This is a genomic window from Knoellia locipacati, from assembly GCF_007992835.1.
Taxonomy (GTDB): Bacteria; Actinomycetota; Actinomycetes; order Actinomycetales; family Dermatophilaceae; genus Knoellia; species Knoellia locipacati.
Genome location: NZ_BKBA01000008.1, coordinates 1 through 55800 on the forward strand (window position 1 = coordinate 1; position 55800 = coordinate 55800).

Sequence of the window (55800 nt, forward strand, 5' to 3'; positions counted from 1 at the left end):
CCGATGCCGTCGCCCCACCCGATGCCGTCGCCCCAGCCGCTGGCCGTCATGACGTGGGCGAGGCCGACACCCTGCACGCCGCGTGCGCGCGCCGACTGGAGGACCTCCCACGCGTCGGCCGGCGGGGCGTTGCGCTGCGTGGCGACGAGCCGGATCGCGGTGTGCCCCACCGCATCGAGCTGCTCGAGGATCCCGTTCTCGCGAGCGAAGCCCAGGAGCGTGTCGTCGGGAACCGGCTCCACGGCATACCCGACCTCCTTGGCCGCCTCCTCGAGCGAGCGGAAGCGGTCGTCGAACTCCGGTCCCAGCAGGCCGCTCACGAGCAGGACGTCCCCGACGTATGCCGTGGGCTCGGGCACGCGTCCGTCGACCCGGACCGCCGTGGTCGGGTCGAGGAGGCGGACGCCCAGTCGCCGGACCGCCGTGCCGGGGATGACGGTGGTGGGGATGCGTCGCATGGCCCGTTCGGGCCGCTCGTCGTGGTTCATCGGTGCCTTCCGAGAGCTCTGCCTGCTGACTCGCGGCGGCTGGTGCCGTCAGTTCAGCGTAGGGAGTGGGCGGTCACCACGTCAGGAGTTTGGGCAAGCCGCCCAGATACCTCTTCGGCACATCTTTGTGTGCGAATTCGTCCCCGTGGCCATGTATCTGGCGCCGGCCGCCGGACTCCTTGTCGCTGTCGGGGTCGTACAGGGGCGGCCCCGCACACTCGTGAAGGAGCAGTCATGGCCACACAGTCGGAACAGGCCGCGCAGCGCGCAGCGATCCGTCCGGTGAAGGAGTCCGTCGAGGACCAGCTCATCGCCACGCCGGGGGTCGTCGGGGTCGACATCGCCGAGAAGGAGACCGGGGGGAGGAAGACCGGCGAGCTGAGCATCGTCGTCTTCGTCGAGAAGAAGAAGCCGAAGTCCAAGCTCGGCAAGGGCGCACTCATCCCCAAGGAGATCGATGGCGTCAAGACCGACGTCCAGGAGCTCGTCATCGAGCTCCAGCCGGCGTTCCGCCAGGTCGACGACGCCGACTTGTTCGTCGACCCGGCGGACTACCCGACGCTCGCCGGTGGGATCGGCATCGGGCCGCGACGCTCCGTCTTCCTGACGCCGCCGGACGTCCCGGCGCCGGGCAACTACGTGTTCGTCGGCACGCTGGGTGCGATGGTCCGTGACCGGGCCACCGGCGCCACCATGGCGATGACGAACTTCCACGTCGCGTGCGTCAACAACACGTGGACCGTCGGCGACCGCATGGTCCAGCCCTCGCTCGTCGACGGTGGTGCGCCCACGGGGGAGTTCGGGTCGCTGACCCGCGCCGTCCTCTCCGACAGCACCGACGGCGCCGTCATCACCGTCGACACCACCGAGCCGTGGACGGCGACCGTCACCGGTGTCGGGGACGTCAACGGCAGCACGGCGGCGACGGTCGGCATGGCCGTCCAGAAGCGTGGCCGGACCACCGAGCACACGTTCGGCACGGTCGCGTCGACCGACTTCACGGTGACGATCGACTACGGCAGCGACGTGGGGTCCCGCACCCTGCGCCACCAGATCCGGATCGACACCGACACCACGCGCAACCCGCGGTTCTCCGACCACGGCGACTCGGGCTCGGTCGTCCTCGACACCTCACGCAACGTCGTCGGCCTCCTCTTCGCCGGCAGCAACGACGGGTCGATGACGTTCGCCAACCCGATCCAGGCCGCGCTCGACGAGCTCGGGGTCGACCTGGCCGTGCCGACCACGCTCGTCACCCGGCCGATCTCGGCGTGCTTCACCTCGCGGATCGCGATCTGCCTCAAGACGCACCCCGCGGTCACGTGTCCGACGATCCGGACCCGGATCCCGGCTCTCTGCCCGACCTTCGTCACCCGGCCGGCGATCTGCGACTTCGTCACCCGCCCGGTCGTCTGCGACCTCGAGGTCACCCGGCCCGGCTGCACGCTGCCGACCCGGGCCTGTGGTGGGGAGTGGGAGCGCCCGCCGATCGACCAGTGGGTCCGCGGTGGGCAGCAGGGTGGCTACGGCGCCTCGGCGGAGGAGATCGAGTCCGCCGCCGACGAGGCCTTCTGGACCGGCTACCGCGCCGCCCTCGAGGAGGTCGACGCGCTCGACTCCGGAGCCGGTGGCAGCGGAGCCGGTGGCACCGGCGCTCCGGGTGGTGCCTGACCGTGGTCTCGTCCCCCGGCCTGCTCGGCTCGGCCGTCCGTCACGGGCTCGTCCCCGTGGCGGACGTCCGCGCCGGCCGCGTGCACGTGCGGCCCGTGTCGCGCAGCAACCCGGTGCACGTCATCGAGCGCGCCGGGGTGGCCGTGGGCTACGTCAAGCAGCCGGGGACGGCCGCCTCCCTCGACGGTGACGACACCGTCGGCGTCGAGGCGAGCATCCTGCGCGCCATCGCGCCCCTCCGGCTCGCACCGACCCCGATCCTGCAGGGAGGACCGGGGTCGGTGTGGATGACCGCACTGCCCGGCGTCGAGCTCGGGGGTGTGGGCGGAGACGCCGTCCTGCGGCCCGTCGCCACTGACCTCGGCCGGGCCCTCGCCCGCCTGCACCGCCACCCGGTCGTCGGCTCCGGTCTGCCGCGGGCCTCGACCCCGTGGCCGTTGCTCGACGACCTCCCGCCGTCGATGGCGGGCGGACGGCTGCGTGACGACACCCGGGCCGTCCTCGCCCGGCTGGACGATGCCGCGGTCCGCCGGGCGATCGACACCGCCGGTGCCCAGTGGCGCCCGACGCACCTCGTGCACGGAGACATCGCGGCCGGGAACGTCATCGTCGAGACCACCGCCTCGGGTGGCGTGCGAGTGGGACTCATCGACTTCGAGCTCGGCGGGGTGGGCGCCCCCGAGCACGACCTGGCCTCTGCCGCAGCGATGCTCACCGACCTCTCGCGTCCCGGGCTCGACCTAGCGGCGCTGTGTCTCGACGCCTACTGGGCCGCTTGCGGACCCGCCACGCTCACCGGCCCGTGGCGCTGCGTCCGGGCACTGATGACCGCCTGGCAGGGGGCCCTCAACCACGGTGAGGCCGGCGCCGCCGACGTCGCCCGGCTGCTGGCCCGCGCCACGGCCGCCGCCGAAGGGGACCCGGCATGAGCGGCTGGCGACCCGAGCACGCGACCCAGGTGCTCACGGCATACGACGTCCTTCGCGCGTCCCCCGAGGACGCCTCACCCGCCGACGTGCTCTATCGCGACTGGTATGCCGTCCGCCCACCTCGGACCGGGCCGCGCCCCCGGTGGTCCGCTCCCGTGTCGGGCACGGCACGGGCGGCCGACGCGGCCGCGACGAGGTGGAGCGCCGACGACACCGAGGTCGTGGCGACCGGCATCGCCGGCGTGGTCGTGGTGGCCACGCCGGGTGGCCGGCGGGCGCTGTGCCGTGGGGAGTACGTCACGACGCAGGGTCGACCCGGCTTCCCGCCGCGCGTCGGCGACCGCGTACGGGCACTCGACCGCCCCGGGTCCGTCATCCAGGAGGGGTGGTGGCGGACCTGGGGCGGTCGATGGGACCCGAGAGCGGTGCCCGAGGACCTGGTGCGCGTCTATCTGCGACCGCGTCCCGGGGCCGTCGGCGCAGTGGTGCGGGCGGTGACCGCCGCGCTCGCCGACGACGACGAGTGGCTGCTCAAGGTCGCCACCACCGCGGACCAGCTCGAGCGTCCGGACGCCTGCGTGGTCTATCTCGCCGGGACGTGCCGGGACGAGCGCCGCGAGACGGTGGTGGCCGCGGTCGCCGGGCTCACCGAGGGAGCTCCGCCACCGCTCACCGAACGGCTGGCCGACGGGGTCGGCTGGGCGCAGGACCCGGGGGACGGTCGGAGCTTCGGTGAGGTGAGGTGCGAGACTCTGGTGGCGGCGTACCGACGGGTGCCCGACGCGGGGGTGGGGACCGGCACGTGGCTCGACCTCGTCGCCGAGGAGATGCGCCGCGGAGGTCTGGACCCATCCAGGCCGCACGTCGCTGACGAAGACAGGGGGACACGGCGATGAGCGCCGTGTCGATGCAAGGGGAGCAGGACGCGGTGACCGGGACGGAACCTCAGGACGACCGGGATCGCGTCCTCGACGCCGCCCACCGCTGCGTCGACCTGCTCGTGCGGACCGCGATCATCGACGACGCCGGTGACCCGACGTGGCCCACGTGGGAGATGGGCCCTGAGGGGGCCGTCGGCGTCGTTGCGGGCCGGCGCTCCCTCTATGACGGGGATGCCGGGGTGGTGTGGGCACTGACCCACCTCGGCACCGCCCTGAACCGCCACGACGCGACCGAGCTCGCCGCGTCGGGCGCCGAGTCCCTGCGCCGCACCCGGCCCGCGGGTCCCGACGTCCCGGCCGGACTGCTCGTCGGTGAGGCCGGGGTGTCCCTGCTCCGGCAGGCCCGCAACGGTGTCGGCATCGGCTGGTCCGACGGCAGCGACCTCACCGACGGTCTCGCCGGGATCCTGCTGTCCCTCGCCCGCACCCGCCGACACGAGGCCCACGCCGCCGCGATCGTCGCCGAGCTGAGGCACCGCTCGCACGCCGAGCCGTGGGGGCGCAGCTGGCCCGACCACCGGCTCGCCGGTGAGGCCGCGCGACCGCTGTGCGGCCTGGCTCACGGAGCCTCCGGCATCGCCTGGGCGCTGGCCGAGGCGGCCGCGGTGTGGCCGCGGCTCGCGCCGTCGGCGCTGGAGCTGGCCGGCGAGGCCCTCGCGTGGGAGGCCTCGTGGGCGGAGCCGGTGCGCGGGGGCTGGCCGGACCTGCGAGAGGGCGACGTGACCTGGCCCGACCTGTGGTGCCACGGTGCCGCGGGGGCCGGGGCCGTGCGGCTGCGCCTGCTCGAGCTGGCCGACGCCGGCCTCGACGTGCCGTGGCCGACCGACACGACCCGCGCCGAGGCCGAGATGGCCGTGCAGCGGTGCGGGCGTGCCATGAGTGACGCGGCCGAGCAGGCCGTCACCGGCGGCCCCGACACCGTCGCCGCGGGCTGGACGCTGTGCCACGGGGCCGGTGGCCCGGCCGGCGTGGTCGCGCTCGCCGCGGACATCCTCGGGGTGCCCGAGCACCGCGAGCGGGCCCTCGCCGCCGCCGCGGCGTTCGTCTCGGCGGCACCGGTCGACCCGGGCGTGTGGCCCTGCGGGCTGCGCGGAGCCGACGGCGACGTCTCGCTGGTCACCGGTGCCGCGGGCACGGCGGTGCTGCTCGCCGACCTCGCCCGGCCGGGAACGGTCCCGTCCCTGGCGCTCCTCGGCGCAGGAGGGGTGCGACAGTCGAGCTGAGGCGGGCCCCCACAGTGGTCAGAGCCCGGCTGATCCCCCGCTCAACGCCGGGTGGCGCTGCTCCACGGGTCGTCGTCGCGCGCACCGGCCGAGGCCACCCACGGGTCGCCGCCCGTCGTGCGGTCGCGACCCGCGCTCACCTGCGAGGGCACGGTGCGCGAGGCGCGCAACTTCTCGCTCGTGGCCTTGGCGGCATCGGCGACGAAGTCGGCGACGACGGGAGCGGCCTTGGTGCGGGCGCTCTCCTTGGCCACGGCGACCTGCTTCTGCACGGGTGCGCTCTGCCAGACCTTGCCGGAGACGGTCTTGATCTGCTCGTAGCGCTGCTTCCCGGCTCGGGCGCCGAGGACGTAGCCGGCCGCGAGGCCGACGAGGAAACTCATTCTGGGCATCGGTGTCGGTGTCCTTCCGTTGGCCCTCGACCCTACCCGGCGAAGGATGCGGTGCGGGTTCCGCGTCAGGGGCGCTCCCGGCATACCCTGTCTGTCGGTCACCGGTTCGCCGGTGGACCGGGCGGGTTCGCATAGTGGCCTAGTGCAGTCGCCTTGAAAGCGACCAGAGGGAGACCTCTCGTGGGTTCAAATCCCACACCCGCCGCCACCACCACCGGGGACGAAGGGCCGACCGGCGCCCGCGTCTCACTTTCGGCTCCTGCGTTTGACGTACCCGCCGGTCTCCCTTTTCATCGTCGTTGACAACGTTGTCATACCTCGGGGAGACCGTCCATGCCAGCTTCACCTCGTCCACGCCTGCGCCACCGCCACGGTGTCGTCCTGCTCGTCGTCGCCGCCCTCACGATGCTCGGCATCGCGCCGGCGTCGGCGGACACGCCGCAGCACCGTCCGGCCTACCACTTCAGCCCCGCGAAGAACTGGATGAACGACCCCAACGGGCTCGTCTTCCACAAGGGCGTCTACCACCTGTTCTTCCAGTACAACCCGCTCGGCGACCGCTGGGGCAACATGTCCTGGGGCCACGCGACGAGCCGTGACCTCGTCCACTGGGACGAGCAGCCCGTGGCGATCCCGTTCGATGCCAACGAGGGCGTGTTCTCGGGTTCGGTCGTCGTCGACACCAACCAACAGCTCCGGCTTCGGCACGGCGAAGAACCCGCCGCTCGTGGCGATGTACACCAGCGCCTACACCCCGGCCAGCGGTCGCGACGGCATCCAGGCGCAGTCGCTCGCCTGGTCGACCGACGACGGCACGACCTGGACGAAGTACTCGGGAAACCCGGTCATCGACATCGGCTCGCGCGAGTTCCGCGACCCCAAGGTCTTCTGGTACGCCCCGGCCAAGGAGTGGCGGATGGTCGCCGTGATCGCCAACGAGCACAAGGTGCTCATCTGGCGATCGACCGACCTCAAGGCGTGGACACGCCTGTCCGAGTTCGGTCCTCGCAACGCCACCGGCGGTGTCTGGGAGTGCCCGGACCTCTTCCCGCTCGCCGTCGACGGCGACCCCACCAAGGTCAGGTGGGTCATGCTCGTGAGCCTCAACCCCGGCGGGATCGCCGGCGGCTCGGGCACGCAGTACTTCGTCGGCGACTTCGACGGCACGACGTTCATCGCGGACGGGCCGGCCACATACGAACCCCCGAAGGGCACGCTCCTCCAGGGCTTCGAGAACGGGTATGCCGGGTGGACCCCGACAGGGACCGCGTTCGGCTCCCAGCCCGTGGCCGGCTCGCTGCCGGGGCAGCAGACCGTGACCGGCTACGTCGGCCAGCGGCTCGTCAACAGCTTCGTCGACTTCGACGCCGCCCAGGGCGAGCTGACCTCGCCGAGCTTCACGATCGACCAGCGCCACCTCAACTTCCTCGTGGGCGGCGGCCGCCACCCCGCGGTACCGGGCGCGACGCAGGGCGACCCCGGGGGTGAGGTCTTCACCGACTTCGAGACCCTCGACCCGGCGAACCACCTGCCCGCCGGATGGAGCGCCACGGGTGACTTCGTCGGCTACGGCGCGACGAGCTCGGGTCTGCCCTACCACCAGGGCGAGAAGGTGCTCGACTCCTGCGTCGTCCCCGACCGGTGCGACCTCGCGACTGGCACGTTCGTGTCGCCCGAGTTCACCGTGACCCGGGGCTACGTCAACCTGCTCACCGCCGGTGGCGCGCACCCGCTCGGCGCGAGCGGCCCGACGGTGGTCGAGCTCGTCTCGGGTGACCGGGTCGTCGGGTCGGTCACCGGCAACAGCTCGGGCGACATGGACTGGCGCCACATCGACGCGCGGTCGGTCATCGGCCAGAAGGCCCGCATCGTCGTCCGCGACGACAACAGCAGCGGCGACTGGGGTCACCTCATGGTCGACGACATCCGGTTCTCCGACAGCGCCGCTGGTCCGCGCGACACCCAGACGACGGTCAACCTCGTCGTCGGCGGGGAGGTCGTCCGGTCGAGCACCGGGTCGGACAGCGAGGCGCTCGACTGGGCCTCGTGGGACCTGTCCGACCTCCAGGGACGGTCGGCGCAGATCCGGGTGGTCGACCACAGCTCCGGCGGCTGGGGCCACATCCTCGCCGACCAGTTCATGCTCGCACCCTCCCCGGCGAAGAACGGCACCGAGCGGGCGAGCTGGGTCGACCACGGGCGTGACAACTACGCGGGCGTGACGTTCAACGGCCTGCCGGACTCGCAGCGCACGACGATCGGCTGGATGAACAACTGGCAGTACGCCCATGACGTCCCCACGAGCCCGTGGCGCGGCCAGATGACCATGCCGCGCACGCTGTCGCTCGTGTCGACCGCGGACGGGCCCCAGCTGCGTCAGACGCCCGTGGCGGCCGTCGAGAAGGCGCTCGTCAACCGTGACAAGGAGCAGGCCAAGGTGCGCTCGCTCGCGGCCGGCGTGAAGCCGACCGGCCTCGAGGCGACGGTGGCTCGGGTCGAGGTCCGGGTGGCCCTCGGGTCCGCGACCGAGGCAGGCGTCGTGCTGCGGCGCAGCGCCGACGGCTCGGTCGGCACGAGGGTCGGGGTCCGGCGTGACGGCACGCTCGTCGTCGACCGCACCAGGAGCGGCGACGTGGCGTTCAACGCGCTCTTCGCAAGCCTCGAGAAGGCGCCGGTGACGGTGCGCGACGGTGAGGCGAGCTTCACGGCATACCTCGACCGCAGCTCGGTGGAGGTCCTCGCGCAGGGCGGGCAGCGGTCGGTGACCGACCTCATCTACCCGCCGGCGTCGGCCACGGGGATCGCGGCCTACGCGGTGGGTGGGACGGCCAAGGCGGTCGACCTCAAGGTGACGCCGCTGCGCCCTTGACGCACTGTCACGAACCCGACTGATGGCCCCGGTGGGACACGCTCGTTGGCCTCGCGTGTCCCACCGGGGCAATCGGTACGGACCGGTCAGGCGGGTGGCGGGATCTCGCCGGACCCCCGCACGACGAGCGTCGGCTCGACGACGACGCGCTGCGGCGGGCTCACGTCGCCGTCGAGACGGGCGACGAGCAGGTCCGCGGTGAGCCGCCCGATCCGGACGACGTCCTGGCGGATGACCGTGAGGGGCGGCGTGAGCAGGTCGGCGAGCGGGAAGTCGTCGAAGCCGACGAGCGCCACGGACTCGCTCAGGCCGCGTCGGCGCAGCGCCCGGGCAGCACCTTGGGCCAGGTCGTTGCGGCCGGCGAAGATCGCCGTCGGCGGGCGGTCCAGGTCGAGCAACCGGGTCACGGCCTGCTCGCCGGCCTCCGCGCCGCGCAGGCCGGTCACCGTGAGCCGCTCGTCCGGGTGGATGCCCCGGCTCCGGTGCGCGTCGGCGAAGCCCTCGAGACGGTGACGGGCGGTGTAGATCCCGGGCAGGTCGATGAGTGCGGCGATGCGCCGATGGCCCTGTGCGAGAAGGTGTTCGGCGCCCATGCGAGCACCTTCGGTGTTCTCGACCGTCACCGAGTCGGCGGCGATGCCGCTGGGCTCGCGGTCGACGAGCACGACGGGGAGCCCGGCCCTCATCTCGGAGGACAGGTAGTCCTGGCGGTCGGTCGACGGCATGAGCACGAGCCCGTCGACCCGGCGCGTCACGAGGTCGTGGACGAGGGCGCGCTCGCGGTCGGGCTCCTCGTCGAGGCTGGCGGACAGGATGGCCGTGCCGCGGGCGCGCATGGCGTCCTCGAGCGAGCGCAGCAGGGCGGCCGAGAAGCTGTTGCTGACGTCCTGGAGCAGCGCGCCGATGAGGCCGCTGCGGCTCGCGCCCCGGCGCAGGTTGCTCGCCGCGAGGTGGTGCCGGTAGGCGAGACGGCCGACGGCCTCCTGCACCCGGACCCGCACCGGTTCCGCCACACCGGGTTCGTCGTTGACCACCCTCGAGACGGTCTTGATGCTCACCCCTGCCAGGGCCGCCACGTCGCGCATCGTGGCCCGCTCGACCCGGTCACCCATGGGTCGCGCACCTGTGTCGGAAGGAAGACAACGATGTCACCGTCATGTCACGAGTTGTACGGCATCCCTTGACCTGAGCGCAAGGTGCCCCTATAAATGACGTTGACAACGTTGTCATCGGACACCTCAAAGGAGAGTCATCCATGCGCACCACCTCCCGCGCCTCCCGCGCACTCGTTCTCGCCGTGGCAGCCTCGACGGCCGTCGGCCTCTCGGCCTGCAACCGGTCCAGCGACTCGGACACCGGCACCGGCGGGCAGGCCCAGATCGGCGTCGCCCTCATCACCAAGGACTCGACCAACCCGTTCTTCGTCGCCATGCAGAACGGCGGCAAGGCCGACGCCGCCAAGAACAACGTCAAGCTCACCGTCGCCTCCGGCAAGCAGGAGGGTGACGACCAGGGCCAGATCACGGCGATCGAGGACGCGATCGCCCGCGGTGACAAGGGCATCCTCATCACGCCGATGAGCACCGGCGTCAACGCCGCCATCAAGAAGGCCCGCGACGCCGGCCTCTACGTCATCGCGCTCGACACGCCTCCGGACCCGGCCGACACGGTCGACATCACCTTCGCCACCGACAACCGCGAGGCCGGCAAGCTCATCGGCCAGTGGGCAGCGGCACAGGTGGCGGGCAAGCCGGCGACGATCGCGCTGCTCGACCTGTTCAGCGACAAGATCGTCTCGGTCGACTACAACCGCGACCAGGGCTTCCTCGAGGGCATGGGCATCGACGTCAAGGACGGCAAGAAGAACGGCGACGAGGCCCCGACCGGCAAGTACACCGCGTCCGGCGGCGGCGACTACACGATCGTCTGCAACGAGGCCGGCAACGGCGCCGAGGACGGCGGCCGCTCGGCGATGGAGAAGTGCCTCGCCAAGAACCCGAACATCAACGTCGTCTACACGATCAACGAGCCGACGGCCGTCGGTGCCAACGCCGCCCTCAAGGCGGCCGGCAAGACGGCGACGATCGTCTCGGTCGACGGTGGCTGCGCCGGCGTCGCCTCGGTCAAGAGCGGCGTCATCGGCGCCACCGCCCAGCAGTACCCGCTCAAGATGGCGACCGAGGGCATGGCCGCGATCGCGACGGTGGCCCGCGGTGGTGAGAAGCCGAAGCCCGACACGGGTCTCGACTTCAAGAACACCGGCGTCGCCCTCGTGACCGACAAGCCGGCCGAAGGCGTCAAGAGCATCACCGCGGACGAGGGCTCCAAGATCTGCTGGGGCAACTGACCATGACTGCCGACGTCACGTCTGCTGCTGCCGAGTTCGCTCGGCGGCAGCAGTCGCCGGTGCAGAGGCTGCAGCACCAGCTCCACGGCAAGCCGTGGCTCAGCCCGCTCTTCCTCCTCATCGCCGCGTTCATCACGTTCTTCATCGCCACACCGACGTTCCTCACCGCGAACTCGATGGGCATCCTGCTCCAGCAGACCGCGGTCGTCGCCGCGCTCGCCATCGGTCAGACCCTCGTCATCCTCACGGCGGGCATCGACCTGTCCGTGGGCGCGATCATGGTGCTGTCGATGATGGTCATGGCGACCCTCGCCAAGGACGACGGCATGCCCGGCATCCTCGCGCTCCTCATCGGGGTGCTGCTGGCGGTGGCCGCGGGCTTCCTCAACGGCTGGCTCGTGACCCGGATCAACCTGCCGCCGTTCATCGTCACCCTCGGCACGCTGAGCATCTTCACCGCGATCGCGCTGCTCTACTCGGGCGGCTCGAGCATCCAGGCCGACCACCTGCCGGGACTGCTCAACTTCCTCGGTGAGGGCTTCGGCATCGCGGGCTTCCGCGTCACGTGGGGCATCGTCGTCGTCATCCTCATGTACGCCGTCATGGGCTTCGTCCTCTCGCAGACCGCCTGGGGCCGATACGTGTATGCCGTCGGCGACGATCCCGAGTCGGCTCGCCTCTCGGGTGTGCCGAGCAAGCGGATCCTGCTCGCCGTCTACACCGTGGCCGGCCTGATCTACGGCATCGCGGCGTGGATCCTCATCGGCCGCGCGGGTGCGGCGACGCCGAACGCGGCGCCGGACGCCAACCTCGCGAGCATCACCGCCGTCGTCATCGGTGGCACCTCGCTCTTCGGTGGCCGCGGTCGTCTCATCGGGACGCTCATCGGTGCGCTCATCGTCCAGACGTTCGCGTTCGGGCTCTCCCAGATGGGTGTCGACCAGCAGTGGCGAGTCCTCGCCACCGGCATCCTCGTCATCGTCGCGGTCGCCATCGACCAGTGGATCCGAAAGGTCAAGTCATGACAACCACTGATCTCGAGGTCGCCCACGGCGGAGTCCCCGCGGGCAAGGAGCACGTCTACGACCAGGAGCCCGTGCTCTCGGCGCGCAACCTCGTCATCACCTTCGGCCGCGTCGTCGGTCTCGACGGGGTCAACCTCGACCTCTACCCGGGCGAGGTGCTCGCGGTCATCGGCGACAACGGCGCCGGCAAGTCCACGCTCATCAAGTGCCTCACCGGGGCCTACGTCCCGGACTCGGGCACGGTGACGATGAACGGCGAGCCGGTCTCCTTCAAGAAGCCGCAGGACGCCCGCGACGCGGGCATCGAGACGGTCTACCAGCAGCTGGCCGTCATCCCGGCGCTCGACATCGCGAGCAACCTCTACCTGGCCCGCGAGGACCGGCGCAAGGGTCCGCTGGGCTCGGTCCTGCGGATGCTCGACAAGAAGGGCATGGAGAAGCGGGCCGGTGAGTCGGTGCAGAACCTCGGCATCCAGACGATCCAGAACATGGGTCAGGCCGTCGAGACCCTCTCCGGTGGTCAGCGCCAGGCCGTGGCGGTGGCCCGGGCCGCCGCGTTCGGCAGCAAGGTCGTCGTCCTCGACGAGCCGACTGCCGCGCTCGGCGTCAAGGAGTCCGGGATGGTGCTCAACATGGTCAAGCAGCTGCGCGACAAGGGGCTGTCGGTCATCCTCATCTCGCACAACATGCCGCACGTGTGGGAGGTCGCCGACCGCATCCACATCCAGCGCCTCGGTGGCCGGGCCGGCGTCATCACCCCCGAGACCCACGACATGGGCGAGGGCGTGGCGATCATGACCGGTGCCAAGAAGCTCAGTGAGGACGCGCCGTGACGATCGTCGTCGGCTACATCCCCAGCCCCCAGGGGCTGGCGGCGGTCGACGCCGCGATCGAGGAGGCGCAGCGACGCAGCGACCGGCTGGTGGTCGTCAACTCCGGTGTCCTCGGTGACTACACCGTCGCGAGCTTCGCCGATCCGAAGGACCTCGACGCCCTCGACGCCCAGCTCACCGAGAAGGGCATCGACCACGAGGTCCGGCAGTCGACGCGGGGCCTCGCGCCGGCCGAGGAGATCCTCTCCGTGGCTGCGGAGGTGAGCGCGGACCTCATCGTCATCGGTGTCCGCAAGCGCTCGCCGCTGGGCAAGGTCGTCACGGGCAGCACGGCGCAGCAGGTGCTGCTCGACGCGACCTGCGCCGTCCTCGCCGTCAAGGCCTGACAACCCTTCGAGAGGTATGCCGGGAAGCCCGCTTCCCGGCATACCTCTCGGTCGTTCCCCGGGTGCGTGAACAATCGGCGACGCGACGTTCTCGGGCAGGCACACCCCGGGGGTTTGCTGGTAAGTTCGTGACCGGTTGCACAACGCAGTTCCTCGCAGGTCGCAGTACGCGCCCGTCTCGCTTCCACAGAAGGCGGGCGTTGATGTGTCGCGGACCGGTCCGCCGGTTCGTCTGGGGTTTGGCAGGAGTGCAGCCGGTGGGCGCCGCGATTCTGCTGCGTCCGAGTGCTACACACAGGAAAGAGTTACCCCACATGGCACAGGGCACCGTGAAGTGGTTCAACGCTGAGAAGGGCTTTGGTTTCATCGCCCAGGACGGCGGTGGACCGGATGTCTTCGTTCACTACTCCGCCATCGACACCCAGGGCTACCGCAGCCTCGACGAGAACCAGCAGGTCGAGTTCGAGGTCACCCAGGGTCCCAAGGGTCCGCAGGCCGAGCAGGTCCGCCCCCTCTGATCGAGGACTCCACACAGTCTTTGAGCGAGGCCCCCTCCGCCGTGGCGGAGGGGGCCTCGTCGTCCGTCCGGGAGGCGGAGTGACGGGCGTCACCGGGGGTCAGGGACCTCCCAGGGTCGGCCTCTACACTCGATGCGCGCCTCGACCGCCGAAGCCTCGGGCGCAGGACCCGAGCAATCCGACGAAGAGGACCGAGTGCAGCACGACGAGCGCGACGAACGTGGTGAGCAGAACCCGCACGGCAGGGGTTCCGGCACCCGTGCCGCCATGCGCGCGAGCCACCGCGCCAAGAGCGTGCGGCGCCGCCGTCGCTGGCTGGCCGCCGTCGGTGTCGTCGCCGCGCTGCTCGTCGTCGGCATGGTGGCGACCTACCTGCGGCTCAACGGCAACATCGACCGGCTCGACGTCTCCAAGATGGTCGGCAAGGACCGCCCGACGCCCTCCGGTGACGTCGCGCGTGGGCCCCTCAACATCCTGCTCATCGGCTCGGACGTCCGCGAGGGTGAAGGCAACGAGAGCTACGGCAACGGCGACTGGGAGCCCGGCCAGCACTCGGACACCAACATCCTCATGCACATCTCGGGGGACCGGAAGTCCGTGACGATGGTGTCGATCCCGCGCGACTCGATGGTCCCGGCGCCGGTCGACTGCAACGGTGACGCGCCCGAGGACCAGTGGCGGGTTCACCAGTGGAACCAGAACTTCAACACCGGTGGGCCCGGCTGCGTCATCCGCACCCTCGAGGGCAACACCGACATCTTCATCAACCACTTCGCGGTGGTCGACTTCAGCGGGTTCAAGGGCATGGTCGACGCGCTCGGTGGCGTCCCCGTCTGCACCCCGTTCGCCATCGACGACCCCAAGGCGAAGTTCACCCTCTCCGCCGGACGGCACACGCTCGACGGTGAGCAGGCCCTGGGCTACGTGCGCACCCGCAAGAGCCTGGGCGACGGCTCGGACATCCAGCGCATCAAGCGCCAGCAGGCGTTCCTGTCGTCGGTCGCGCAGCAGGCGACCGACACCAAGCTCCTCCTGCGGCCGGACAAGCTCCTGCGCTTCCTCGGTGCGGCGACCAGCTCCCTGCAGATGGACCCCGACTTCGGCCTGGGGCCGATGAAGGACATCGCCGAGAGCATCAAGGGCATCGGCGTCGACAAGATCCAGTTCGTCACGGTCCCGACCGAGGTCTATCCCAAGGACCTCAACCGCGTGCAGTGGGCGCCGGAGGCGCAGGAGCTGTGGGAGTCGATCCGCTCCGACCGCGAGCTCGGTGCGCCCACCCCGACCCCGAGCCCCACGTCGACCGAGCCCCTCACGGTCTCGCCCGACGCGGTCCGGGTCCAGGTCGTCAACTCGTCCGGCGTCGTGGGTCTGGCCAAGCAGGCCGTCGCCGGGCTGCGCGTGCAGGGCTTCGCCGAGGTGACCTCGAGCAACGGTGACGCCGTCGTCAAGGGTGCGACCGTCGAGTACTCCGGCGACCGCGCCGAGGCGGCCCGCACGGTGGCCGCCGCTTTCCCCGGCGCCACCGTCAAGAAGTCCGAGGCCGCTCTCGGCACCCTCATCCGGGTGACGCTCGGCACCGGTTCGCCCGACGTGGTCGAGGTCCCGAACCGCCTGGGCAGCGAGCCGCTGCCCAAGCCGACGCTCTCGTCGACGCCGTCGTCGTCCGGCTCGATCCAGGCACGCAAGGCGAGCGACGACATCTGCTCCTGACCCCCGCTCCGGGAGCCGGCCGGTGGGTGGGTGGCTGGGTGGGTGGGTGGCCACATTATCGGGTGACCCGATAATGCGGCGCTCGACCCGAGGTGGCATCCGGGGTCGAGCGCGACGTTGTCGGGTGACCCGATAATGCTGGGGCGGGTGGGACGACGGCAGGAGTGATGGGGCCAGCGGACGGCATGTCAGGGGTTGCCGTGGCCCGGTCAGAAGAGGCGGGACTCGGCGACCTCGGGTGGCTCCTCGATCTCGAGGAGCCGGGCCTTGCGGTCGAGCCCGCCGGCGTAGCCCGTCAGCGAGCCGTCGGCGCCGACGACGCGGTGGCACGGGATGAGGACGCTCACCGGGTTGCGGCCGACGGCCTGTCCGACGCGCTGCGCGAGGCCGACGTTGCCGAGCTCGCGCGCGATCGCGCCGTAGGTCGTCGTCTCGCCGTAGGGGATAGTCACGAGCAGGTCCCACACGCGTTCGGAGAAGGCGTCGCCGTGCGTGACGGTGGGGACGGTGAAGGTCGTGCGCTCGCGACGGACGTACTCGCCGAGCTCGCGCCGGGTCGCCTCGAAGACCGGGTCGCCAGCCGAGGGCACCTCGGCGCCGATGTCCTCGACCTTGGGCGGGTGCCAGTGGCGAGGGAAGTAGAGGCCGGCCAGGGCGTCGCCCTCGGCCACGGCGAGCAGGTCGCCGAGGTCGGTGGTGACGGTGGCGTGGCGGCGGTCGGTCGTCATGCCCGTTGAACGGCTGCGCGGCGTGGCGTGTGAGTCCATCGTCAGCGCCGGAACGACTGGACGAGGAAGAGCAGGAGGCAGCCGGCCGAGACGACAAGCCCGACGGCCATCACGAGGGCCATGGGGAACCGCAGCCACGAGTCCTGCGCCGAGTCGCCCACCTGCAGCGTGCCGACCGTGACGACCCAGGCGAGGACCATGACCCCGAGCAGCGCGCGGGGCGACCGGCGCCGGGTCAGGAGCTCACGCATAGCGTCAGTGTGCCTGATCGCACCGACAGCAGACCGGCTTGAGAACCGACAGCAGCCGGTGGGCGGAGGGCCGAACAGCCGCCGCCGAGGAGGCATGAAAAAGCCCCGGGCCGCACGCGACCCGGGGCAGTTCCAGTGTGCGGAGGCGGAGGGATTTGAACCCTCGATGGGCGGTTAGCCCAAACCGCATTAGCAGTGCGGCGCCATAGACCGGACTAGGCGACGCCTCCTCAGCCGGATCAGGGTAACCGTCCGGCCACGCCGACAGCAAAGCGGCTGCGCGGATCGGGACCGCGGGACACAATGAGCCGCCGTCCGACCACCGCCCAGGAGCACCCCACCCATGTCCGTCCCGCCCCCCTACGCCCTTGCCGCGCCGCCCTCGGCCGCACCCACGAACCGCCCCTCCTGGGTGGCCTGGACGGCGCTCGCCCTGAGCGCGGCGGCCTTCGTCGTCGCCACCGGTGTCGGGATCGTCTACGCGGCGAACACGTTGTCCGACGGATCCGCCGATGGGTCCGGCGAGGGTCTGTTCTACGACGCCGGGATGCCCGTCTGGGGCACCGTCGAGCTCGCACCGTCGGGCGCCGCGACCGAGCGGATCCTCACCGACAGCCTCGAGGACGCGCTGCGGACGGGCATCGAGGACTTCGACGGCAGCGCCGAGGACATCAGCGACGTCTACTGCGAGGCGCTCACGGCACCGAGGACGAACTCCGTGGCGACGTGCGTCGCGAGCGTGCAGGACGTCGAGACGACGGTCGTGCTCGTCTTCCTCGACGACGAGGGCGGCTACCTCGCGACGGTCTACTAGCTCGTGAGGCCCTCGCCCGCGAGGCCCTCGCCCGCGAGGCCCTCGCTCGCGAGGGACTGGCTCGCGAGGGACTAGCTGCCGGCCACGCCGGCTCCCGCCGTCGACGCCACGACGGCTGCGATGACCGCGGCGTTGACGGCTGCGTTGACGTCCGAGATGGCCTTGCTCACGGCCTCTCCGGCCCAGCCGCCTTCGGACACGACCTTGGCCCGCCGCTTGAGCTCGCGGCCGGGCAGCCCGCCGAGCCCCTTGAAGAGCGTCGGCACGGCGCCCACGGCGAGCAGCAGCGACAAGAGGGAGGCAGTGCGCGCGTCGGGCGTCCTCGAGCCCAGCAGGATCTCGCCGAGGGCGCGCCGCGTGGCGTCCCGAGTGCCACCGGCCCGCGGCAGCCACTGCGTCTGGGGGATGACACCGAGCAGTCTCGAGCGGCGCTGCTCGACGTGCCCCGTGGCGGCCAGGGCGGCATACCTTTGGTCCTTGAGACCCTTGGCGACCTTGCCGAGGACGTTCTGGGCTTCTTGCCCTCGTGGGCGGCGAACGCCGACAGCGCGGCGTCGAGGGCCGGGTCGCCGAACGGCGTGCGGTCGAGCACCTGGAGCCGGCCGCGCGCATCGATCCCGACCCGGCCGGCGAGCGCCAGCTCGCTGAGCAGGGCGCCGGCGAGGCCGAGGCCGATGGTGCCGGACACCGGGCCCATGACGCGTCCGTCGGGCAGCGTCACCTGCAGCAGGAGGTCGTCGGCGAGGAGCATCGTGCGCATGTCCCGACGGTATGCCGGCCGCTCACCTCGCGCCTCCACCGTGAGGACTAGCGCGGGGCGCTCGCGAGCGTGGTCGCCGGCTGCTCCGTCGCCGGCTGCTCCGTTCCCAGCTGCCTCGTCGCCGGCTGCGGGTCGCGGCCGGGAGCGAAGATCCACGTCCGCATGAGGACGAACTTCGCCGCCGTCGAGACGGCCGTCATGACCCCGACCGCAGCCGTCTCCACCCACGTCGGCGACGCGGTGGTCACCACGTGCAGCAGGCCGAGGCCGGCGGTCGTGAGCGCCAGCGTCATCGCGAAGACGACGAGCGCCTGGAGCTGCTGTCGGGCCGCGCCCACTCGTCCGCGCACCCCGAACGTCCAGCGCCGGTTCCACGCCGTGTTGGCGACGGTCGCGACGAGCAGGGCGACGGCGTTGGCGAGGGCGGCGGAGGCCATGCCCTGCCGCAGCAGCGCGAACAGCCCGAGGTGCAGCACGGTGGACACCACGCCGACGACCGCGAACACGGTCGCCTGGCGCGCCAGGTGGGCGCCGGGACCACGGCGTCCGAAACGGTCGGCGAGAGCCGTGACCGGGGCGGAGGAGGCGGCCAGGGTGCGCCGCATCCGCCACACGCCACGCAGGTCGTCGCGCGCGGTGCTGACGATGTCGACGCGGCTGTCGGGGTCGTCGTACCAGTCGACGGGGACCTCGTGGATCCGCAGCGTGGCGCGCTGGGCGAGGACGAGCAGCTCGGTGTCGAAAAACCACGTGGTGTCCTCGACGAGGGGCAGCAGCTCCCGGGCGACGTCGGCCCGGATGGCCTTGAACCCGCACTGTGCGTCGGTGAAGCGGGCACCGAGGGCGCCACGCAGGATGAGGTTGTAGCCGCGCGAGATCACCTCGCGCCTCGGACCGCGCACGACGCGCGCGCCCCGGGCCAGCCGCGAGCCGATCGCGATGTCCGAGTGTCCGGACAGCAGCGGTGCGACGAGCGGGGCCACCGCGGCGAGGTCGGTCGAGAGGTCGACGTCCATGTAGGCGAGGACCTGCGCGTCGGAGGCGAGCCACACCTGCTTGAGCGCGCGTCCACGTCCCTTCTCGGCCAGGTGGACGGCGTGCACGTCCTCGAGCTCGGTGGTGAGCCCCTGGGCCACGAGCCAGGTCGAGTCGGTGCTCGCGTTGTCGGCGACCGTGATCCGGAACGGGTGGGGGAAGTCCGCCGCGAGGTGCGCGTGGAGCCGGCGCACGCTCGTGGCGAGCGACCGCTCCTCGTTGTGGACCGGGACGACGACCTCGAGCACGGCGCTCACACCGTCACCGCCGTCGTGCCCGACGTGCCGGAGGTCGACGTGCCGGCCGTCCCCACCGGCGCCGTGAGGTCGTAGAACGTGGACCCGTCGATCGTCACGGCCGTGAAGCTCGCCTGGACCCACGCCGAGATCTCCGAGGCCGTGCCGCTGCCACCCATGCCGCCACCACGGCCACCCATGCCGCCACCGCTCGCGGCGAACCAGTGGATCTGGCCGGTCTCGACGTACTCCTGGAACTGCGCGAGGGTCGGACTGGGGTCGGAGCCGTTGAACCCGCCGATGGCCATGACCGGGAGCTCGGTGCCGAGCTGGAGTCCGGCCGCGTTCTGCGAGCCGATGGCGGCGGCGACCCAGCGGAAGCTGCTCGCGTCCTCGGACAGCGCAGCGACGACCTCGGTGCTCGGCGTGCTCGCGTCGAGCAGCCCACCCATCCCGCCGGGTGCGCCACCCGGCACGCCGCCGGTCGTGCCGCCACCGGGAGCGCCGCCCGGGAACCCGCCGACCGCACCGCCGGGCATCATGCCCTGCGGGCCACCCCCGGGAGCCGCGCCGCCGGGCATCCCGCCGCCACCCGGCATACCGCGTCCTCCGGGACCGCCCATGCCACCGGTGGTCGGACCTGCGGTGACGATCGAGCCGGAGTGTGCCGTGCCGACGGTCGTGAGGCTGTATGCCGTGGGGCCGGCGAGCGCGGAGATGAGCGCAACGGCGAGGACGGCCGGAACGGCGCGGCGGGGGAGCCGGGCGACGAGCAGCAGACCGAGGGCCGCGGCCAGGCCGACGACGAGGACGAGGACGCGAAGTCCCTGCCCGTATGCCGTGGTGCGCCCGAGGAGGACGTAACCCCAGGCCGCGGCCGCTCCGGTCGCGGTCGCGAGGGCGCCGGCGCCGACGAGGGTGTGACGACGCTCCCACGCCTCGGCCGAGCCCATGCCGACGAGGGCGGCGACGGCGGGTGCGAGGGCGACGGTGTAGTACTCGTGGAAGATGCCGGCCATGAGCGAGAAGGTCAGCATCGTCACGACGAGCCAGCCGCCCCAGACGAGGTAGCCCGCGCGACGCAGGTCGGTGCGGGGGGCGCGACCGCGCAGCCACAGGCCCACGGCGAGCAGGACGAACGCGCTGGGGATGAGCCACGAGATCTGGCCTCCGATGCTGCTGCTGAACATCCGTCCGAGGCCCGTGGTGCCCCAGCCGTTGCCGCCCCCGACCGAGCCGGTCTCGTCGCCGCTCAGCCGGCCGAGGCCGTTGTAGCCGAAGGTGAGCTCGAGGAAGGAGTTGGTCTGGCTGCCGCCGATGTAGGGACGCATGCTCGCCGGGACGAGCTCGACGACGGCGACCCACCAGCCGGCCGACAGGACCATCGCCGCGACACCGGTGGCGGCGCCGACGACCCGGCGGCGCAGGCTCGTGTCGGCGGCGACGAGGTAGGCGATGCCGAAGAAGGGCACGACGAGGAGGACCTGGAGGGTCTTGGTGAGGAAGCCCAGGCCGATGAAGACGCCGACGAGGGCCATCCAGCGGGCCGAGCCCTGCTCGATGGAGCGCATCGTCGCCCAGGCGCCGAGCGCCATGAGCAGGACGAGGAGCGCGTCCGGGTTGTTGAACCGGAACATGAGGACCGCGACCGGGGTGAGGGCCATGACCGCTCCGGCGACGAGGCCGGCGCCGTGGCCCCAGTGGCGGCGGACGGTGGCGTGGACGACGGCGACCGTGCCGACGCCCATGAGCACCTCGGGCAGGAGGATCGAGAACGAGCTCAGGCCGAGGAGGCGCACGCTCAGCGCCATGACCCACAGGGCCGCCGGTGGCTTGTCGACGGTGATCGAGCTGCCGGCGTCGGAGGCGCCGTAGAAGAACGCCTTCCACGACTCGCTGCCGGCTTGGACCGCGGCCGAGTAGAAGCTGTTGGCCCACCCGTTGCTCGTGAGGTTCCACGTGTAGAACACCGCCGTGAGGGCGAGGAGGGCGAGGAGCGCCGGGCGGGCCCACGAGGGGTCCTCGGGGTTCCCGCGCAGGAGGCGACGGGCGCGGCCCGACGCGGGTGACTCGGGGGCCGCGGCCGGCGACGGCGGCGTGAGTGGTGCGGCCGGTGTCGGCGGCGCGGGGAACGCCACGCTGCGGTGTGCCGCCGAGGGCCTGGCGTCGGCGGAGCCGGAGGAGTCTGGGGAGAAGGTCAGCGCGTTCATGACGACAACGCTCGGGCCGCCCGCTGTGGGGGTGCTGTGACGTCGCTGTCGTGGCGGAGTGAGCTCCGAGCACCCTGCCGCGCCGGCGCTGTGCAGTGCTGCGCTGGGGTGCAGCAGTGCACAGTCTGGACGCCCCCACGCTCTGGCGCTGTGCAGTGCTGCGCTGGGGTGCAGCAGTGCACAGTCTGGCTGTCCCGACGGTCTCGCGCTGTGCAGTGCTGCGCTGGGGCACAGCAGTGCACAGCGCTGTGCGAGCAGGTATGCCGTGGCCCGCGCCGCGCGCCCCGGCTCGCCTCGGGGACGACCGGGTCAGGCGGCTGCCGGGAGCAGCACCGAGAAGCTCGTGTGCCCGGGGCGGCTGTCGAGGCACACACGCCCCCCGTGCGACTTGGCGACGGCGTCGACGATCGACAGCCCGAGCCCGGTGGAGCCGCCGGCACGGTTGCGCGCCTCGTCGCCACGCGAGAACCGCTCGAACACGGTGTCCTGCAACGCCGCCGGCACTCCCGGACCGTCGTCGGTGACGCGGAGCCGGACCCAGTCACCCTCGCGGTGCAGCGACGTGACGACGCGGGTCCCGGGAGGGGTGTGCGTGCGGGCATTGGCGAGGAGGTTGGCGACGACCTGGTGCAGACGCGCCTGGTCGCCGGGCACCTCGACCGGCTCGTCGGGCAGGTCGAGCTCCCACGTGTGGGAGGGCGCGGCCGCATGGGCGTCCGACACGGCGTCCATGGCGAGCAGCGACAGGTCGACGCTCCCGCTCTCGAGCGGGCGTCCGGCGTCCAGCCGGGCGAGGAGCAGGAGGTCCTCGACGAGTCCCTGCATCCGCAGCGACTCCGACTCGACCCGGTTGAGGGCATGGGTGACCGAGGCGGGCACTGGCTCGCGCTCGCGACGGGACAGCTCGGCATACCCACGGATCGAGGCGAGCGGCGTGCGCAGCTCGTGCGACGCGTCGGCGACGAACTGGCGGACGCGTGTCTCGGAGTCGTGCCGGGCCATGAGGGCGCCCTCGACGTTGTCGAGCATGTTGTTGAGGGCCAGACCGACCTGCCCCACCTCGGTGCGGGGGTCGGTGTCGGCGGCGGGCACACGCTGTGCGAGCGCGACCGCACCCGAGTCGAGCTCGAGGTGGCTCACCTGGGTCGCCGTGTGGGCGACGCGCTGGAGGGGTGCGAGGTTGCGCCGGACGATCCACTGGCCGCCGAGTGCCACGAGGGCCAGTCCGGTGATTGTCGTGCCGACGACGAGCCCGATGATCGCGTCGACGATCTTGTCGATGCCACTCATCGGCAGGCCGGCCACGACGGTGCCTCCCGCCGGCTGCCGGGCCGCCGCGACGCGGTAGTCACCCAGGCCCGGGATCTCGATCGTGCGAGGGGTCGGGCCGAGCCCGGCCTCGTTGAGCGCCGCGAGCTGGGCCGTGGTGAGCTCGCCCACGGTCCGACCGCTCTCGAGCCGGTTGACCGTGACCTGACCCGCGCGCTGGACCACGATGAGGGACTCGCCGCCGCCGCCGGGGATCGCGCCACCGTCCCCGTCCCGGTCCCGGTCACCGGGGCCACGCGGCCCACCGGCCCGCACGAGGCTCTGGGTGACGTCCTGGTCGATCTGGTTGACGAGGTGGTTCTGCAGGGCGATGACGGTGAAGGCCGACGTCGCCACGGTGATGACGAGGAAGAGCCCGACGACCGCCGCGACGAGCTTCGCGGTGAGCGACCACCCGCTCGGGTCGAACCACGAGCGGGCCGGGGGCGCCGTCGTGGACGTGCTCACGGTGCCGGCTTGAGGACGTAGCCGACGCCGCGCATCGTGTGGATCATCGGGTCCCGGCCGGCGTCGATCTTCTTGCGGAGGTAGGAGATGTAGAGCTCGACGACGTTGGCCTGGCCGCCGAAGTCGTAGTTCCACACGCGGTCGAGGATCTGGGCCTTGGAGAGCACCCGCTTGGGGTTGCGCATGAGGTAGCGCAGGAGCTCGAACTCGGTGGCGGTGAGGGCGATCTCGACACCACCACGGGTCACCTCGTGGCTGTCCTCGTCCATCGTGAGGTCGCCGACGACGAGCAGCGACGACGAGTCCTCGGCGACGACCGTCGTGCGGCGCATGAGGGCGCGCAGCCGCGCCACGACCTCCTCGAGGCTGAACGGCTTGGTGACGTAGTCGTCGCCGCCGGCGGTGAGGCCGGCGACCCGGTCCTCGACGGCGTCCTTGGCCGTGAGGAAGAGGACGGGCACGGCGTCGTTGTCGGCGCGCATCCGGCGCAGCACCTCGAGGCCGTCGAAGTCGGGGAGCATCATGTCGAGCACGACGGCGTCGGGCTGGAACTCCCGGGCCGCCTTGACCGCGGTGATCCCGGTGCCGGCCGCACGGACCTCCCAGCCCTCGTAGCGCAGCGCCATCGACAGCAGCTCGGTGAGGTTCGACTCGTCGTCGACGACGAGGACCCGGACGGGGCTGCCGTCGGGCCGCTGGAGCTTGGCGGACGAGGTCGGAGTCGTGCTCATGGGACCCAGTGAACCGTCACCGGATCGGTCCCGTCCATGAGTCGCCTGTGTGCTTCCTGTGAACAGCGGTCACAGGCTGCGGGAGATGAGCTCCTTCATGATCTCGTTGGTCCCGCCGTAGATCTTCTGCACGCGGGCGCCGGCGTAGAGCCGCGCGATCGGGTACTCGAGCATGTAGCCGTAGCCACCGAAGACCTGCAGGCACCGGTCGATGACGTCGCACTGCACGTCGGTCGTCCAGTACTTCGCCCGCGAGGCCGTGGCCGCGTCGAGCCGCCCCTCGACGTGCAGCCCGACGCACCAGTCGAGGAAGGTCCGGGCCGCGAGGACGTCGGTGCTCACCTCGGCGAGGGTGAACCGCGTGTTCTGGAAGCTCGCGATCGGGGCGCCGAACGCCTCTCGCTCCTTCGAGTACGCCACGGCCAGCTCGACGGCCAGGTCGGCGGCACCCACCGCGCCGACGGCGATCGCGAGCCGCTCCTGCGGCAGCTGGTGCATGAGCTGGTAGAAGCCCTGCCCCTCCTCCTCGCCGAGGAGGTTGGCGACGGGGACGCGCATGTCGGTGAACGCCAGCTCGCGGGTGTCCTGGCCGTGCTGGCCGACCTTCTGCAGCACCCGTCCCCGCTCGAAGCCCTCGAGCCCGTCGACCTCGGCCACGATGAGCGAGATGCCCTTCGAGCCCTCGCCGCCGGTGCGGGCGACGATGACGACGAGCCCCGCGTGGGAGGAGTTGGTGATGAACGTCTTGCTCCCGTTGACGACGTAGGAGTCGCCCTCCCGCCGGGCCGTGGTCCGGATGCGCTGGAGGTCGGACCCCGTCGACGGCTCGGTCATCGCGATGGCGCCGACCAGCTCGCCCGACGCCATCCGCGGCAGCCAGCGCTGCTTCTGCTCCTCCGAGCCGTAGGTCAGCACGTAGTGCGCGACGATCGACGAGTGCACCGAGTAGCCGAGGGCGTCGTCACCGGCGCGCCCCTGTTCCCACAGGACCGCGGCCTCGTGCGCGAACGTGCCACCACCGCCGCCGTACTCCTCGGGCACCGAGATGCACAGCAGACCGGCGGCACCGGCGGCGAGCCACGTCTCCTTGTCGACCTGGTGCTGCTCGGCGAAGCGCGCGAGGTGCGGTGTCACCTCGCGCTCGAAGAAGGTGCGGGCCAGCTTGAGCACCTCGCTGACGTCGTCGTCCCGGGCCCACGGGGAGACGTAGGTCGGGGGCTTGAGGATGTCGGCCACGGCGGGCTCCTTCGGGTCGGGGTCGGGCAGGAGACGGGTCAGGCGCGTGGCGCCAGCGCGGCGAGCGGGATGTCGTGCTCGTCGGCCCACTGCTGCCACTCCTGCGCGGTGCGGCCGGAGAAGACCTCGCGCAGCCGGTCGGCCGTGAGCCCCTCGGGTGCGAGCCCGAGCGCGCCACAGAGCCGGGCCACGAACTGCGGCTCGAGCGCGGCGAGGGCGACGTGCCCCACGGAGGCGGCATACACGGCATACACCGGCAGTCCTCCTCCGAGCGGCCCGCCGGGTGCGCTGAGCCCGTGCGTGAACGGCGCCGCGACCGACACGGCGACGTCGGACAGCGCCACCTCGCGACGGGAGCCGCGTCCGGTGCGGGAGCGCTCGACAAGGGCCGCGCAGGCCTCCGCGGCGGCGCGTTCGGCGCCGGCGAGGTCGACGGCGGTCGTCGCGGGGAGGCGTCCGTCGGGGAGGAGCCCGGCGCCCGCCTGGTAGGTGAGGTCGTGGCCCGCGACCTCACCGGCCGCTCCCGGGTGGCCGACGATGTCGACCTGGCAGACCTGCGTATGCCGTCCGCCCACCGACTCGTGGTCGAGACCGAGCCGCACCAGGGCCGAGGGACGCGAGCTCGTGACGAGGACGTCGGCCTCGGCGAGCAGGACGTCGAGGCGGGACCGGCCCTCGTGGCTCTTGAGGTCGAGCCGCTCGATGTCCTGTCCGGCGTGCAGCTCGTCGAAGTAGGCCCGGGCATAGTGCTCGAGCGGGTCACCGCTCGGCGGGAGCACCGTCGTCGCCGTCGCCCCCATCGAGACCAGCCGCGCGACGGCGGCCGGTCCCGGCAGGTTGATCGCGACCGAGACGACGCGCACGCACTCGAGCGGACCGGCCACGTCAGCCCCGGTCGTCCACGAGCGTCCCGGTGGCGGCGCGCCCGGTGAGCCAGGCCGACGGACGGAACCGCTCCCCGTAGGTGTCGGCGAGCTCGTCGGCCCGCGCGACGAAGCCGGCGAGGCCGCCCTCGTAGTTGGTCATGAACGTCGCCGGGCCACCGGTGTGCGGCGGGAAGCCGATGCCGAAGATGCCACCGATGTTGGCCGACTCGGTGTCGCGGAGCACGCCCTCCTCGAAGCAGGCAGCGGTCTCGAGCGCCATCGCGAAGAGGTACCGGTCCTGCAGGTCGCCCAGCGGGATCCGGGTGTCGCGGGTCCACCGCTCGCGCAGTCCCGGCCACAGCACCTTGGGGCCGTCCTCGGGGTAGTCGTACATGCCCGACCCCGAGGCCCGGCCCTTGCGGCCCAGCTCGACCATGGTGTCGATGAGCTCCTCGCCGGCGGACCTCTCGATCGTGCGGCCCTCGGCTGCGGCGGCCTTGTCGGCCTCGGCGCGGATGTGCTGGGTCAGCGTGAGCGAGACCTCGTCGAGCATCGCGAGCGGCGGGGCGGGGAAGCCGGCCGACGTCGCGGCCCGCTCGACCGTCATCGGGTCGATGCCCTCGGCGACCGCGACGGCGCCCTCGAGGATGAGCGTGCCGAAGACGCGGCTCGTGTAGAAGCCGCGGCCGTCGCCGACGACGACGGGGATCTTGCGGATCTGTTGGACGAGGTCGACGGCGCGGGCGGTCGCCTCGTCGGAGGTCTGCTCGCCGCGGATGATCTCGACGAGCTTCATCTTGTCGACGGGGGAGAAGAAGTGCAGCCCGATGAAGTCCTTCGGGCGCGTGCTGAACCCCTGGAGCCCCGTGATCGGCAGGGTCGAGGTGTTCGAGCAGAGCAGGGTGTCGGGGCCGACGACGGCCTCGACCTCGGAGAAGACCTTCTCCTTGAGGTCGTGGTCCTCGAAGACCGCCTCGATGACGACGTCGACCCCGGCGAGGTCGGACGCGTCGTCGGTCGGGGTGATCCGGGCGAGGACGGCGTCGCGCTCGGCGGCGTCCATCCGGCCCTTGTCGACCTGGGCGTCGAGCAGCCCGGCGGTGTGGCCCTTGCCCTTCTCGGCACCCTCGAGGCTCACGTCCTTGAGGACGACGTCGATGCCCGAGGTGGCACAGGCGTGCGCGATGCCGGCGCCCATCATCCCGGCGCCGAGGACGCCGACCCGGTTCACCCGGCGCTTCTCGACGCCCTGGGGACGCAGGGCGCCGCTGTTGATCGCCTGGAGGTCGAAGAAGAAGGCCTGGATCATCGCCGTCGACTCGCGACCGGCGGCCAACCCCGCGAAGTAGCGCGACTCGATGCGGCTCGCGGTGTCGAAGTCGACCTGGGCGCCCTCGACGGCCGCCGACATGATGGCGCGCGGCGAGCGCACGGGGCTGCCCTTGAGCTGCTTGCGCAAGGTGGCGGGGAAGGCGGGGAGGTTCGCGGCGAACGCCGGCGTCGTCGGGGTGCCACCGGGGATCTTGTGTCCCTTGGTGTCCCACGGCTTCGTCGCCGCCGTCTCGTCACCGGCGTGCTCGCGGATCCACTGCTTGGCGGCGGGGACGAGCTCCTCGCGTGTGGCGACGAGCTCGTCGACGACACCCTTGGCGTGGGCGGCGGCCGGGGTGCGCTGCTGGCCCTGGAGCAGCCAGCCCATGAGCGCCTCGGAGATGCCGAGCATGCGCACGAGCCGGGTGACGCCGCCGCCACCGGGCAGCAGGCCCAGGGTGACCTCGGGCAGGCCGAGCCCGACCTTGTCGTCGTCGACCGCGATGCGGTGGTGGCAGGCGAGGGCGATCTCGAGCCCGCCGCCGAGGGCGGCGCCGTTGATCGCGGCGACGACCGGACGGCCGAGCCGCTCGAGCCGGCGCAGCTGCGCCTTGAGCCCCTCGACCTCGGTGAACGTATCGCCGACGGTCTCGGGGGTGACCTTCTGGAGGTCGGTGAGGTTGCCGCCGGCGAAGAAGGTCTTCTTGGCCGAGGTGAGGACGACGCCGGTGAGCTCGTCGCGCTCGGCCTCGAGCCGGTCGACCGTCTCGCCCATCGCGACCTTGTATGCCGCGTTCATCGTGTTCGCGCCCGCGGCCGGGTCGTCCATGGTCAGGGTGACGATGCCCTCGTCGTCGCGCTCATAACGGATCATGTTCTCGCTCATGGTGTCTGGGGTTCCTGTCCGGAGTTCAGGTGCGGCTCGGGGGCGGTCAGATGCGCTCGACGACGGTGGCGATGCCCATGCCGGCGCCGATGCACAGGGTCGCGATGCCGCGCTCGAGGTCGCGACGCTCGAGCTCGTCGACGAGGGTGCCGAGGACCATGGCGCCGGTCGCACCGAGCGGGTGGCCCATCGCGATGGCGCCGCCGTTGACGTTGGTCTGCTCCTCGTTCCAGCCCATGTCGCGCATGAGCTTGAGGGCGACCGCGGCGAATGCCTCGTTGATCTCGACGAGGTCGATGTCCTTGGCGGTCATGCCGACGCGGTCGAGCGCCTTGCGGCACGCGGGGGCGGGGCCGGTGAGCATGATCGTCGGCTCGGACCCGACGACGGCCGTCGAGATGATCCGCGCGCGGGGGGTGAGGCCCATCTCCTGGCCTACCTGCTCGGTGCCGATGAGCAGCAGGGCGGCGCCGTCGACGATGCCCGAGGAGTTGCCGGCGTGGTGGACGTGGTCGATGCGGTCGACGCTCGGGTACTTCTCGGTGGCGACGAAGTCGAACCCGCCCATCTCGCCGATCCCGGCGAACGACGGCTTGAGCGCCGAGAGCGACTCGACGCTCGTGTCGGGCCGGATCGTCTCGTCGCGGTCGAGGATGGTCAGGCCGTTGGCGTCCCGCACCGGCACGACGGAGCGGGAGAAGTGCCCGGCCTCCCAGGCGGCGGCGGCGCGGGCGTGGGACTGCGCGGCGAAGCGGTCGACCTCGGCCCGGTCGTAGCCCTCGAGGGTGGCGATGAGGTCGGCCCCGATGCCTTGGGGGACGAAGTCGGTGGCCAGGGCGGTGGCGGGGTCCATCGCCCACGCGCCGCCGTCGCTGCCCATCGGGACGCGTGACATCGACTCGACGCCGCCGGCGAGGATGAGGTCCTCGAAGCCGGACCGGACGCGCGACGCCGCCTGGTTGACGGCCTCGAGGCCGGAGCCGCAGAAGCGGTTGACCTGGACGCCGGCCACGGGCTCGGGCAGGCCGGCATACATCGCCGCGACGCGGGGGAGGACGGCTCCCTGGTCGCCGACGGGCGAGACGATGCCGAGCACGATGTCGTCGATCTGTGCGGTGTCGAGCCCCGGGTTGCGCTCGCGCACGGCGTCGATGAGGCCGGTGACGAGGTCGATCGGCTTGACCTCGTGGAGGGCGCCGGAGGCCTTGCCCCGTCCGCGGGGGGTGCGGAGGGCGTCGTAGATGACGGCCTGGGTCTGCTCGGGCATGGACGTGCTCCTTCGAGGTGCGCGACTTCGGTTCGTCCAGCACGATACGCAGCCCAACCGATGGGTAACAACGGTGCGGGTGCGTCCCTCGTCACGTCGACGCCGGGGGCTCCCCGGTCAGCGGCGGCACTCGAGGTCGTCGAGGTCGACGGCGGCGGCCATCGCCCGGTAGCCCGCGTCGCCCGGGTGGAGGTGGTCGCCGCTGTCGTAGGCCGGGAGCATCCGGGTCGTTCGCTGCGGGTCGCGGATCGCGGCGTCGAAGTCGACGACGGCATCGAACTCGCCGGTCGTGCGGATCCACTGGTTGACCTGGACGCGGATCGCCTCGCGCCGCGCGGACCACCGGCTGCCGCCCTCCCAGGGCGTGATGGTCCCGCCGACGACGCAGACGCCGCGCGCGTGGGCACGGGCGACGAGCTGGCGGTAGGCGTTGATGAGGTCGGCGGGCTTGGTCGCGAAGTCCCAGCGCAGGTCGTTGACGCCCTCCATGACGACGACCGTGCGCACGTCGGGCTGGGCGAGGACGTCGCGGTCGAACCGGGCCTGGGCGCTGACACCGGAGCCGTCGGCGAGCACGCGGTTGCCCGAGATGCCTTCGTTCATCACGCCGAACTGGTGCGGCGCGGGCCGGGCGAGGACCCGGCGGGCGAGGACGTCGGGCCAGCGGGAGTTGGTGCCGGGCGTCGACTTGTCGCCGTCGGTGATGGAGTCGCCGAGCGCGACGACGGTGTCGACCTGCTGCGGCGTCTCGACGACCGCGGACTCGACCCACGCGTAGCTGCCGGTGGGAGTCGGGTAGGCGTCCGCGCTCTCGTCGGACGCGTGGTCGCCGGTCGTCGAGACCCAGCTCGTCTGGTGGGCGAGCTTGTGCCCGCTCACCGTCCCGGCGTCACCGACGACGTGGATGCTCACGGCGAGCGTGGACTGGGCGGGCAGGTCGCCCGGCAACGGGTCGCTGAGCACCTCGGCGCCGACGGGCACCGTGACGCTCGACTCCTCACTGAAGGTGAGCTGCCGGTTCGTCCCGGCCTTGATCGTCGCTCCCTCGCCGGCGTGCCCGACCCACACGGAGTCGAACGTCACGGGTGTGGAGCCAAAGGCGTTGGACAGCGAGATGCGCAGCCCGGACCCGCCGACGCTCGTGTGGACGATGTTGCGCACGGTCTGGTCGGCGAGCGTGAAGGTCGTCGTGTCGACCGCCGTCCCCCAGGTCCCGACCGCGTTGGTCGGTCGGCCCGCGGTCGACGGCGCCGGCTGCGGCAGCAGGGCGACGGCGGCGCTCGAGACGACCGCGGCGACACCGGCGACGACCGTGGTGCGCGGGCTTGAGAGGAAGGTCACGTGAGAATTGTTCACCCCCGCCCGCCGGAGCGCCACTCGGCAACGCGAAGGCGCCGCCCCCGGGTGGGGAGCGGCGCCTCGCGTCGGGTCAGGTCACTTGCGCAGGACCTGCACCTCCGAGACCGCGATCGTCTGCGCACCGGCGTATGCCGTCGTGCAGTCGGTGGCGTTGTTCGGGTCCTCGTCCTGCTCGCCCTGGAACTGCGGGCCGCCCTGGCACTGGTTCGTGTCGAGCGCGAACCGCAGGTGGGTCGCCGCCGTCTGCGGGATGTCGAACGTCCGCATCTTGAGCTCCGGCGCGACCGGTCGGGGCGCCGCACCCGGGAAGGCGTCCGGCGCGGAGGTGAACACCGGCCGGAAGTCGGCGTCCTTGTCGCACAGGACCCGGCCCTTGGCGTCGCAGGCGAGCACCGTGAACGAGCGCAGGTTCTGGAAGCGTCCGGCGGCACCGGGCTCCGGGAGAGCACTCACCTGGACCTTGCGGACGACCTGGCGGCCGCCGACGAGGTCGATGGTGAACTGCTTCTGGGCCGCAGAGGGAGCGGGGACCGTGGTCGCCGTCGAGCCCTCGTCGCCGTCGATCATGGCGGGGACGTCGACGCCCTCACCGGTGACCGTGGCGCCCGCCGCGCTGCTCGCGAGGTTGGTGAGCAGCTTGACCGGCATGTCCCGGGTCTGGCGCGGCTTGGCGGTGAAGCTCACCCGCGTCTGGCCCTTGCCCGCCGCGAGCACGGTGTAGGTGCGCTCACCCGGAAGGATCGAGAACGTGTCGGCCAGGTCGGTGGCCGGGTCGGTGTCCGCGACCGGCGTCGAGCGGGCGGTGTACTCGCCGACGAAGAGCTGGGCGCCCGCGACCGGGCGGCCGTCCTCGTCGGTCGGGTTGAACCGCAGGGTCGCCGGGTCGCCGTAGGCCGAGGTGAAGGACGGCGTCGGGTTGCTGTCGTTGCTGTTGACCGACGACGCGCCCTGACCGAGGCCGCGTCCGGCGAAGCCGTTCCACAGCAGGTCCTGGTTGGCCCCACCGAAGCGGAGGAGGTCGGCCGCGAGCATCGCGTTGCGGGCGTCGACCATGCTCACCGAGCCCGACGGCATGAGCAGCCACGCGTCGAAGACGAGCTGCATCCAGCGCCGGTTGCCCGGGCACGCGGTGACCGGGGTGTCGCCGGTGGCGCAGCTGCGCTGGGTCGCGGCGTCACCGGTGCCGTAGCGCGCCATGAACGCGCTCCGGATGTCGCCGTGGGTGGCCGACCAGATCTCGCCGTCGGCGTGGACCTGCGGACCGGTGAGGTCGTAGCCCACGTTGCTGTAGTTGAGCGGGCTCTTGCTGAAGTTGTAGTTGCGGATGCCGCGGTTCTCGTTGCCCGTGACGTAGGCCCCCATCGGGGTCGCGGTCGCGCTCACCGGGACGTAGCCCCACTCCTGGAGGTACTCCGTGGCCATGAGGTCGGACCAGCTCTCACCCATGGCGCCGGCCTGGAGACCGGAGAGGCCGTTGTTGGGGCCGCCCGCCATGCGGTTGCTGATGCCGTGGCCGTACTCGTGGCCGATGACCGACATGTCGTAGTCGCCGTCGACGCACGGGGCGTAGAACGAGCCCGCGAGCGGCTGCCAGAGGTACATGTTGCTGTAGCCGCTGACGCCCTCGGGCGGGGTGCCGAAGTTGGCGTTGTTGCGCGAGCCCGACTGGGCGCCGGACTGGCTGTAGCCGAGGACCGGGTCGTTGCCGAGCCCGCCCTTGCCGGCGTTGTCGCGCTGGAAGTTCCACGCCGTCTCGGTGAAGCCGAGCTTGTAGGACCAGTCGTGCATCCGGTTGTGCATCGCGAAGAGGTTCGTGGTCGCCGCGTCGATGTCGTTGCGGGCGCTGCTCGTGTAGTTGGCCGGGTTGCACTTGTTGGCCGACCACTGGTTGGTCCACGGGAAGGTGTAGTTGCGGTCCGGGGTGAGCGGCGCCGGGTTCACGGCACCGATGCCGCGCCAGCGCTCGCCGCTGTAGGCGTTGTTGCCGTTCGTCGTCGTCGTGCTCTGACCGGTCAGCGGGTCGACGTCCCACGCCCTCGGCGACGCGTTGTTGGCGACGGTCTCGGTGCAGCCGGTCGCCGTCGTCCAGCACCACTCGACGCGGGTGTCGGTCGAGCTGTGGTCGGTCGCGGGAGTGCCGGTGAAGACCTTCCAGCGCGGGTTGTCGCTGTCGAAGTCGACGAGCGACTCCCGCGCGATGACGTCACCGCTGACCGCGTCAACGTGGACCGAGTAGCCGCTGTCGTCGCCGTCGCGGATCACGACCTGGTATGCCGTGCGCGCAGCCGAGCCGGGGACCGGCACCGCGACCTGCTTGACCTGCTGGTCGCCGACGAGGCCCTTGGCCTTGAGGGTGGTCCAGCCGGTCTCCCGGCTTCGCTGGGTGGCGGTGCCGTCGGTGATGTCCGTGGCCTTGGCGCCGACGTTGGCGGCTGCCTTCCGGAGCGCCTCCTCCGGCGTGACCGACGGGTCGGCACGACGGGCGGAGCTCTCCCCGCGCAGCGGTGCCAGCGTGGAGCTGACGTAGCGGGCGCTGCCCTTCTCGACCGCGACGACGACGAGACCGTCGATCCCGGCCGGGACGCCGCCGATGGTCTGGCGGAGCATGACGACCGAGGAGCCGCCGACCGCGTTGGTGCTCACGTGCTCCATCGACGCGATGTCGGCCGCGGTGAGACCGAACGCTGTGGCGTTGCGCTCGAGGTAGGTGCGGGCGGCCGCGACGGGATCCGAGCCGAGGCCGGTGGCGAGCGGCGCCGTGCCCTGAGGGGTGACGGTCCCGACCGAGCCGAAGCGGTTGAAGGTCACCGTGGCGCCGCCGGTGCCGCGGCGGGCCTCGCCGCCGGGTGCGGCCGCCGACTTCTGGGCTGCGGACGGTGCGACCGAGGCCTTGCGCAGGTCGATGTCGGGCAGGTGGTCGTGGCTGTCGCCCGCCGGTGGCACCGCCGTCGGCGTGTCGCTCGGCGCGGCGAGGGCGGACCCGGATGTGGCCGTTCCCACCGCCACCACCGCCGCGAGTGCCGCCGCCGAGACGGTGATCCCGCGGCGTCTTCCTCCGTGTGTCATGCGTGACTCCCCTTGTGGCAAGGGCACCCCCGACGGTCACGGATGTCGTGCCGTTCGACCTGGTGCCGGCTCCAGCCAAACGTCCGCCGGGTCAGCACGGCACCCCTCAAAGAGTCAGGAGTTGGCAAAGAACCGGTGGCTACCGGGAGAAAGTCACGTGACGGGACGGCATACGCGCGGCGTGTGTCCGCCGCCGACGGACGGGCGAGCCACCACGTCGGACGCAACGCGAGAGGCGCCGCACCCCACGACGGGGGGCGGCGCCTCTCGCGTTGCGTCAGCGCGGGGTCACTCGACGCCGAGGCGCGCCTTGAGACCGTCGAGCTCGACCTGGAGCGCGGTCGGCAGGTTGTCGCCGAACTTGGCGAACCACTCCTCGATCTGCGGGATCTCGGCCTTCCACTCCTCGTTGTCGACCGTGAGCGCCTTGGCGAGCTCGGCCGGGTCCATGTCGAGGCCGTCGGTGTCGATCGACTCGGGGGTGGGCACGTGACCGATGGCCGTCTCGACCGCCGCGGCCTTGCCCTCGATGCGCTCGATGGCCCACTTGAGGACGCGGGCGTTCTCGCCGAAGCCGGGCCACACGAAGTTGCCCTCCTCGTCGCGACGGAACCAGTTGACGTAGAAGATCTTCGGGAGCTTGGACGCGTCGGCGTCCTTGCCGATGTTGATCCAGTGCTGGAAGTAGTCGCCGGCGTTGTAGCCGATGAAGGGGAGCATCGCCATCGGGTCGCGGCGGACGACACCGACCTGACCGGTGGCGGCCGCGGTCGTCTCGGACGACAGCGTCGCGCCCATGAACGTGCCGTGGGTCCAGTCGCGGGACTCGGTGACGAGCGGCACGGTGGTCTTGCGGCGGCCGCCGAAGAAGATCGCCGAGATCGGGACGCCCTGCGGGTCGTCGTACTCCGGGGCGAGGATGTCGCACTGCTTGATCGGGGTGCAGTAGCGGCTGTTGGCGTGGCTCGACAGGACGCCGGCCTCGCCGTCGGCGGGGGTCCAGTCCTCGCCCTTCCACGACGTCGCGTGCTCGGGCATGTTCTCGAGGCCCTCCCACCAGATGTCGCCGTCGTCGGTGAGCGCGACGTTGGTGAAGACCGAGTTGCCCTTGTTGATCGTCGCCATCGCGTTGGGGTTGGTGTGCTCGTTGGTCCCGGGCGCGACGCCGAAGAAGCCGAACTCCGGGTTCACGGCATACAGGCGGCCGTCCTTGCCGAAGCGCATCCAGGCGATGTCGTCGCCCAGGGTCTCGACCTTCCAGCCCGGGATGGTCGGCTTGAGCATCGCGAGGTTGGTCTTGCCGCAGGCGCTCGGGAAGCCGGCCGCGATGAAGTAGACCTGTTGCTCCGGCGAGGTGAGCTTGAGGATGAGCATGTGCTCGGCCATCCAGCCCTCGTCGCGCGCCATGACGCTGGCGATGCGCAGCGAGTAGCACTTCTTGCCGAGCAGGGCGTTGCCGCCGTAGCCCGAGCCGTAGGACCAGATCATCCGCTCCTCGGGGAACTGGACGATGTACTTCTCGGGGTTGCAGGGCCACGTGACGTCCTGCTGGCCGGGCTCGAGGGGGGCGCCGAGCGAGTGCAGGGCCGGGACGTACTTGGCGTCGTCGCCGAGCTCCTCGATCCGGCGCAGGACCTCGCTGCCGCAGCGGGCCATGACGCGCATCGACGCGACGACGTACTCGGAGTCGGTGAGCTCGACGCCGAACATCGGGTTCTCGGACTCGATGTGGCCCATGACGAACGGGATGACGTACATCGTGCGGCCCGTCATGCAGCCGGCGTAGAGCCCGCGCATGAGGTCCTTCATCTCGTTCGGGTCCATCCAGTTGTTCGTCGGACCCGAGTCCTTCTCGTCGACCGAGCAGATGTAGGTGCGGTCCTCGACGCGGGCGACGTCGCTGGGGTCGGAGGCGGCGTAGAAGCTGTTGGGCTTCTTGTCCTCGTTGAGCCGCACGAAGGTTCCGGCGGCGACGAGCTTGTCCGTGAGCCGGGTCCACTCCTCGTCGGACCCGGTGACCCACACGACCTCGTCGGGGGTGGTCATCGCGGCGACCTCGTCGACCCAGGCCTGGAGGCCTGCGTGCGTGGTGCCCTGAACGGGTGCGGCGGGGGCGGTCATCTGCGTCCGTTGTCCTTCCGGTTCCGGGGCTGAGCCCGGCATGGTGGCCCGGTCGACGCCGGAGCCACCTCGGAGGCGATCCGACGACTGACCTGCTGGAGTTGTCACGGTACTCGCATCGTGAGACGCGTCTTGTCCCAAGCGTGAGAACCGTGGTCCGTGCTCCGGGGAGCACGATCTGTCCACCGTAGGAGGTCGAGCGGACAGGCACGGCAGCGGAAACCTTTCCGCACCTATGAGGTCCCTCACACGCGGTCCTACCTGCGGGTATGCCGTCCGCCCCGTCGACGTGACCGCGCTTCCGGCACGGACGTGCCCCAGTCACCCGCCGCCCCCACCCGGGCGCCCACAATCGACCAATTGGTCACGAAATGTCGGAGCAGTTCGTGACCAATTGGTCGAAAAGTGCTGCAGATGGTGGTGGGTGGTCGTGCGGGGGAGACGGGGCCGGACGGGGGCGCTGGTCAGCCCTCGTCAGGCGGTGGCTCTCAGGCCGAACTGGCTGCGGTGGAAGACCAGCGGGAGGGTGTGGTCGGCGTTCTCGACCGCGTGCAGCCGGAGCAGCACGATGGTGTGGTCGCCGGCCTCGACCTCGCGGTGCACGGAGGTGTCGAAGAGCGCGAGCCCGTCGTCGAGGGTCACGGCCCCGTCGTCGGTCCGCGACAGCGACAGGCCGTCGAACCGGCGCTCGCCCGGTCCGGCGAGCTGGCGCGCCACCGCGTCGTGGTGGTGCGCGAGGACGGTGACCCCGAGGTGGCCCGCGCGACGCAGCTCGGGCCAGGTCCGTGACGTGTTGGCGATCGAGAACGACACGAGCGGCGGGTCCAGGCTCACCGAGGTGAACGAGCTCGCGGCCAGCCCGACGAGGGCACCGTCGACCTCGGCCGCGACGGCGACGACGCCGCTCGGGAAGCTCGCGAACGCCTGCCTCAGGCGCACCGGGTCGAGATCGGGCTCGGTCCGCTCGGCCAGCGGGACGGCATACCGGCTCATGTCCGCACCCCGAGGAGGCGCTCGACGACCGGCCGGGTGTCGGCCAGCCACGCGGCATACGCCTGCGGGTCGTCGTGGTCTCGGTCGACGACGTAGAGGCCACGGCCCGGCACGGTCGCACCGAGCTCGGTGAGGACAGGCCGCAGGGTGAGCTCGGCGGCGAGGGAGTGGGCCGGCGAGCCACCGAGGAGCAGCGGTACCGCGAGCCCGCGCAGCCCCGTCCCGCCGGCGAACCGGTCGAGGAACAGCTTGAGCAGGCCGGTGTAGGTGCCCTTGTAGGTGGGGCTGGCGACGACGACGAGGTCCGACGCGCCCACCTCCTCGACGAGCCGGCCGACCCCGGGGTCGGACCAGTCGAGGAGTGCGGGGCCGAGCGTCGCGAGGTCGACGACCTGCTCCGGTTCGCGGCCGGTGAGCTCGCGCGCCACGTGGTGCGCGGCGGCCAGGGTCCGGCTGGCCGGCCTGGGGTTGCCGACGACGACGGTGGTCACCATGCGCTCGACTCCACGGCGAGGACGGGCTCGAGCCCACCCTTGAGGACCTCGAGGAAGGTCACGACCTCGGCCGCGACTGACCGGTGCTGGAGGTCGTTGAGGACGTCGTGGTGGGCGCCGCGGACCACGGTCAGCCGGGTGCGGGGGGACGCGCTCGCGACCGAGGCCAGGGCACGGCGGTCGGCCAGTGGGTCGGAGTCGCCGACGAGCAGCAGCCGGGGCAGGTCGACCTCGCCCTGCAGGGCCGCGCGCAGGAGGGTGGCGTCGAGGGCCGTGCTGAGTGCGCCCTCGGACAGCGGCTGCTGGTCCGTGAGCACGGCACGGTGGACGGGGCAGCGCGTGCGCTCGTCGAGCTGCTCGTCCCACGACGTCGCGGTGCTCGCCTGCGCGCCCGGCAGGCCCGCGAGGACGACGGCGTCGGGCCACCAGGACGCATCGAGCCGCTCCTCCGCCACGAGGGCGGTGACCGCGAGGGCGCCGGTGTCGGCGCCGACGAGGACGAGCGGGTGGACGACCTCGGCGCTCGACGCTGTGCCGTCGACGTCGGTCTCGAGCCGGTCGGCGAAGGCAGTGAGCGCGGCGACCGGGTCCGGGCCTTCGAGGTGTGGCGGCTCCACGACCCGGACCCGGTAGGCGTCGGCCGCGATCCGGGCGGCGAACCGCCGGTAGGTCTGTGGGGACTCCCCGCGACCGGGAACGACGACGACGGTGCCACGGGTGCGAACCCCCTCGGGGGCGTGGTGGTCGAGGGTGGTCACGACGCGGCCTCCAGACCCTGGGTCTCGGACGAGTCCTGGTCCGACTCGGCCCGGCGGCGCACGGTGTTGCTGTTCTCGGGGATGGGCAGGCCGAGGTTGCCGCGCAGGGTGTCGGCCTCGTACTCGGTCCGGAACAGCCCGCGCTCCTGGAGGATCGGCACCACCCCGTCGACGAACAGCTCGAGCTCCTCGTTGGTGCGGAACGCGAGGTTGATCCCGTCGAAGGTCCCCGCGCGGAACCACTCCTCGATCCGGTCGGCGACGGTGACGGGAGCACCGACGAACGGTGAGCGCTTGTAGCCGTTGAGTCCCTGCGCCACCTGTCGGAGGGTGAGGTTCTCGGCCCTGGCGCGCTCGATGATGCGGGCCGCCCCCGTGCGACCGCCGCGCTCGGCGAGGTGCGCGACGTCGGGGAACGGTGCGTCGAGGTCGTGGACGCTGAAGTCGTGGGCCCCGAACGACCGGCCGAGCAGGCCGAGGTTGCGCTCGAAGTCGTCGTCCTCCTCGTGGATCTCCTCGTCGCGTCGCTGTGCCGCCTCGTCGGTGGCGGCGACGACCGGACCTCCGTGGATGAAGATCTTGATGTGGTCGGGGTCGCGGCCGGCGGCAGCGGTGCGACGCTTGATGTCGCGGTAGTACTCCTGCGCCGACTCGAGGGTCCCGCCGGGGGCGTAGATGCCCTCGGCGACCTGGGCGGCGAGGTTGCGGCCCTCCTCGGAGACACCTGCCTGGAAGATCACCGGCTGTCCCTGCGGCGAGCGCGACAGGTTGAGCGGCCCGGCGACGTCGAAGTGCTCACCGTGGTGCTCGAGCGCGTGCAGCCGCTCCGGGTCGAGGAAGCGACCGCTCTCGACGTCGGCGGGGAAGGCGTCGTCCTCGTAGGAGTCCCAGAGCCCCCGAGCCACCTGGACGAACTCGAGGGCCCGGCCGTAGCGGGTGTCGTAGTCGAGGTGCTCCTCGAGCCCGAAGTTGCGGCTCGTGCCGGTGTCGAAGCTCGTGACGACGTTCCATCCCGCCCGGCCACCGCTGATGTGGTCGAGCGAGCCGAACCGGCGGGCGAGGTTGAAGGGTGAGTTGTAGGTCGAGCTCGCCGTGCCGACGAGGCCGATGTGCTTCGTGTGGGTGGCGACGGCGGAGAGCAGGGTGAGCGGCTCGAGCCGGTTGAGGTAGTGCGCCGGGTAGGTCGCGTTGATGAACTGGCTGTCGACGACGAACAGGGCGTCGAACAGCGCGTGCTCGGCCGCCTGAGCCTGCTGGATGTAGTAGCCGATGTCGATGCTGGCGTTCTTGGCGACGCGGGGGTCCTTCCAGAGCCCGTGCTGGCCGGGGCCGCCGACGCCGTAGGGGTGGAGTGCGAGGTGGATCCTGCGAGACATGTGGATGACCTTTCGGGAGAGTCTGATTCGTCGGTATGCCGTGTGGCCGGCTCAGGCGGTGAGGCGGGCACGCAGGGCCGCGCGCTCGGCACGGTCGGCCGAGGCAGACCGCAGCGTCGGGGCCGAGCGCAGGAGCAGCTGCGTGTAGGGATGGCTCGGGTTCGTGACGACGTCCCGCGTGGTCCCGACCTCGACGACCTCGCCGCGGTGGAGCACCGCGATCCGGTCTGCGACGCCGGCGACCGAACCGAGGTCGTGCGAGACGAAGAGCAGGGCGATGCCGGCCGCCTTGAGCTCCTGCAGGATCGACAGGACCTGGACGCGGTTGGCGGCGTCGAGCGCGCTGACCGGCTCGTCGAGGATGACGACGTCGGGCTCGGTGACAAGCGCCCGCGCGACGGCGACGCGCTGCCGCTGGCCACCGGAGAGCCGGCCGGGCAACCGGTCGAGGAGCTGCTCGTCGAGGTGCACGCGACCGAGGAACCGCAGGGCCCGCTCACGAGCCTCGTCACCCGGGACCCCCTGCAGGAGAAGCGGTTCGGTGAGGGACTCACCGATGGTGAGGTCCGGGTCGAGGCTCTTGAGCGGGTCCTGGAAGACGTACTGGACCACTCCTCGCCGGCGCAGGGCACGCCGCTTCCTGCGGCCCAGCCGGGTGACGTCCTCACCGTCGACGAGGACGCGACCGCCCGAGACAGGGGTGAGCCCGAGGATGGTGCGGGCGAGCGTCGTCTTGCCCGACCCGGTCTCGCCGATGAGGCCGACGGTCTCGCCGCGCTCCACGGTGAGGCTCACCCCGTCGAGGATCCGGGCCCGGTGCAGCCCCCGGCCCAGGGTCACCCGGACGTCCTCGACGCTCAGGACGGGAGGGCTGGGCACCGACGAAAGACGGTGGTATGCCGTCTCGCTCGTCGTCATCGCAGCTCACCTCCGTCCGTGCCGAGGAAGCGCTCGAGGCCGTACTGCTCGTGCTCGCGGACGAGGAGCCGGGTGTAGTCGTGCTGAGGGTCGTGCAGGACGCGCGAGACCGGTCCCTGCTCGACCACCTCGCCGTCGCGCATGACGAGCACCTCGGTGCAGAGCTGGGCGACGACCGCGAGGTCGTGGGACACGACGACGAGCGCCAGACCGGTGCTCGCGCGGAGCTCGGCGAGCAGGTCGAGGATCTCGGCCTGCACGGTGACGTCGAGGGCGGTCGTGGCCTCGTCGGCGATGAGCACCTGCGGCTCGACGGCGACGGCGGCGGCGATGAGGACCCGCTGGAGCATCCCGCCGGAGAGCTCGAACGGGTACTGCGCCCAGACCCGGGCAGGGTCGCGCAGCTGGACGGCGGCGAGCAGCTCGAGGCTGCGCTCCCTCGCGGCGCGTCGCCGCAGCCCGAGCTTGACCCGCAGGACCTCGGCGACCTGGCGGCCGACGGGGATCGAGGGGTTGAGGTAGGACGCCGGGTCCTGGAAGACCGCGGCGATGGTCGACCCGCGCAGACCGGTCCACTCACGCGGGGTGAGTGTGGCGGTATCGCGCCCGACGACCTCGACCGAGCCGCCGGTCACCGCGAACGGCTCGGGCAGGATGCCGAGCACCGCCCGGCAGGTGAGCGTCTTGCCGCTGCCGGACTCGCCGACGACGCCGACGACGCCACCGCGGGGGAGGTCGAACGAGACGCCCCGGACGATGTCGTGGCCGGTCGACGGGTCGCCGACGTGGAGGTCGCGCACCGAGAGTGCGTGGGTCGGGGCCGGCTGGTCTGGAGCCGGGGACCCGGCGGACGTGGTGGCCGGACGGGTCAGGGTGGTCGTCACGGGGTGCCTCCTGTGCGGGAGAGGGACGGGGCGGTCGCAGAGCGGCGGGTGCGGCGGTCGAGCAGGTCGCGACCTGCCTCGCCGGTGACGTCGCGGATGGCGTCGGCGAGCAGGTTGCTCGCCCAGACCGTGGCGACGATGAGGGCCGCGGGGGCGATCGGCGCCCACGGCTGCTGGTCGAGGAAGCCGAGCGAGGTGGCCAGCAGCCCGCCCCACGTGGGAGCCGGGGGCTGCACGCCGATGCCGAGGAAGGTCAGGCTCGAGACGATGACGAAGCCGACGCCCAAGGTCTGGGCGAACGCCACGGCGATCGGTGGCAGGACCTTGCTCCACAGGTGCCGCCGGGCGACCCACGTGACCGACGCGCCGGAGATGACGGCCGCCTCGACGTAGGCCGAGCGGGCGACGGCCAGCGTCGCCGCACGGGACACCCGGAAGAACAACGGGGAGACGAGGACGCCGGTGACGACCATCGCCTGCGTGATCCCGTTGCCGAGCAGTGCGGTGACGGCGACGGCGAAGAGCAGGAACGGCAGGGCGATGAGCGTGTCGACGATCCTCAGGCTGGCCCACTCGAAGACCCGGCCCAGCTGCACCGACAGGATGCCGGGGACCACGCCGACGACGAGCGCGATGACGACGACCTCGAGCGACCCGACGACGCTGACCCGCGACCCGTCGAGGAGCCGGCTGAGCACGTCGCGCCCGAGGGAGTCGGTGCCGAGCCAGTGCTGGACGGAGGGCCTGGCCAGGGCGTCGGTGGTGGTGGCCAGCGGGTCCTGCGGCGCGAGGAGCGGCCCGACGAGCGCGAGCAGCCCGACGGCGAGCAGCACGCCCACGGCCACGCGGCCCGACGGGAGGGTGAGGACGCGGCGGACCATGTCAGACCCCTCTCGCGGCGGCCGGGGTGACCCGGCCGAGCAGGACGTTGACGACGAGGTTGAACGACACGACGAGCACGATCGAGACGACGAGCACGCCCTGGACGGCGGGCACGTCGCCCGCCTGGGCCGAGTCGTTGGCGAACCGGCCGAAGCCCTGCAGCCCGAAGATCCACTCGGTGACGACGGCTGCGCCGACGAGCGAGGGGAACTTGAGTCCCAGCACGGCGAGGAGCGGTCCGGTCGCGTTGCGGAGCACGTGCCGGGTGAGGATCCGACGTGGGCCGAGTCCGCGCACCACGGCACCGGTGACGTAGTTCTCGCGGTATGCCGTGACGAGACCCGTGCGCAGCTGCCGCGCCACGTCGGCGACGACGTCGAGGCTGAGGGCGAGCGCCGGCAGGGTGATGTGGGCGAGCCACGGCCAGACCCCGCTCGTCAGCGGTGCGTACCCGGCGGACGGGAACAGCCCGAGCCCGACGGCGAGCACCGCCACGAGGATGATCCCGACGACGAAGCCGGGCAGGACCGACAGCACGGTCGTCAGGGCGGTGACGGCACGGTCGACCCGGCTCGTCGGGCGGAGCCCGGCGGCGGTGCCCAGGGCGACCCCGCCGACGACGCCGATGACGAGCGCCAGTGCGGCGACCGAGAGGCTCACCCCGAGTCCGAGCCGGATGAGGGTCGCGACGTCGGTCCCGTTGACCCAGCTCGTCCCGAGGTCGCCGCGAAGGACGCCGCCGAGCCACGCGGCATACTGCGTGAGGAACGGCCGGTCGAGGCCCCACTGGCCCTCGACGGCGGCGATCGCCTCGGGGGTGGCCTGCTCGCCGAGCTGGAGCCGGGCGGGGCTGAGCCCGCTGAGCGAGCGCAGCGCGAAGGTCACGAAGGTCGCGACGAGGAACACGGGGACGAAGATCCCGACCGACCTCGCCACGGTCGCGAGGAGTCGCCGCAGCGACGGCAGCAGCTGGAGTGGACGGCTCATCGCGTCACTTCCCGCCGATCGTCACGCCGGTCCAGTTGATGTGGCCCGGGTTGGCCGGCAGCGCCGAGATGGCCTTGTCCTTGGCGAGGATGTTGGGCTGCTCGAACGTGAAGACCAGGGCCCGGCTCTCGAGGCCCGCACGGGTGGCGGCCTGGAGGGTCTCGGCATACGTCGGGTCGTCGATCGGGGTGGCGCGCACCGCGGCGACGGCCTTCGCGAAGCCGGCGGGCTCGTAGGGCGAGCTGAGGTTGAGCGGCCCGTTCGGCCCGAAGTGCGCGGTGAGCGTCTGGAGCGCGGAGTCACGACCCGTGGTGCTGTAGAGCGAGAGCGTGAGGTCCTTGGCGAAGAACGGTGTCGCCCAGTTCTTGTCGACCTTGATCGTCGTCGTGATGCCGACGGCGCCGAGCTGGCTCTGCACGATCTCGGCATCGGGTCCACCGTCGGGGACGACGAGGTCGAGCTTGATCGCGCCGGGTGCGTACCCCGCCTGGGCGAGCAGGGCCTTGGCCCTGGCCGGGTCGTAGGGGTAGCGGTCCTTGGACTTCGGGTCGTAGGCGACGTAGCCCGACGGGAACGGCTGGTCGGTGACCTCGCCGAAGCCGAACGTCAGCTTGTCGACGAACTCCTGCCGGTTGACCGCGTGGCGCACCGCGTCGACGACCCGCGGGTCGTCGAACGGCTTCTTGTTGACGTTGAGGCTGATGTTGGACGCGTTGAACCCGGGCTGGACGAAGACGTCGAGTCCGGCCTTCTTGGCGGCATCGGCCTGTGCCGGTGCGATGTCGGCGAAGTTGTAGACACCGGTCCGCAGCCCGGAGACGACGGTGGTCGGGTCCGGTGCCGAGGTGAGCTCGACGTCGTCGATGTGGATGTTGGCGGCGTCCCAGTAGTTCGGGTTCTTCTTGAGGACCGCCTTGGTGCCCGGGATGAGCTGCGTGATGGTGAACGGCCCTGCGCCGACGGGGTTCTGGTCGAGCGTGGCCGGGTCCGCGGCCGCCTTGGGGCTCGCGACCTGGAGGACGCGCTCACCCAGGAGCTGGGGGATCTGGTAGTCGACCTGGGTGAGGCTCACGACGACGTCGAGCCCGTTGGCGGCGACCGACCTGATCGAGGTGAGGTCACCGAAGAGCGCGGAGTTCTCCTGCTTCTGCGCCCGCTCGATGGCCGCCTTGATCGCGGTGGAGTCGACGGGCGTGCCGTCGCTGAAGGTGAGGCCCTTGCGCAGGTGGAAGGTCACCTCGTCGCCGGTGGCGTTGTAGGTCCACTTCTCGGCGAGGTCGGGGACGGCCTCGCCCTTCTCGTCGATCCGGGTGAGCGAGGCGTAGACGAGCGACAGCTGGCGGAACTGCGCGCCGCTGCCCGCGACCACCGGGTCCCAGTGCTTGGGGAAGTACGACGTCGCCCACTTGAGGGTGCTCGTGCCCGCGCCACCGCCGGCGGCCGAGGCGTCACCGAAGCCGCAGCCGGCGAGGGTCGTCGTGGCAAGCGTCGCGGTGAGCGCGGCGGCGAGGAGCGTCCGGCGGGGCGGGCGGGAGCGGGGCAGGGCAGGCATGAGGGTCCTCCGAAGGATGGGGAAAGAGCACAGGGGTATGCCGTGTCGGCACGTGAGGGGATGACGAACCGGCCGTCGTGGCAACGGTTCTCGTCAGGAGCGTGAGCGGGTGCTGGTCAGGTCAGGAGGTGCGACAACAGCACGGGCAACGCGTCGTCCCGCAACGGACGTGGTCGACCCACCGGCAGGAGGTGAGGACGATTGCGGGGCTGGACATGACGATCAGCATGGTGCCGGCGCACGGTGGTGTCCAACGACGAATCGTGATGTCTCTCATTACGAGACGTGATGGGATCCATAATATGGTGTTTGGCATGAGTCGCACCCTCGACATCGCTCCGCTGCGCAGCCTGGTCGCGATCGCCGACCGTGGCGGGTTCGGTCGGGCGGCGTCGTCGCTCCACCTCAGCCAGGCGGCGGTGAGTCAGCACGTGCGTCGTCTCGAGGCCTCCGTCGGGCACGCCCTCGTGACCCGCGCCGGCCGCGGGTCGCGCTTCACCGTCGAGGGCGAGCAGCTGCTCGGCCACGCCCGCCGGGTCCTCGCCGCGCACGACGAGGCGCTGCGGTGCTTCGGGGTCGGCTCCGACGAGACCCTCGTCGTCGGATCCACCGAGCACGCCGCGGCCCAGCTCCTGCCGAGGTTCGCCGCGGCCCTGGGTGAGGCGCTGCCCCATCACGGCGTCCAGTTCCGGATCGACCGTGGCACGGCCCTGCGTGAGGGGCTCGCCGCCGGCCGGGTCTCGTTGGCGCTGCTGCTCGGACCGACCGGCGACCCGCGGGCGATCGGCGTCGGCGATCTCGAGCTGACCTGGTTCGCCGCGGCGGGCTGGACGCTGCCCGCCGGTCCCGTGCCCGTCGTCGCCTTCGACGCGCCCTGCGCCCTTCGGTCGAGAGCGATCGAGACCTTGGACGGGCACGGCATACCGTCCGTCGTGGGGGCGGAGGCGACCAACCTCGCCGGGGTCCACGCGGCGACCGCTGCCGGTCAGGGCGTCGCGTTGCTCGCCACGCTGGGTGACACGCCCGCGGGGCTGGTGCCCGTCGAAGGGCTGCCCCGGCCGCGCCCCATGCCACTGTCGATCTGGGCCGCCGCCGACGTCCCCGCCCGGGTCGCGGGCACCGCCTGCGACGCGCTGCGCCCCCTCCTGCCCGGCGTCCCCGCCGCAGCCACCCACCTGTCCCTCGCCGAAGGAGCCTGATGCCCGCCCTCCACGTCCCTGCCGACTCGACCGACGGGGAGTTCGTCCGCACGCCCAGCGGCGTCCTCGTCCCCGCGGTCATCGACCCGTTCCATCGCGCCCTGCACCACATCGCGCCCAGCTCGCTCATCAGCCGGACGAGCCAGACCACGGGCATGTCCCGCCGCGAGGCGATCAGCGGCAAGACCGTCGGCGCGCACAGCCTCTGGATGGGGCAGACCCACGTGCCGGCGTCGACGTCGTCGGGCAACCACCACCACGGCGCCTCCGAGACCGCGATCTACGTCGTGTCGGGGTCGCCGGTCTTCGTCTTCCTCGAGGTCGACGGCGACGAGCCCGTCGAGCGCCGGATCGAGACCGGGCCGGGGGACTACGTGTTCGTCCCGCCGTGGGTGCCGCACCGTGAGGAGAACCCCGACACCGACACCGAGGCCGTCGTCGTCATCGCCCGCACGACGCAGGAGGCCATCGTCGTCAACCTCGACGGGCTGGACTGGTCCGAGGTGGACCTCACCGCAGAGGGAGCCGCCGCGGGCGGAGCCGCAGCGGACGGGTGCTGAGAAGCATCGGTGGGCGGACGGCATACGGCGATTTCTCGTGCGGGCGGGTGCTCGCGTATGCTTTCCGATCGTTGCTCCGACAGGTGCGACACGCGCCCGTAGCTCAACGGATAGAGCATCTGACTACGGATCAGAAGGTTAGGGGTTCGAATCCCTTCGGGCGCACTCTGTGTTGAGACAGAGGGCGAGGCCCCGGCAGCGGAAACGCGCCGGGGCTTCGTCGTGTCCGGGGCCGGGTGTGCGCAGTCAGCCGTCGGTGACGACGTCGGCGAGGCGCTCCACCCGGCCGACGACCGAGTCGTACGCCTCGTCGAAGGCGAGGTCGGTGTGGGCGGGCACCGGGTCGGGGATCGACCAGTGGGCCCAGTCCCGGCCGCCGAGCTCCTCATGGGCGCGGTCGCACACGGTGACGACCAGGTCGTGCCGCCCGACGGGGTCGTCGAGCGGTCGCGGGGCCACGTCGGGCAGGTCGAGGGAGTGGCGCTCGGCGGCGGCCAGGGCGCCCGGGTGGATGGCGGCGCCGGGGTGGGTCCCGGCCGAGGTCGCCGGGATGTCGCTCACGCGCCGCCATGCTGCGGCCGCGAGGTGCGAGCGCGCCGTGTTGGCGGTGCAGACGAAGACCACTCGCGAGGCCCGGACCTGCGCGGTGCCGGCGCCAGCCTCACGCAGGAGCCACGCGTCGTGCGCGTTGAGCGAGAGATAGGACCGACGGCCGTCACCCTCGGATCGACGCCGCGTCACGAGCCCCGCGTGCTCGAGGGACCGGAGGTGGTGGGCGAGCAGGTTCGACGCGATGCCGAGGGTCAAGCCGAGCTCGGAGGCCGAGCGGTCGCTCACGGCGAGCAGGTCGACGATGCGCAGCCGGGTCACGTCGGCGAGGGCCGAGTGTGCCGTGACGCGGCGCCGCAGATGCTCGTCAGTTTGCTCAGTGTTCATTGACTCAAGTTTGACTGACCCAGTGGCGCGGGGTCAAGATGGCGGCGTGAACCGGACGCCCGCGCCTGCCCTGCCGCGACGACTGCTCGCCGAGCTCCTGGGCACGGCCCTGCTCGTGGCGGTCGTCGTCGGTTCCGGGATCGCGGCGCAGGCTCTCTCCCCGGACGACGTCGGGCTGCAGCTGCTCGAGAACAGCACCGCGACGGTGCTCGGCCTCAGCGTGCTCATCCTGCTGTTCGGCCCGGTCTCGGGGGCGCACTTCAACCCCGTCGTCTCGCTGGCGGACTGGTTCATCGGGCGGCGCGCCGTCTCCGGCCTCCGCCTGGCCGAGGTGGGCGCCTATGTGGCCGCCCAGGTCGTCGGCGCCGTGGGTGGTGCCGTCCTCGCCAACGCCATGTTCGGCGTGCCGACGGCCCTGTCGACCAAGGACCGCGCCACCGGTCCCCACCTGCTCGCCGAGGTCGTCGCCACGAGCGTCCTCGTCGCGCTGGTCTTCGCCCTGGCCCGCACCGGTCGCGGCGCGATCGCGGCGCCGGCCGTCGGTGCCTACATCGGTGCGGCGTACTGGTTCACGAGCTCGACCTCGTTCGCCAACCCCGCCGTCACCATCGGCCGCATCTTCTCGGACACGTTCGCCGGCATCGCCGCGACCTCCGCCCCGGCATTCGTCGCTGCGCAGCTCGCGGGGCTGGTCCTCGGTGTCGCGATCACACTGGCGCTCTACCCGGATGCCGCCTCCCGCGCCGACGACGTCGTCGTCCCGCACCCATCCCGTCCCACCCCCGCCTGAGACCCGCGGGGAGACTCGCCGTGACCGACGCCAGGAGCACCGCCTCGATGACCGCCGCCGACAAGCCCTCCGTCCTCTTCGTCTGCGTCCACAACGCGGGCCGCTCTCAGATGGCCGCCGCCTACACGCACCACCTCTCCGGGGGCGCCGTCGAGGTCCGCTCCGCGGGGTCGGCGCCTGCGGACCAGGTCAACCCGTCCGCGGTGGCGGCCATGGCCGAGGAGGGCATCGACATCACCGCCGAGGCCCCCAAGATCCTCACCACCGGTGCCGTGCAGGCCAGCGACGTCGTCATCACCATGGGCTGCGGCGACACGTGCCCGATCTTCCCGGGCAAGCGCTACGAGGACTGGGAGCTCGAGGACCCAGCCGGCAAGGGCGTGGAGTCGGTCCGCCCCATCCGCGACGACATCAGGTCGCGGGTCCTCGCCCTGCTCGACAGCCTGGGCGTCGAGCCGGTCAAGGGCTGAGGTCCGCCCGGCCCGACGCAGTCGGGGGTGCCGGCTCAGCCGGGGGGAGCGAGGAGCGCCGCCGTCGCCGCGAGGACGCCGGGCGCGACCCGGTAGTGCACCCACGTCGCCTCCTTGCGGCTCGTGAGCAGGCCCGCCTCGCGCAGCTTCCTCAGGTGGTGGCTGATCGTCGGCTGCGAGACCCCGACGTCGACGACGTCGCAGACGCAGAGCTCGCCGTCCGGTGCCGACGCGATCATCGAGAAGATCCGCAGTCGCACCGGGTCGCCCAGGGCCTTGAAGATCGCCGCGGCGGTCTCGGCCTGGCTCGTGTCCAGCGCCGTGCGGGTGAGAGGGGGGCAGCGCTGCACCTCGTGCGCGGGGCCCTGGGCGAGGGTCGGGGCCGAGGGCGTCGTCATCCACCTATCTTGACATCCATCGATATTCGGGAGCAAGATCGCAATATCGACAGTCATCGAACCAAGGAGAGCGACATGAACGACGTCAGCGAGGGCGTTGCGGGGCAGGTCGTCGTCATCGGGGCCGGGCCCGTCGGCCTTGCCGCGGCCGCACACCTCGTCGAGCGCGGCCTCGACGTCACCGTGCTCGAGCAGGGTGAGCGAGCCGCTGCGGCCGTCCGGCAGTGGGGGCACGTCCGTCTCTTCTCGCAGTGGTCCGAGCTGGTCGACCCCGCCGCGCGCCGTCTCCTGCTCGCCTCCGGCTGGACCGCTCCCGCCCCCGACGCCTACCCGACCGGCCACGAGTGGGCCGAGGCCTACCTCGAGCCGCTCGCCGCCGCGCTCGGAGAGCGGGTGCGGTACGGCTCCACCGTCACGGGGGTGGCGCGTCGCGGTCGCGACCGGGTCGTCGACGCCGGGCGTGCTGCGCAGCCGTTCGCCGTCCACGTGGACACCGGCGGCCGCCACGAGCGACTCACGGCGGTCGCCGTCATCGACGCGTCGGGGACGTTCGGCTCACCCGGCCCCCTGGGTGGTGACGGCTACCCCGCAGACGGCGAGCGGGCGGCCTCCACCCGGGTAGCCCACCGCATCCCCGACGCCGCAGACCCGCTGGACGCGGCGAGGTACGGCGGTCGCATGACGGCCGTCGTGGGCGCCGGGCACTCGGCCCTGACCGCGCTCGTCGCCCTGTCCACCATCGCCGAGCGCGTGCCGGGCACCGAGGTGGTGTGGGTGCTGCGACGCGGGGGTGTCGGATCAGCCTTCGGCGGCGGTGACGCCGACGAGCTCCCGGCCCGCGGCGCCCTCGGCCGGCGGGCGCGGCGGGCGGTCGCGGACGGTCACATCCGCGTCGTCACCGGCTTCCGCACCGCCTCCGTCGAGATCGTCGAGGGCACGGTGACGCTGCGCAGCGAGGACGGCGCGGTCGTCGAGGGGCTCGATGAGGTCGTCGGCCTCACGGGGTTCCGGCCCGACCACTCGTTCCTCTCCGAGCTGCGGCTCGACCTCGACGTGCGCCTCGAGGCACCGGTGCGCCTCGCCCCGCTCATCGACCCCAACGTCCACTCCTGCGGCACGGTCTACCCGCACGGCGCCGCCGAGCTGGCGCACGAGGGCGAGCCCGGGGTCTACCTCGTGGGGATGAAGTCCTACGGGCGCGCGCCGACGTTCCTCGCGATGACCGGGTACGAGCAGGTGCGCTCGGTCGTGGCCTCGATCGCGGGCGACCACGAGGCGGCCGCGAAGGTCGAGCTCGTCCTCCCCGAGACCGGTGTCTGCGGTGGGGCGGGGCTGTTCGACGCCGCCGACGACTCCGCCGGCGGGTGCTGCACACCGGCCACGCCCCAGCTGATCCAGCTCGGCGTCGGTGGGGGCCGCGCCAGCTCCTGCTGAGCACGACCCCCACACGGCCGGCTCCGCGGAGAACTCACGGGCTCAGCGTCTGCTCAGGAAGTGTTTGGCACGGTTCGGGCCATGACCTCACATGCCCTCGGCCAGCGCCGATCCATGCTCAACAAGGTTCCCGAGGTGACGGTGTACTTCTGGATCATCAAGATCCTGTGCACCACGGTCGGGGAGAGCTTCGCCGACTACGTCAACGAGACGCTCGGGTTCGGTCTGCGGAACACGACCGTGGTCTTCTCGCTCGCCCTGGTCGCTGTGCTGGTCGCGCAGTTCCGGCTGCGGCGGTACGTGCCGTCCGTCTACTGGCTGGCAGTGGTGCTCATCAGCGTGGTGGGCACGCTCGTCACCGACAACCTCACCGACGGGGTGGGGGTGCCGCTGTGGCTGAGCACCGTGGTCTTCGCCGTGGCGCTCGCCGCCGTCTTCGCCGTCTGGTATGCCCGGGAGCGGACCCTGTCGATCCACTCCATCGTGACGACGCCTCGTGAGGGCTTCTACTGGCTCACGGTCCTCGTGACCTTCGCGCTGGGCACTGCGGCGGGCGACTGGACGCTCGAGCTGACGGGATGGTCCGCCGGTGCCTCCGTCCTGCTGCCGCTGAGCCTGATCGGCGCCGTGCTCGCTACGTGGAAGCTCGGGGCGGGTCCGGTGCTGTGCTTCTGGCTCGCCTACATCCTCACCCGGCCGCTCGGTGCGAACATCGGCGACTTCCTGGCCTCGGCCCGGGACGAAGGAGGAGTCGGGCTCGGGACGCTCGGGACGAGCGTGCTGTTCCTCGGCACGATCCTTGCCGTGGTCGTCTACCTGAGCATCACCCACCGGGACCGCATCGAGGGCGAGGACCCGAGCGCCGAGCGGTCCACCGTGGCCGTCGAAGGCAGGACGGTGTGACGCCGTGGACCCGGTGCGCCGCAGGACCCGGGTGCTCGTCGTGACGCACAGTGCCATGCCGTCGAACGCACTGCTGGACGCGATCTCGGCGCGAGCCGTGGTCGGCGACGCCCAGATCCGGCTCGTCATCCTCAACCCGGCGCGCGCCGAGCTCCACCTCCTGCACCCGGAGCGGCACGACAAGGCCTTCGAGGCCGAGCGTGTCCTGCTCGAGACCCTGCCCCTGTTCGAGGCCGCCGCGGGTGACCGGGTCATCGGCTCGGTGTCGGTCCGCCATGACCCGGTCGACGCGATCGAGGAGGTCGCCCTCGGAGAGCCGGTCGACGAGATCCTGCTCGCCCTCCCGGTGAGTCCGAGGTCCTGGCCCCACCCCGACCGGCCACGTCGGCTGTCCCGTTTCGAGGTTCCCGTCACCGAGCTGCCATGTCCGAGCTGACCGATGCCCCGGGATCGCTTCGCCCCGCCCGCAGCGCCCCGGTCAGGCCGCGCGGGGCAGGGCGCCGTCGGCCCCTGCTCGCCAGCGCGGCCGCGACGGGATCGGTGGCCCTGACCTTCGCCCTCGTCCTCCTCGACGGTGTCCTCGAACGCGGCGACCTGTCGAGCCACGACGCGGCCGTGACCTCCGCCGTGGTCGACGGACGCACGAAGCCAGCCACCGTCGTCGCAGAGGGCCTCAGCTTCCTGGGCGGCGAGGTCTCGATCGGTCTGCTCACCGTCGCGCTGCTCGCGTGGATCGTGGTCCGGTATCGGGACTGGCGGGCCGCGTCGATCGCGGCTGGCGCCATGGGGTTGGCCGGCGTCCTGACGCTCGCGACCAAGCACCTGGTGCTGCGTGCACGACCGCCGGTCGTGGACGTGGTGGGGCCCTGGGACCACAGCTACTCGTTCCCGTCGGGTCACACGCTGCTCTCCACGGTGTTCTGCGGTCTCGTCGCCGGGCTGGTCGTGCTTCGCGCTCGCCGCGCCAGGGTCAGGGTCGCCGCACCGTGCTGCGCACTCGTGCTGAGCGCCGGCGTCGGAGGGAGTCGCCTCTATCTCGGCTACCACTGGCTGACCGACGTCCTCGCCGGATGGTCCCTCGCGGTGGTGGTCCTGGCGCTGGCCCTCGCCGCGACCGTCCTGGCAGACGGCGGCAGGCAGGACCTCGCTCCGGACCCGCCCTCGCCGGGCGCCCTAGGGTGGACGCGACCGAGCCCCGAGCTCGGGTCCAGGTGAGAGGGGTCCACGGGTGCGAGTGCTGCTGGTGGAGGACGAGCGGGCGCTGGCCGAGACGATCCGGCGCGGCCTGCAGAACGAGGGCTTCGTCGTGGACGTGGCGCACGACGGCGTCACGGGTCAGTGGCTGGCCACGGAGAACCCCTACGACGTCATCGTGCTCGACATCATGCTGCCGCAGCGCAACGGCTACGAGGTCCTCCGCAACATCCGCGGGCTGCTCATCTGGACGCCTGCGCTGATGCTCACCGCGAAGGACGGCGAGTACGACCAGACCGACGCGTTCGAGCTCGGTGCCGACGACTACCTCACCAAGCCGTTCAGCTTCATCGTGCTGGTCGCGCGGCTCCGGGCGCTGGTGAGGAGGGGTGCGCCGGTCCGCCCGGTGAGCCTCACCGTCGGGGACCTGCACCTTGACCCGAACAGGCGCATCGTCACCCGCGCGGGCCAGTCGATCGAGCTGACGGCCAAGGAGTTCGCCGTGCTCCAGTTCCTCATGCGCCACCCCGAGGACGTCCTGTCCAAGGCGGAGATCCTGGACAACGCGTGGGACTCGGCGTTCGACGGGAGCGACAACATCGTCGAGGTCTACATCGGCTACCTGCGCAGGAAGATCGACGTCGCGTTCGGGGTGCAGTCGCTCGAGACCGTCAGGGGGATGGGCTACCGACTCCGTGCCGTGACCGCTCCGGCGCCGAACTGAGGGGGGCAGAGGAGGCGTCGTCCGTCCCCGGAAGGGTGACGGCGAAGCGGCAATCACCCGTGGGCGTCTCGGTGGCGACGACACGTCCTCCGTGGCTCGTGGCGATCGACCGGACGATCGCCAGCCCCAACCCGCTGCCGCCCCGATCGCGCTCTCGTGACTGCTCGAGGCGGGCGAAGCGCTCGAAGACCGCCGCGCGCTGGTCCTCGGGCAACGGGTCGCCGTCGTTGTCGACGTACAGGACGACCTGTCCCTCGGACGTGCCCACCGTGAGGCCGACGGCGCCCGTGGTGTGACGGGTCGCGTTGTCCACGAGGTTGCGCACCATCTGCTCGAGCCGACCTCGGTCGCCCAGGACGCGGGCCGCCCCGATCGACGCCCGAACCTCCTGCTCACCGAGGGCGCGCAGCCGTCGCACCTCGGCATGGACGATGTCGTCCAGGTCGACCTCGCTCGCGGCGATGGGCACGCCGTCGTCGGCCTTGGCCAGGGTCAGCAGGTCGTCCACGAGGCGCTGCATCCGCAACGTCTCGGCGAGGATGAGGTCGTCGCGACCCGGGTCCGGAGCGTCGCTGGCCTTGCCCACCTCGATGGCGGCCCGGATCGTCGCCAGTGGGCTGCGCAGCTCGTGGGAGGCGTCCGAGACGAACCTGCGGGTGCTGGCGTCGGACTGGTCGAGCCGCGCCAGCATCTGGTTCATCGTCCGGGCCAGCCTGGAGATCTCGTCGCCCGAGGGCGGGACCGTGATCTGCCCGCGACCGCGCACCTGGGTGATCCGGTCCACCTCCGCCCGGATGCGTTCGACCGGCTGCAGGGCGCCGCGCATCGTGCGACGCATGAGTCCCAGGACCAGAAGGAGCAGCAGGACCGAGCCGACGGCCAGCAGCACCGTCGCCGTGCGCACGCTGTCGGTCTCGACCCGCAGCGGCGTCGCCACGACGACGACGTATGCCGTGCCGGCCGGGTCCCGCACACCCTGCGCGACGATGGCGTACGGCTCACCGACCTCGCCGGGAAGTCCGGTGACCTGCGCGGTGCGGATGCGCCCGGGAGGGGGCGCGAGGGCAGTCAGGCGGCTGCGCATCTCTGCGGGCTCGGACGCGGCCACGACCCGACCGCTCGCGTCGACGAGCTGGATGAGGGCCCCTCGGCTCGCGACCTCGGAGATCGAGATCGCTGCCGGCTCCTCACCGGAGGAGATGGCGGCGACGATGTCGCCGCCCTGCAACCGAGCCGAGTCGAGGGCGGCGGCATAGAGGATCCGGTCCAGCGCCACGGCATACGCCGCCACGCCCATCGCGATGGCGATGGTGACGGCCACCGCGGACAGCGTGAGCACGCGTCGCTGCAGCGACCACCGTTCCCACCGTCTCACCGTGCCGCCCTTCCCGAGCCCGACAGCATTCTCGCGCATCCTCGGCCTCCGGCCGGGCAGAGGCAGGGGTCCCGGCCGGAGGTGAGGGGTGGGCAACCACCGTCAGGACGTCCGCGAACCATGCGTCGCGGGGCCCTGTGCGGTCATCATGAAGGGGTGTTCCTGAGAGCACGCTGAGGCGGGACACCGCCCCGTGCGAGGTGGTCTCAGTCGGCGCTCTGCAGGGCCTTGACCTCGTCGCGCGCAGCCACGACCGCCTGGTGCTGGCGGGTGACGACCTCGCGGAAGCCGGCGCTCAGGTCCTTCTCGAGGGCCTTCTCGTACTCGGAGACCGCGTGGTCCTCGCCGGTCACGGCGGCACCGAGGACACTGCCCGCGTCGTCGCCGGTGAGGGCGTCCTTGAGAGCGATCCAGCCACGGTGCACGGCGGCCGCCGCGGTGCCGCTCTCGTCGACGTCGTCGCCGTACTGGTGACCGAGCTCGACGATCTCGCGGCGGAACCCGGCCCGCTGCTCGGACAGTCGCTGCAGGACGTCCGCCCACTCGGCGCGGTCGCTGTCGCGCAGCTTGCTGGCGGCGTCGGCGAAACCCTTCTCGCCGTCGCGCAGGGTCTCGACCAGCTCCTCGGCAGCCTTCTCGTCGTCCGACATCAGTGCTCCTTCTCGTTGGGGTCACGACCCGTGGGGGTCTGCGTTCGACGCTACGTGAGCGGGACGGCATACAGGGCGGGAGAGGTGGCCTGACCTGCGGGAACGCAACGGGGGAGACAGGCATACGGTGGGGGGATGGACTACCGATACCTGGGCAACAGCGGACTCAAGATCTCCGAGATCACCTACGGCAACTGGCTCACTCACGGCTCGCAGGTCGAGAACGACATGGCGACCCAGTGCGTGCAGGCGGCGCTCGAGGCGGGCATCAGCACGTTCGACACCGCCGACGTGTATGCCAACACCAAGGCTGAGACCGTTCTCGGCGAGGCGCT

The 55800-nt window shown here is 71.8% G+C and carries 51 protein-coding genes, 3 tRNA genes and 2 pseudogenes (1 of these 56 only partly in view); 25 read left to right on the forward strand and 31 right to left on the reverse strand.

Annotation, left to right across the window (positions count from 1 at the left end; all coding sequences use genetic code 11):
- Window positions 1-488, reverse strand: a 488-nt coding sequence (locus KLO01_RS08130; protein WP_147064011.1) for a hypothetical protein, incomplete at its 3' end; no start/stop codon positions are given.
- A 234-nt stretch (window positions 489-722) separates the two neighbouring features.
- Between KLO01_RS08130 and KLO01_RS08135 the strand changes: the two genes are divergently transcribed.
- From KLO01_RS08135 to KLO01_RS08150, 4 genes are read left to right on the forward strand one after another with little or no spacing between them, the layout of a single operon-like run.
- The gene (locus KLO01_RS08135) at window positions 723-2159 is read left to right on the forward strand and encodes a chymotrypsin family serine protease (RefSeq protein WP_186827969.1); all 1437 of its coding nucleotides are present in this window, start codon (window positions 723-725) and stop codon (window positions 2157-2159) included.
- A 2-nt stretch (window positions 2160-2161) separates the two neighbouring features.
- The gene (locus KLO01_RS08140) at window positions 2162-3088 is read left to right on the forward strand and encodes a phosphotransferase family protein (RefSeq protein ID WP_186827970.1); all 927 of its coding nucleotides are present in this window, start codon (window positions 2162-2164) and stop codon (window positions 3086-3088) included.
- Window positions 3085-3984, forward strand: coding sequence for a T3SS effector HopA1 family protein (locus KLO01_RS08145; RefSeq protein ID WP_147064014.1), 900 nt, complete (start codon window positions 3085-3087; stop codon window positions 3982-3984). Before KLO01_RS08140 ends, KLO01_RS08145 begins: the two co-directional genes overlap by 4 nt.
- A gap of 32 nt (window positions 3985-4016) precedes the next feature.
- Window positions 4017-5252 (forward strand): lanthionine synthetase LanC family protein, encoded by a 1236-nt coding sequence (locus KLO01_RS08150; RefSeq protein WP_186827971.1) that lies wholly within the window; start codon window positions 4017-4019, stop codon window positions 5250-5252.
- Window positions 5253-5293: 41 nt separating this feature from the next.
- Here KLO01_RS08150 and KLO01_RS08155 read toward each other — a convergent pair whose 3' ends face one another.
- Complete coding sequence (locus KLO01_RS08155) at window positions 5294-5635, reverse strand: protoporphyrinogen oxidase (protein ID WP_246136116.1); 342 nt, start codon at window positions 5633-5635, stop codon at window positions 5294-5296.
- Window positions 5636-5764: 129 nt separating this feature from the next.
- Here KLO01_RS08155 and KLO01_RS08160 point away from each other — a divergent pair.
- The 3 genes and pseudogenes from KLO01_RS08160 (at window position 5765) to KLO01_RS08165 (ending at window position 8513) form a co-directional block, all read left to right on the forward strand.
- A tRNA-Ser gene (locus KLO01_RS08160) sits at window positions 5765-5852 on the forward strand.
- Window positions 5853-6127: 275 nt separating this feature from the next.
- Window positions 6128-6247, forward strand: a pseudogene (locus KLO01_RS17550) (glycoside hydrolase family 32 protein); the annotation flags it as partial.
- Window positions 6248-6377: 130 nt separating this feature from the next.
- Window positions 6378-8513, forward strand: coding sequence for a glycoside hydrolase family 32 protein (locus KLO01_RS08165; RefSeq protein WP_307725668.1), 2136 nt, complete (start codon window positions 6378-6380; stop codon window positions 8511-8513).
- A gap of 86 nt (window positions 8514-8599) precedes the next feature.
- On the opposite strand, the gene KLO01_RS08170 is transcribed toward KLO01_RS08165, so the two are convergent.
- Complete coding sequence (locus tag KLO01_RS08170; protein ID WP_147064020.1) at window positions 8600-9625, reverse strand: LacI family DNA-binding transcriptional regulator; 1026 nt, start codon at window positions 9623-9625, stop codon at window positions 8600-8602.
- A gap of 143 nt (window positions 9626-9768) precedes the next feature.
- Here KLO01_RS08170 and KLO01_RS08175 point away from each other — a divergent pair, with 143 nt between their 5' ends.
- The 6 genes from KLO01_RS08175 to KLO01_RS08200 all read left to right on the forward strand — a co-directional run bounded on the left by KLO01_RS08175 (window position 9769) and on the right by KLO01_RS08200 (window position 15335).
- Window positions 9769-10860, forward strand: coding sequence for a substrate-binding domain-containing protein (locus KLO01_RS08175; protein WP_147064022.1), 1092 nt, complete (start codon window positions 9769-9771; stop codon window positions 10858-10860).
- Between the two features lie 2 nt (window positions 10861-10862).
- A complete protein-coding gene (locus KLO01_RS08180; RefSeq protein ID WP_147064024.1) occupies window positions 10863-11885 on the forward strand; it encodes an ABC transporter permease in 1023 nt (340 codons plus the stop codon).
- Window positions 11882-12718: an ATP-binding cassette domain-containing protein gene (locus tag KLO01_RS08185; protein ID WP_147064026.1), complete on the forward strand. Its 837-nt coding sequence runs from the start codon at window positions 11882-11884 to the stop codon at window positions 12716-12718. The genes KLO01_RS08180 and KLO01_RS08185 overlap by 4 nt, the downstream gene beginning before the upstream one ends.
- Window positions 12715-13104, forward strand: coding sequence for a universal stress protein (locus KLO01_RS08190; RefSeq protein ID WP_147064029.1), 390 nt, complete (start codon window positions 12715-12717; stop codon window positions 13102-13104). The genes KLO01_RS08185 and KLO01_RS08190 overlap by 4 nt, the downstream gene beginning before the upstream one ends.
- A gap of 314 nt (window positions 13105-13418) precedes the next feature.
- Window positions 13419-13622 carry a cold-shock protein gene (locus KLO01_RS08195; RefSeq protein WP_009776543.1) on the forward strand — a complete coding sequence of 68 codons (204 nt, stop codon included), beginning with the start codon at window positions 13419-13421 and terminating at the stop codon, window positions 13620-13622.
- A gap of 195 nt (window positions 13623-13817) precedes the next feature.
- The gene (locus KLO01_RS08200; protein ID WP_246136117.1) at window positions 13818-15335 is read left to right on the forward strand and encodes an LCP family protein; all 1518 of its coding nucleotides are present in this window, start codon (window positions 13818-13820) and stop codon (window positions 15333-15335) included.
- A 209-nt stretch (window positions 15336-15544) separates the two neighbouring features.
- Here the strand turns inward: KLO01_RS08200 and KLO01_RS08205 are convergent, their stop codons facing one another.
- From KLO01_RS08205 to KLO01_RS08215, 3 genes are all read right to left on the reverse strand, one after another.
- On the reverse strand, window positions 15545-16063 hold the full coding sequence (locus KLO01_RS08205; RefSeq protein WP_147064033.1) for a methylated-DNA--[protein]-cysteine S-methyltransferase: 519 nt from the start codon (window positions 16061-16063) through the stop codon (window positions 15545-15547).
- Window positions 16064-16104: 41 nt separating this feature from the next.
- Window positions 16105-16314, reverse strand: coding sequence for a hypothetical protein (locus KLO01_RS08210; protein ID WP_147064035.1), 210 nt, complete (start codon window positions 16312-16314; stop codon window positions 16105-16107).
- 140 nt (window positions 16315-16454) lie between these two features.
- Window positions 16455-16544: transfer RNA gene (locus tag KLO01_RS08215), tRNA-Ser, on the reverse strand.
- A gap of 113 nt (window positions 16545-16657) precedes the next feature.
- Between KLO01_RS08215 and KLO01_RS08220 the strand changes: the two genes are divergently transcribed.
- Window positions 16658-17128, forward strand: a complete 471-nt coding sequence (locus KLO01_RS08220; RefSeq protein WP_147064037.1) for a hypothetical protein — start codon at window positions 16658-16660, stop codon at window positions 17126-17128.
- A gap of 71 nt (window positions 17129-17199) precedes the next feature.
- Here the strand turns inward: KLO01_RS08220 and KLO01_RS17580 are convergent.
- From KLO01_RS17580 to KLO01_RS08325, 21 genes and pseudogenes are all read right to left on the reverse strand, one after another.
- Window positions 17200-17888: pseudogene (locus tag KLO01_RS17580) on the reverse strand (GOLPH3/VPS74 family protein).
- A 47-nt stretch (window positions 17889-17935) separates the two neighbouring features.
- Window positions 17936-19180, reverse strand: a complete 1245-nt coding sequence (locus KLO01_RS08230; RefSeq protein ID WP_147064041.1) for a bifunctional glycosyltransferase family 2/GtrA family protein — start codon at window positions 19178-19180, stop codon at window positions 17936-17938.
- On the reverse strand, window positions 19177-21369 hold the full coding sequence (locus KLO01_RS08235) for an ArnT family glycosyltransferase (RefSeq protein ID WP_147064044.1): 2193 nt from the start codon (window positions 21367-21369) through the stop codon (window positions 19177-19179). The genes KLO01_RS08230 and KLO01_RS08235 overlap by 4 nt, the downstream gene beginning before the upstream one ends.
- 309 nt (window positions 21370-21678) lie before the next feature.
- Entirely contained in the window at window positions 21679-23145 is a 1467-nt protein-coding gene (locus KLO01_RS08240; protein ID WP_147064046.1) for a sensor histidine kinase, read from the reverse strand.
- Window positions 23142-23876: a response regulator transcription factor gene (locus tag KLO01_RS08245; RefSeq protein ID WP_147064048.1), complete on the reverse strand. Its 735-nt coding sequence runs from the start codon at window positions 23874-23876 to the stop codon at window positions 23142-23144. Before KLO01_RS08245 ends, KLO01_RS08240 begins: the two co-directional genes overlap by 4 nt.
- 69 nt (window positions 23877-23945) lie before the next feature.
- Complete coding sequence (locus KLO01_RS08250) at window positions 23946-25112, reverse strand: acyl-CoA dehydrogenase family protein (RefSeq protein WP_147064050.1); 1167 nt, start codon at window positions 25110-25112, stop codon at window positions 23946-23948.
- Between the two features lie 38 nt (window positions 25113-25150).
- Window positions 25151-25975, reverse strand: a complete 825-nt coding sequence (locus KLO01_RS08255; RefSeq protein ID WP_246136119.1) for a CoA transferase — start codon at window positions 25973-25975, stop codon at window positions 25151-25153.
- 22 nt (window positions 25976-25997) lie between these two features.
- Entirely contained in the window at window positions 25998-28175 is a 2178-nt protein-coding gene (locus tag KLO01_RS08260) for a 3-hydroxyacyl-CoA dehydrogenase NAD-binding domain-containing protein (protein WP_147064054.1), read from the reverse strand.
- A 46-nt stretch (window positions 28176-28221) separates the two neighbouring features.
- The gene (locus tag KLO01_RS08265; RefSeq protein WP_147064056.1) at window positions 28222-29442 is read right to left on the reverse strand and encodes an acetyl-CoA C-acetyltransferase; all 1221 of its coding nucleotides are present in this window, start codon (window positions 29440-29442) and stop codon (window positions 28222-28224) included.
- A 117-nt stretch (window positions 29443-29559) separates the two neighbouring features.
- Window positions 29560-30783 carry an SGNH/GDSL hydrolase family protein gene (locus KLO01_RS08270; protein WP_147064058.1) on the reverse strand — a complete coding sequence of 408 codons (1224 nt, stop codon included), beginning with the start codon at window positions 30781-30783 and terminating at the stop codon, window positions 29560-29562.
- A 93-nt stretch (window positions 30784-30876) separates the two neighbouring features.
- On the reverse strand, window positions 30877-33867 hold the full coding sequence (locus tag KLO01_RS08275) for a M36 family metallopeptidase (RefSeq protein ID WP_147064061.1): 2991 nt from the start codon (window positions 33865-33867) through the stop codon (window positions 30877-30879).
- A 288-nt stretch (window positions 33868-34155) separates the two neighbouring features.
- A complete protein-coding gene (locus KLO01_RS08280; protein WP_147064063.1) occupies window positions 34156-35988 on the reverse strand; it encodes a phosphoenolpyruvate carboxykinase (GTP) in 1833 nt (610 codons plus the stop codon).
- 474 nt (window positions 35989-36462) lie between these two features.
- On the reverse strand, window positions 36463-36981 hold the full coding sequence (locus KLO01_RS08285; RefSeq protein WP_147064064.1) for a flavin reductase family protein: 519 nt from the start codon (window positions 36979-36981) through the stop codon (window positions 36463-36465).
- On the reverse strand, window positions 36978-37475 hold the full coding sequence (locus KLO01_RS08290; RefSeq protein ID WP_147064066.1) for an NADPH-dependent FMN reductase: 498 nt from the start codon (window positions 37473-37475) through the stop codon (window positions 36978-36980). The genes KLO01_RS08285 and KLO01_RS08290 overlap by 4 nt, the downstream gene beginning before the upstream one ends.
- Window positions 37469-38233 (reverse strand): alpha/beta hydrolase, encoded by a 765-nt coding sequence (locus KLO01_RS08295; RefSeq protein WP_147064068.1) that lies wholly within the window; start codon window positions 38231-38233, stop codon window positions 37469-37471. Before KLO01_RS08295 ends, KLO01_RS08290 begins: the two co-directional genes overlap by 7 nt.
- Complete coding sequence (locus KLO01_RS08300) at window positions 38230-39609, reverse strand: LLM class flavin-dependent oxidoreductase (RefSeq protein ID WP_147064070.1); 1380 nt, start codon at window positions 39607-39609, stop codon at window positions 38230-38232. The genes KLO01_RS08295 and KLO01_RS08300 overlap by 4 nt, the downstream gene beginning before the upstream one ends.
- Window positions 39610-39660: 51 nt before the next feature.
- Entirely contained in the window at window positions 39661-40527 is an 867-nt protein-coding gene (locus KLO01_RS08305; RefSeq protein WP_147064072.1) for an ABC transporter ATP-binding protein, read from the reverse strand.
- Window positions 40524-41411 (reverse strand): ABC transporter ATP-binding protein, encoded by an 888-nt coding sequence (locus tag KLO01_RS08310; RefSeq protein WP_222611956.1) that lies wholly within the window; start codon window positions 41409-41411, stop codon window positions 40524-40526. The genes KLO01_RS08305 and KLO01_RS08310 overlap by 4 nt, the downstream gene beginning before the upstream one ends.
- Window positions 41408-42292 (reverse strand): ABC transporter permease, encoded by an 885-nt coding sequence (locus tag KLO01_RS08315; RefSeq protein ID WP_147064074.1) that lies wholly within the window; start codon window positions 42290-42292, stop codon window positions 41408-41410. Before KLO01_RS08315 ends, KLO01_RS08310 begins: the two co-directional genes overlap by 4 nt.
- 1 nt (window position 42293) lies before the next feature.
- Window positions 42294-43280, reverse strand: a complete 987-nt coding sequence (locus KLO01_RS08320; RefSeq protein ID WP_147064076.1) for an ABC transporter permease — start codon at window positions 43278-43280, stop codon at window positions 42294-42296.
- Between the two features lie 4 nt (window positions 43281-43284).
- Window positions 43285-44832, reverse strand: coding sequence for an ABC transporter substrate-binding protein (locus tag KLO01_RS08325; protein WP_147064078.1), 1548 nt, complete (start codon window positions 44830-44832; stop codon window positions 43285-43287).
- 314 nt (window positions 44833-45146) lie between these two features.
- On the opposite strand from KLO01_RS08325, the gene KLO01_RS08330 reads away from it, so the two are divergent.
- From KLO01_RS08330 to KLO01_RS08340, 3 genes are all read left to right on the forward strand, one after another.
- Window positions 45147-46031 carry a LysR family transcriptional regulator gene (locus tag KLO01_RS08330; protein WP_147064080.1) on the forward strand — a complete coding sequence of 295 codons (885 nt, stop codon included), beginning with the start codon at window positions 45147-45149 and terminating at the stop codon, window positions 46029-46031.
- Window positions 46031-46591 (forward strand): cupin domain-containing protein, encoded by a 561-nt coding sequence (locus KLO01_RS08335; RefSeq protein WP_147064082.1) that lies wholly within the window; start codon window positions 46031-46033, stop codon window positions 46589-46591. The genes KLO01_RS08330 and KLO01_RS08335 overlap by 1 nt, the downstream gene beginning before the upstream one ends.
- A gap of 92 nt (window positions 46592-46683) precedes the next feature.
- Window positions 46684-46756: transfer RNA gene (locus KLO01_RS08340), tRNA-Arg, on the forward strand.
- A gap of 81 nt (window positions 46757-46837) precedes the next feature.
- On the opposite strand, the gene KLO01_RS08345 is transcribed toward KLO01_RS08340, so the two are convergent.
- Window positions 46838-47527, reverse strand: coding sequence for an arsenate reductase/protein-tyrosine-phosphatase family protein (locus KLO01_RS08345; RefSeq protein ID WP_147064084.1), 690 nt, complete (start codon window positions 47525-47527; stop codon window positions 46838-46840).
- A gap of 46 nt (window positions 47528-47573) precedes the next feature.
- Between KLO01_RS08345 and KLO01_RS08350 the strand changes: the two genes are divergently transcribed.
- A complete protein-coding gene (locus KLO01_RS08350; RefSeq protein ID WP_246136120.1) occupies window positions 47574-48317 on the forward strand; it encodes an aquaporin in 744 nt (247 codons plus the stop codon).
- 47 nt (window positions 48318-48364) lie between these two features.
- Window positions 48365-48787: an arsenate reductase ArsC gene (locus tag KLO01_RS08355; RefSeq protein WP_147065171.1), complete on the forward strand. Its 423-nt coding sequence runs from the start codon at window positions 48365-48367 to the stop codon at window positions 48785-48787.
- A gap of 35 nt (window positions 48788-48822) precedes the next feature.
- Here the strand turns inward: KLO01_RS08355 and KLO01_RS08360 are convergent, their stop codons facing one another.
- Window positions 48823-49185: an ArsR/SmtB family transcription factor gene (locus KLO01_RS08360; protein WP_147064088.1), complete on the reverse strand. Its 363-nt coding sequence runs from the start codon at window positions 49183-49185 to the stop codon at window positions 48823-48825.
- Between the two features lie 75 nt (window positions 49186-49260).
- Between KLO01_RS08360 and KLO01_RS08365 the strand changes: the two genes are divergently transcribed.
- The 5 genes from KLO01_RS08365 (at window position 49261) to KLO01_RS08385 (ending at window position 53440) form a co-directional block, all read left to right on the forward strand.
- Complete coding sequence (locus KLO01_RS08365) at window positions 49261-50619, forward strand: FAD-dependent oxidoreductase (protein WP_147064090.1); 1359 nt, start codon at window positions 49261-49263, stop codon at window positions 50617-50619.
- An 81-nt stretch (window positions 50620-50700) separates the two neighbouring features.
- Complete coding sequence (locus KLO01_RS08370) at window positions 50701-51522, forward strand: COG4705 family protein (protein ID WP_246136121.1); 822 nt, start codon at window positions 50701-50703, stop codon at window positions 51520-51522.
- Between the two features lie 55 nt (window positions 51523-51577).
- A complete protein-coding gene (locus KLO01_RS08375) occupies window positions 51578-51958 on the forward strand; it encodes a hypothetical protein (protein ID WP_147064092.1) in 381 nt (126 codons plus the stop codon).
- Entirely contained in the window at window positions 51946-52737 is a 792-nt protein-coding gene (locus tag KLO01_RS08380) for a phosphatase PAP2 family protein (protein ID WP_147064094.1), read from the forward strand. Before KLO01_RS08375 ends, KLO01_RS08380 begins: the two co-directional genes overlap by 13 nt.
- 13 nt (window positions 52738-52750) lie before the next feature.
- Window positions 52751-53440 (forward strand): response regulator transcription factor, encoded by a 690-nt coding sequence (locus KLO01_RS08385; protein ID WP_147064095.1) that lies wholly within the window; start codon window positions 52751-52753, stop codon window positions 53438-53440.
- Here the strand turns inward: KLO01_RS08385 and KLO01_RS08390 are convergent.
- Entirely contained in the window at window positions 53388-54815 is a 1428-nt protein-coding gene (locus tag KLO01_RS08390; RefSeq protein WP_186827972.1) for a sensor histidine kinase, read from the reverse strand. The genes KLO01_RS08385 and KLO01_RS08390 overlap by 53 nt on opposite strands.
- Before the next feature lie 206 nt (window positions 54816-55021).
- Entirely contained in the window at window positions 55022-55465 is a 444-nt protein-coding gene (locus KLO01_RS08395; RefSeq protein WP_147064099.1) for a PA2169 family four-helix-bundle protein, read from the reverse strand.
- Between the two features lie 135 nt (window positions 55466-55600).
- Here KLO01_RS08395 and KLO01_RS08400 point away from each other — a divergent pair, with 135 nt between their 5' ends.
- Window positions 55601-55800, forward strand: partial view of an aldo/keto reductase family protein gene (locus KLO01_RS08400; RefSeq protein WP_147064101.1) — the beginning only. It continues 811 nt past the right edge of the window; the window shows 200 of its 1011 coding nt (coding positions 1-200); its start codon is at window positions 55601-55603; its stop codon lies off the right edge, out of view.

What these genes read in the sequence shown, in the direction of transcription:
- KLO01_RS08170 (WP_147064020.1), bottom strand. Translation starts at nt 9,625, where the DNA reads ATGGGTGACCGGGTCGAGCGGGCCACGATGCGCGACGTGGCGGCCCTG.
- KLO01_RS08145 (WP_147064014.1), top strand. Translation starts at nt 3,085, where the DNA reads ATGAGCGGCTGGCGACCCGAGCACGCGACCCAGGTGCTCACGGCATAC.
- KLO01_RS08280 (WP_147064063.1), bottom strand. Translation starts at nt 35,988, where the DNA reads ATGACCGCCCCCGCCGCACCCGTTCAGGGCACCACGCACGCAGGCCTC.
- KLO01_RS08275 (WP_147064061.1), bottom strand. Translation starts at nt 33,867, where the DNA reads ATGACACACGGAGGAAGACGCCGCGGGATCACCGTCTCGGCGGCGGCA.
- KLO01_RS08380 (WP_147064094.1), top strand. Translation starts at nt 51,946, where the DNA reads ATGTCCGAGCTGACCGATGCCCCGGGATCGCTTCGCCCCGCCCGCAGC.
- KLO01_RS08285 (WP_147064064.1), bottom strand. Translation starts at nt 36,981, where the DNA reads ATGAGCCGGTATGCCGTCCCGCTGGCCGAGCGGACCGAGCCCGATCTC.
- KLO01_RS08320 (WP_147064076.1), bottom strand. Translation starts at nt 43,280, where the DNA reads ATGAGCCGTCCACTCCAGCTGCTGCCGTCGCTGCGGCGACTCCTCGCG.
- KLO01_RS08305 (WP_147064072.1), bottom strand. Translation starts at nt 40,527, where the DNA reads ATGACGACGAGCGAGACGGCATACCACCGTCTTTCGTCGGTGCCCAGC.
- KLO01_RS08370 (WP_246136121.1), top strand. Translation starts at nt 50,701, where the DNA reads ATGACCTCACATGCCCTCGGCCAGCGCCGATCCATGCTCAACAAGGTT.
- KLO01_RS08165 (WP_307725668.1), top strand. Translation starts at nt 6,378, where the DNA reads ATGTACACCAGCGCCTACACCCCGGCCAGCGGTCGCGACGGCATCCAG.
- KLO01_RS08245 (WP_147064048.1), bottom strand. Translation starts at nt 23,876, where the DNA reads ATGAGCACGACTCCGACCTCGTCCGCCAAGCTCCAGCGGCCCGACGGC.
- KLO01_RS08180 (WP_147064024.1), top strand. Translation starts at nt 10,863, where the DNA reads ATGACTGCCGACGTCACGTCTGCTGCTGCCGAGTTCGCTCGGCGGCAG.
- KLO01_RS08220 (WP_147064037.1), top strand. Translation starts at nt 16,658, where the DNA reads ATGTCCGTCCCGCCCCCCTACGCCCTTGCCGCGCCGCCCTCGGCCGCA.
- KLO01_RS08155 (WP_246136116.1), bottom strand. Translation starts at nt 5,635, where the DNA reads ATGAGTTTCCTCGTCGGCCTCGCGGCCGGCTACGTCCTCGGCGCCCGA.
- KLO01_RS08265 (WP_147064056.1), bottom strand. Translation starts at nt 29,442, where the DNA reads ATGCCCGAGCAGACCCAGGCCGTCATCTACGACGCCCTCCGCACCCCC.
- KLO01_RS08135 (WP_186827969.1), top strand. Translation starts at nt 723, where the DNA reads ATGGCCACACAGTCGGAACAGGCCGCGCAGCGCGCAGCGATCCGTCCG.
- KLO01_RS08205 (WP_147064033.1), bottom strand. Translation starts at nt 16,063, where the DNA reads ATGACGACCGACCGCCGCCACGCCACCGTCACCACCGACCTCGGCGAC.
- KLO01_RS08365 (WP_147064090.1), top strand. Translation starts at nt 49,261, where the DNA reads ATGAACGACGTCAGCGAGGGCGTTGCGGGGCAGGTCGTCGTCATCGGG.
- KLO01_RS08330 (WP_147064080.1), top strand. Translation starts at nt 45,147, where the DNA reads ATGAGTCGCACCCTCGACATCGCTCCGCTGCGCAGCCTGGTCGCGATC.
- KLO01_RS08345 (WP_147064084.1), bottom strand. Translation starts at nt 47,527, where the DNA reads ATGAACACTGAGCAAACTGACGAGCATCTGCGGCGCCGCGTCACGGCA.
- KLO01_RS08260 (WP_147064054.1), bottom strand. Translation starts at nt 28,175, where the DNA reads ATGAGCGAGAACATGATCCGTTATGAGCGCGACGACGAGGGCATCGTC.
- KLO01_RS08335 (WP_147064082.1), top strand. Translation starts at nt 46,031, where the DNA reads ATGCCCGCCCTCCACGTCCCTGCCGACTCGACCGACGGGGAGTTCGTC.
- KLO01_RS08325 (WP_147064078.1), bottom strand. Translation starts at nt 44,832, where the DNA reads ATGCCTGCCCTGCCCCGCTCCCGCCCGCCCCGCCGGACGCTCCTCGCC.
- KLO01_RS08210 (WP_147064035.1), bottom strand. Translation starts at nt 16,314, where the DNA reads ATGCGTGAGCTCCTGACCCGGCGCCGGTCGCCCCGCGCGCTGCTCGGG.
- KLO01_RS08355 (WP_147065171.1), top strand. Translation starts at nt 48,365, where the DNA reads ATGACCGCCGCCGACAAGCCCTCCGTCCTCTTCGTCTGCGTCCACAAC.
- KLO01_RS08360 (WP_147064088.1), bottom strand. Translation starts at nt 49,185, where the DNA reads ATGACGACGCCCTCGGCCCCGACCCTCGCCCAGGGCCCCGCGCACGAG.
- KLO01_RS08315 (WP_147064074.1), bottom strand. Translation starts at nt 42,292, where the DNA reads ATGGTCCGCCGCGTCCTCACCCTCCCGTCGGGCCGCGTGGCCGTGGGC.
- KLO01_RS08300 (WP_147064070.1), bottom strand. Translation starts at nt 39,609, where the DNA reads ATGTCTCGCAGGATCCACCTCGCACTCCACCCCTACGGCGTCGGCGGC.
- KLO01_RS08175 (WP_147064022.1), top strand. Translation starts at nt 9,769, where the DNA reads ATGCGCACCACCTCCCGCGCCTCCCGCGCACTCGTTCTCGCCGTGGCA.
- KLO01_RS08185 (WP_147064026.1), top strand. Translation starts at nt 11,882, where the DNA reads ATGACAACCACTGATCTCGAGGTCGCCCACGGCGGAGTCCCCGCGGGC.
- KLO01_RS08235 (WP_147064044.1), bottom strand. Translation starts at nt 21,369, where the DNA reads ATGAACGCGCTGACCTTCTCCCCAGACTCCTCCGGCTCCGCCGACGCC.
- KLO01_RS08375 (WP_147064092.1), top strand. Translation starts at nt 51,578, where the DNA reads ATGCCGTCGAACGCACTGCTGGACGCGATCTCGGCGCGAGCCGTGGTC.
- KLO01_RS08395 (WP_147064099.1), bottom strand. Translation starts at nt 55,465, where the DNA reads ATGTCGGACGACGAGAAGGCTGCCGAGGAGCTGGTCGAGACCCTGCGC.
- KLO01_RS08290 (WP_147064066.1), bottom strand. Translation starts at nt 37,475, where the DNA reads ATGGTGACCACCGTCGTCGTCGGCAACCCCAGGCCGGCCAGCCGGACC.
- KLO01_RS08195 (WP_009776543.1), top strand. Translation starts at nt 13,419, where the DNA reads ATGGCACAGGGCACCGTGAAGTGGTTCAACGCTGAGAAGGGCTTTGGT.